At 74.0% G+C, this 56491-nt stretch carries 51 protein-coding genes (1 of these 51 cut by a window edge); 21 read left to right on the top strand and 30 right to left on the bottom strand.

Features of this window, described 5'->3' with window-relative positions; translation table 11 throughout:
• The 8 genes from FHS22_RS31560 to FHS22_RS31525 all read right to left on the bottom strand — a co-directional run.
• Positions 1–600, bottom strand: partial view of an ABC transporter ATP-binding protein gene (locus FHS22_RS31560; protein WP_184947829.1) — the 5' portion only. It extends 528 nt beyond the left edge of the window; the window shows 600 of its 1128 coding nt (coding positions 1–600); its start codon is at positions 598–600; its stop codon lies off the left edge, out of view.
• Entirely contained in the window at positions 593–1684 is a 1092-nt protein-coding gene (locus FHS22_RS31555; protein ID WP_184947828.1) for an ABC transporter ATP-binding protein, read from the bottom strand. Before FHS22_RS31555 ends, FHS22_RS31560 begins: the two co-directional genes overlap by 8 nt.
• Positions 1685–1931: 247 nt before the next feature.
• Complete coding sequence (locus tag FHS22_RS31550) at positions 1932–2756, bottom strand: carbohydrate ABC transporter permease (RefSeq protein WP_338048043.1); 825 nt, start codon at positions 2754–2756, stop codon at positions 1932–1934.
• A 32-nt stretch (positions 2757–2788) separates the two neighbouring features.
• Positions 2789–3754 (bottom strand): carbohydrate ABC transporter permease, encoded by a 966-nt coding sequence (locus FHS22_RS39425; RefSeq protein WP_184947826.1) that lies wholly within the window; start codon positions 3752–3754, stop codon positions 2789–2791.
• Positions 3755–3823: 69 nt separating this feature from the next.
• Complete coding sequence (locus FHS22_RS31540) at positions 3824–5095, bottom strand: extracellular solute-binding protein (RefSeq protein WP_184947825.1); 1272 nt, start codon at positions 5093–5095, stop codon at positions 3824–3826.
• A 105-nt stretch (positions 5096–5200) separates the two neighbouring features.
• Positions 5201–6595, bottom strand: coding sequence for a cellulose binding domain-containing protein (locus tag FHS22_RS31535; RefSeq protein ID WP_184947824.1), 1395 nt, complete (start codon positions 6593–6595; stop codon positions 5201–5203).
• A gap of 224 nt (positions 6596–6819) precedes the next feature.
• A complete protein-coding gene (locus tag FHS22_RS31530; RefSeq protein WP_184947823.1) occupies positions 6820–7680 on the bottom strand; it encodes a sugar isomerase domain-containing protein in 861 nt (286 codons plus the stop codon).
• On the bottom strand, positions 7677–8585 hold the full coding sequence (locus FHS22_RS31525; RefSeq protein ID WP_184947822.1) for a MurR/RpiR family transcriptional regulator: 909 nt from the start codon (positions 8583–8585) through the stop codon (positions 7677–7679). Before FHS22_RS31525 ends, FHS22_RS31530 begins: the two co-directional genes overlap by 4 nt.
• A gap of 40 nt (positions 8586–8625) precedes the next feature.
• Here FHS22_RS31525 and FHS22_RS31520 point away from each other — a divergent pair, with 40 nt between their 5' ends.
• The 11 genes from FHS22_RS31520 (at position 8626) to egtE (ending at position 23530) form a co-directional block, all read left to right on the top strand.
• Entirely contained in the window at positions 8626–9705 is a 1080-nt protein-coding gene (locus FHS22_RS31520) for an N-acetylglucosamine kinase (RefSeq protein ID WP_184947821.1), read from the top strand.
• 218 nt (positions 9706–9923) lie between these two features.
• Positions 9924–11408: an alkaline phosphatase PhoX gene (locus FHS22_RS31515; protein WP_184947819.1), complete on the top strand. Its 1485-nt coding sequence runs from the start codon at positions 9924–9926 to the stop codon at positions 11406–11408.
• 171 nt (positions 11409–11579) lie between these two features.
• Positions 11580–15227, top strand: a complete 3648-nt coding sequence (locus FHS22_RS31510) for a S8 family serine peptidase (protein ID WP_221474361.1) — start codon at positions 11580–11582, stop codon at positions 15225–15227.
• A 25-nt stretch (positions 15228–15252) separates the two neighbouring features.
• Positions 15253–16329 carry a helix-turn-helix domain-containing protein gene (locus tag FHS22_RS31505; protein ID WP_221474360.1) on the top strand — a complete coding sequence of 359 codons (1077 nt, stop codon included), beginning with the start codon at positions 15253–15255 and terminating at the stop codon, positions 16327–16329.
• Positions 16330–16481: 152 nt separating this feature from the next.
• Positions 16482–17132, top strand: coding sequence for an RNA polymerase sigma factor (locus tag FHS22_RS31500; RefSeq protein ID WP_338048042.1), 651 nt, complete (start codon positions 16482–16484; stop codon positions 17130–17132).
• Between the two features lie 64 nt (positions 17133–17196).
• Positions 17197–17412: a zf-HC2 domain-containing protein gene (locus FHS22_RS31495; protein WP_338048041.1), complete on the top strand. Its 216-nt coding sequence runs from the start codon at positions 17197–17199 to the stop codon at positions 17410–17412.
• A gap of 205 nt (positions 17413–17617) precedes the next feature.
• Complete coding sequence (gene egtA / locus FHS22_RS31490) at positions 17618–18886, top strand: ergothioneine biosynthesis glutamate--cysteine ligase EgtA (protein WP_184947817.1); 1269 nt, start codon at positions 17618–17620, stop codon at positions 18884–18886.
• Between the two features lie 79 nt (positions 18887–18965).
• Positions 18966–20381: an ergothioneine biosynthesis protein EgtB gene (gene egtB, locus FHS22_RS31485; RefSeq protein ID WP_184947815.1), complete on the top strand. Its 1416-nt coding sequence runs from the start codon at positions 18966–18968 to the stop codon at positions 20379–20381.
• Positions 20381–21127 (top strand): ergothioneine biosynthesis protein EgtC, encoded by a 747-nt coding sequence (gene egtC, locus FHS22_RS31480; protein WP_184947813.1) that lies wholly within the window; start codon positions 20381–20383, stop codon positions 21125–21127. Before egtB ends, egtC begins: the two co-directional genes overlap by 1 nt.
• Positions 21128–21293: 166 nt before the next feature.
• Positions 21294–22274, top strand: a complete 981-nt coding sequence (gene egtD / locus FHS22_RS31475) for an L-histidine N(alpha)-methyltransferase (RefSeq protein WP_338048040.1) — start codon at positions 21294–21296, stop codon at positions 22272–22274.
• Positions 22271–23530 carry an ergothioneine biosynthesis PLP-dependent enzyme EgtE gene (egtE, locus tag FHS22_RS31470; RefSeq protein WP_184947809.1) on the top strand — a complete coding sequence of 420 codons (1260 nt, stop codon included), beginning with the start codon at positions 22271–22273 and terminating at the stop codon, positions 23528–23530. Before egtD ends, egtE begins: the two co-directional genes overlap by 4 nt.
• Positions 23531–23558: 28 nt before the next feature.
• Here egtE and FHS22_RS31465 read toward each other — a convergent pair whose 3' ends face one another.
• Positions 23559–24380: an acyl-CoA thioesterase gene (locus FHS22_RS31465; protein ID WP_184947807.1), complete on the bottom strand. Its 822-nt coding sequence runs from the start codon at positions 24378–24380 to the stop codon at positions 23559–23561.
• A gap of 91 nt (positions 24381–24471) precedes the next feature.
• Between FHS22_RS31465 and FHS22_RS31460 the strand changes: the two genes are divergently transcribed.
• Positions 24472–25065: a TetR/AcrR family transcriptional regulator gene (locus tag FHS22_RS31460; protein WP_184947806.1), complete on the top strand. Its 594-nt coding sequence runs from the start codon at positions 24472–24474 to the stop codon at positions 25063–25065.
• Between the two features lie 58 nt (positions 25066–25123).
• On the opposite strand, the gene FHS22_RS31455 is transcribed toward FHS22_RS31460, so the two are convergent.
• A complete protein-coding gene (locus FHS22_RS31455; protein WP_184947804.1) occupies positions 25124–25735 on the bottom strand; it encodes a TetR/AcrR family transcriptional regulator in 612 nt (203 codons plus the stop codon).
• Between the two features lie 93 nt (positions 25736–25828).
• Here FHS22_RS31455 and FHS22_RS31450 point away from each other — a divergent pair, with 93 nt between their 5' ends.
• Both FHS22_RS31450 and FHS22_RS31445 read left to right on the top strand, forming a co-directional pair.
• On the top strand, positions 25829–26440 hold the full coding sequence (locus tag FHS22_RS31450; protein ID WP_184947802.1) for a flavodoxin family protein: 612 nt from the start codon (positions 25829–25831) through the stop codon (positions 26438–26440).
• A complete protein-coding gene (locus FHS22_RS31445; RefSeq protein WP_184947800.1) occupies positions 26440–27537 on the top strand; it encodes an NAD(P)H-dependent flavin oxidoreductase in 1098 nt (365 codons plus the stop codon). The genes FHS22_RS31450 and FHS22_RS31445 overlap by 1 nt, the downstream gene beginning before the upstream one ends.
• Before the next feature lie 45 nt (positions 27538–27582).
• Here FHS22_RS31445 and FHS22_RS31440 read toward each other — a convergent pair whose 3' ends face one another.
• Positions 27583–28008: a nucleoside deaminase gene (locus FHS22_RS31440; RefSeq protein WP_184947798.1), complete on the bottom strand. Its 426-nt coding sequence runs from the start codon at positions 28006–28008 to the stop codon at positions 27583–27585.
• A gap of 114 nt (positions 28009–28122) precedes the next feature.
• Between FHS22_RS31440 and FHS22_RS31435 the strand changes: the two genes are divergently transcribed.
• Positions 28123–29031: an extracellular catalytic domain type 1 short-chain-length polyhydroxyalkanoate depolymerase gene (locus FHS22_RS31435; RefSeq protein WP_221474359.1), complete on the top strand. Its 909-nt coding sequence runs from the start codon at positions 28123–28125 to the stop codon at positions 29029–29031.
• Positions 29032–29125: 94 nt separating this feature from the next.
• Here the strand turns inward: FHS22_RS31435 and FHS22_RS31430 are convergent, their stop codons facing one another.
• From FHS22_RS31430 to FHS22_RS31420, 3 genes are all read right to left on the bottom strand, one after another.
• A complete protein-coding gene (locus FHS22_RS31430; RefSeq protein WP_184947796.1) occupies positions 29126–30280 on the bottom strand; it encodes a methyltransferase in 1155 nt (384 codons plus the stop codon).
• Between the two features lie 117 nt (positions 30281–30397).
• Positions 30398–34105, bottom strand: a complete 3708-nt coding sequence (gene metH / locus FHS22_RS31425; protein WP_184947795.1) for a methionine synthase — start codon at positions 34103–34105, stop codon at positions 30398–30400.
• A 163-nt stretch (positions 34106–34268) separates the two neighbouring features.
• Positions 34269–35780 (bottom strand): asparagine synthetase B family protein, encoded by a 1512-nt coding sequence (locus tag FHS22_RS31420; RefSeq protein WP_184947793.1) that lies wholly within the window; start codon positions 35778–35780, stop codon positions 34269–34271.
• Positions 35781–35861: 81 nt separating this feature from the next.
• Between FHS22_RS31420 and FHS22_RS31415 the strand changes: the two genes are divergently transcribed.
• Positions 35862–36275, top strand: a complete 414-nt coding sequence (locus FHS22_RS31415; RefSeq protein WP_184947791.1) for a hypothetical protein — start codon at positions 35862–35864, stop codon at positions 36273–36275.
• On the opposite strand, the gene FHS22_RS31410 is transcribed toward FHS22_RS31415, so the two are convergent.
• The 6 genes from FHS22_RS31410 to FHS22_RS31385 all read right to left on the bottom strand — a co-directional run bounded on the left by FHS22_RS31410 (position 36247) and on the right by FHS22_RS31385 (position 44221).
• Positions 36247–37317, bottom strand: a complete 1071-nt coding sequence (locus FHS22_RS31410) for an amidohydrolase family protein (RefSeq protein WP_184947789.1) — start codon at positions 37315–37317, stop codon at positions 36247–36249. The genes FHS22_RS31415 and FHS22_RS31410 overlap by 29 nt on opposite strands.
• Positions 37299–37871, bottom strand: coding sequence for a LamG-like jellyroll fold domain-containing protein (locus FHS22_RS39420; protein ID WP_184947787.1), 573 nt, complete (start codon positions 37869–37871; stop codon positions 37299–37301). Before FHS22_RS39420 ends, FHS22_RS31410 begins: the two co-directional genes overlap by 19 nt.
• A complete protein-coding gene (locus FHS22_RS31400; protein WP_184947785.1) occupies positions 37868–41413 on the bottom strand; it encodes a hypothetical protein in 3546 nt (1181 codons plus the stop codon). Before FHS22_RS31400 ends, FHS22_RS39420 begins: the two co-directional genes overlap by 4 nt.
• A complete protein-coding gene (locus tag FHS22_RS31395) occupies positions 41410–42636 on the bottom strand; it encodes a carboxylate--amine ligase (protein WP_184947783.1) in 1227 nt (408 codons plus the stop codon). Before FHS22_RS31395 ends, FHS22_RS31400 begins: the two co-directional genes overlap by 4 nt.
• Positions 42623–43690: a glycosyltransferase gene (locus tag FHS22_RS31390; protein WP_184947782.1), complete on the bottom strand. Its 1068-nt coding sequence runs from the start codon at positions 43688–43690 to the stop codon at positions 42623–42625. Before FHS22_RS31390 ends, FHS22_RS31395 begins: the two co-directional genes overlap by 14 nt.
• Before the next feature lie 117 nt (positions 43691–43807).
• Positions 43808–44221 (bottom strand): YchJ family protein, encoded by a 414-nt coding sequence (locus FHS22_RS31385; RefSeq protein ID WP_184947780.1) that lies wholly within the window; start codon positions 44219–44221, stop codon positions 43808–43810.
• 306 nt (positions 44222–44527) lie between these two features.
• Here FHS22_RS31385 and FHS22_RS31380 point away from each other — a divergent pair, with 306 nt between their 5' ends.
• The gene (locus tag FHS22_RS31380) at positions 44528–45178 is read left to right on the top strand and encodes a class I SAM-dependent methyltransferase (RefSeq protein WP_184947778.1); all 651 of its coding nucleotides are present in this window, start codon (positions 44528–44530) and stop codon (positions 45176–45178) included.
• Positions 45179–45189: 11 nt separating this feature from the next.
• Here the strand turns inward: FHS22_RS31380 and FHS22_RS31375 are convergent, their stop codons facing one another.
• Positions 45190–45339, bottom strand: a complete 150-nt coding sequence (locus tag FHS22_RS31375; protein WP_338048039.1) for a sigma factor-like helix-turn-helix DNA-binding protein — start codon at positions 45337–45339, stop codon at positions 45190–45192.
• Positions 45340–45465: 126 nt separating this feature from the next.
• Between FHS22_RS31375 and FHS22_RS31370 the strand changes: the two genes are divergently transcribed.
• Positions 45466–46212: an ankyrin repeat domain-containing protein gene (locus tag FHS22_RS31370; RefSeq protein ID WP_184947776.1), complete on the top strand. Its 747-nt coding sequence runs from the start codon at positions 45466–45468 to the stop codon at positions 46210–46212.
• A 27-nt stretch (positions 46213–46239) separates the two neighbouring features.
• On the opposite strand, the gene FHS22_RS31365 is transcribed toward FHS22_RS31370, so the two are convergent.
• Positions 46240–48048, bottom strand: coding sequence for a RecQ family ATP-dependent DNA helicase (locus FHS22_RS31365; RefSeq protein WP_260408476.1), 1809 nt, complete (start codon positions 48046–48048; stop codon positions 46240–46242).
• Positions 48049–48123: 75 nt separating this feature from the next.
• Between FHS22_RS31365 and FHS22_RS31360 the strand changes: the two genes are divergently transcribed.
• The gene (locus FHS22_RS31360) at positions 48124–48498 is read left to right on the top strand and encodes an anti-sigma factor antagonist (RefSeq protein ID WP_260408480.1); all 375 of its coding nucleotides are present in this window, start codon (positions 48124–48126) and stop codon (positions 48496–48498) included.
• 17 nt (positions 48499–48515) lie between these two features.
• Here FHS22_RS31360 and FHS22_RS31355 read toward each other — a convergent pair whose 3' ends face one another.
• Positions 48516–49052 carry an NUDIX hydrolase family protein gene (locus FHS22_RS31355; RefSeq protein ID WP_221474358.1) on the bottom strand — a complete coding sequence of 179 codons (537 nt, stop codon included), beginning with the start codon at positions 49050–49052 and terminating at the stop codon, positions 48516–48518.
• Positions 49053–49232: 180 nt separating this feature from the next.
• Between FHS22_RS31355 and FHS22_RS31350 the strand changes: the two genes are divergently transcribed.
• Together FHS22_RS31350 and FHS22_RS31345 are read left to right on the top strand one after the other, a co-directional pair.
• Positions 49233–49526: an ArsR/SmtB family transcription factor gene (locus tag FHS22_RS31350; protein WP_184947772.1), complete on the top strand. Its 294-nt coding sequence runs from the start codon at positions 49233–49235 to the stop codon at positions 49524–49526.
• Entirely contained in the window at positions 49523–49909 is a 387-nt protein-coding gene (locus FHS22_RS31345; RefSeq protein ID WP_184947770.1) for a VOC family protein, read from the top strand. Before FHS22_RS31350 ends, FHS22_RS31345 begins: the two co-directional genes overlap by 4 nt.
• 75 nt (positions 49910–49984) lie before the next feature.
• On the opposite strand, the gene FHS22_RS31340 is transcribed toward FHS22_RS31345, so the two are convergent.
• The 7 genes from FHS22_RS31340 to FHS22_RS31310 all read right to left on the bottom strand — a co-directional run.
• Complete coding sequence (locus FHS22_RS31340) at positions 49985–50575, bottom strand: flavin reductase family protein (RefSeq protein WP_184947769.1); 591 nt, start codon at positions 50573–50575, stop codon at positions 49985–49987.
• Positions 50572–51087 carry an NADPH-dependent FMN reductase gene (locus FHS22_RS31335; RefSeq protein WP_184947865.1) on the bottom strand — a complete coding sequence of 172 codons (516 nt, stop codon included), beginning with the start codon at positions 51085–51087 and terminating at the stop codon, positions 50572–50574. The genes FHS22_RS31340 and FHS22_RS31335 overlap by 4 nt, the downstream gene beginning before the upstream one ends.
• Before the next feature lie 74 nt (positions 51088–51161).
• The gene (locus FHS22_RS31330) at positions 51162–52511 is read right to left on the bottom strand and encodes an LLM class flavin-dependent oxidoreductase (RefSeq protein WP_184947767.1); all 1350 of its coding nucleotides are present in this window, start codon (positions 52509–52511) and stop codon (positions 51162–51164) included.
• The gene (locus tag FHS22_RS31325; RefSeq protein ID WP_260408475.1) at positions 52511–53464 is read right to left on the bottom strand and encodes an ABC transporter permease; all 954 of its coding nucleotides are present in this window, start codon (positions 53462–53464) and stop codon (positions 52511–52513) included. The genes FHS22_RS31330 and FHS22_RS31325 overlap by 1 nt, the downstream gene beginning before the upstream one ends.
• Positions 53457–54242 carry an ABC transporter ATP-binding protein gene (locus FHS22_RS31320; protein WP_338048045.1) on the bottom strand — a complete coding sequence of 262 codons (786 nt, stop codon included), beginning with the start codon at positions 54240–54242 and terminating at the stop codon, positions 53457–53459. Before FHS22_RS31320 ends, FHS22_RS31325 begins: the two co-directional genes overlap by 8 nt.
• 110 nt (positions 54243–54352) lie before the next feature.
• Positions 54353–55372 (bottom strand): ABC transporter substrate-binding protein, encoded by a 1020-nt coding sequence (locus FHS22_RS31315; protein ID WP_338048038.1) that lies wholly within the window; start codon positions 55370–55372, stop codon positions 54353–54355.
• Positions 55373–55927: 555 nt separating this feature from the next.
• Positions 55928–56491: substrate-binding domain-containing protein (locus FHS22_RS31310; RefSeq protein WP_184947763.1), on the bottom strand; the 564-nt coding region annotated here is incomplete at its 5' end.

The raw sequence follows: 56491 nt of genomic DNA, 5'->3' as shown, positions 1-56491 counted from the left end.
CGCCTCGGTCTGGTCGTGGGTGACGTAGATGAGCGTGTGGCCGGTGTCGCGGTGGATCTCCTTCAGCTTGCTGCGCAACGTCCACTTCATCGCCGGATCGATGACGGTGAGGGGCTCGTCGAGCAGGACCGCCGCGACCTCGGGGCGGACCAGCCCGCGGCCCAGGCTGACGATCTGCTGCCGTCCCGGGTCCAGCCGCCGCGACCTGCGGCCGAGATGGTCGTCCAGCCCGAGCATCCGGGAGACCTCGCGCACCCGCCGGTCGACCTCCGCCCGGGGGTACCGGCGGTTGCGCAGCGGGAAGGCGAGGTTGTCGTAGACCGACATCTCCTCGTAGAGGACCGGGAACTGGAAGACCTGGGCGATGTTGCGGCCCGCGGTCGGCACCGCGGTGACCTCCCGGTCGTCCAGCCAGATCCGCCCCGTCGTCGGGGAGAGCAGGCCGGAGACGATGTTCAGGAGCGTGGACTTGCCGCACCCGCTCGGCCCGAGCAGCGCATACGCCCTGGCGCTCCGCCAGGTCCAGGTCATCGGCTTGAGCGCCCACGTCCGGCCCCCGTCGTAGCTGTGGGACACCTCCTCCAGGCGGATGTCAGCCATGCGGACCGACCTCCGCCGCCGACGTGGCGAGCAGGTTCCCGCCGGCCTCGTCGAAGACGAAGACGTGCGCGGGGTCCACGTGGGCCACCGCCGGCTCCCCCGGGGTGAACAGCCGGGTCCCGGGCAGCTGGGCGACGAGGTGCCGCCGGTCGGGCAGGAGCAGGTGGAGGAAGGTCGTGCTCCCCGTCACCTCCGCGAGCCGGATCTCCGCGGGGAACTCCAGCCCGCCGGGGCCGGTCCGCTCGATGCTCACCTGGTGGGGGCGGACCCCGAGGACGACGCGGCGGCCGGAGCCCTGCACCCCGGGGGCCGGGAAGGAGACCCCGAGGCATTCGATCCGGCCGTCGCGCACGACGCCCGGCAGGAGGTTCAGCGGCGGATCGCTGAGCGTCGCGGCGACGGCCAGCGTCGGCGGCCGGTCGTACATGTCCGCCGCGTCGCCGGCGTGCCGGACCCGGCCCTCGCCCAGGACCACCGTCGGCGCCGCGAAGGTCAGCGCCTCGGCCGGGTCCGCGGTGGAGTACAGGACCACGCCCGGGGAGCCGGCGAACATGCCCTTCAGATCGGCGCGCAGCTGTTCCCGGAGCTTGTAGTCGAGGTTGGCGAGCGGCTCGTCCAGCAGCAGCACGTCGACGGGACGGGCCAGCGCCCGGGCGATGGCGGTGCGCTGCTGCTGGCCGCCCGACAGCTCGGCGGGCCGGCGCCCGAGCAGGTCCCCGATGCCCATGAGCTCGGCGACCTCGCGCACCCGCCGGTCGACGTCCTCCTTGGGGAAGGAGCGCGCCAGGCGCAGCGGGGAGGCGATGTTCTCGTAGACCGTCAGCGACGGGTAGTTGATGAACTGCTGGTAGACGAAGGCCACCGACCTCTTCCGCACCGAGACCGGGGTGACGTCCTTCCCGTTGACGACGACGCGCCCGGCGGTGGGCGGCAGCAGCCCTGCGGCGACGCGCATCAGCGTCGTCTTCCCCGCCGCCAGCGGGCCGATGAGCGTCGTCATCCCGCTCGGGAATTCGAGGTCGATGCCGTCCAGCCAGGGCTCTCCGCGCTGCCGCACGCGAACGCCGTCGAGAATCAGCGTCACGGTGCCCGGTCCTCTCTGCCGGAGCATGATCGAAACCGTGCGGTCGGTGCAAGCGCTCCGACGTGCGATCGCGACGGTCCCGAGCCGAATGCAATTCCATATAACCTCAGCGTCACGTCCGTGCATAGGGGGCGTCTGCCGTGGCGCGAGACGCACCGCCGCACGGGAACCCCGCGCGTTTCAGTCCTCCGGGGCGCCTCTCCGGCGGGTACGGCCCGCCGGAGAGGCGCGGGCCGTACCCGCCGGGTCAGCCCTTCACCGCCCCCGCGATCATTCCCGCCCCGACCCTGCGCTGCAGGAACAGGAAGACCACCAGCACCGGCAGGGCGAACAGGGTGGCGGCGGCCATGGTGGCGCCCCAGTCGGTGCCGAACACGTCGCGGAAGGACGACAACCACACCGGGAGCGTGCGCTTGCCCTGGTCCTTGATGATCAGCACGTTGACGAACGCGAACTCGTTCCAGGCGGTGATGAACCCGAACAGCGAGGTGGCCATCAGGCCGGGTGCGAGCAGCGGGAAGACCACCCGGCGGAAGGCGGCGAGCCGGGTGCAGCCGTCGACCAGAGCGGCCTCCTCCACCTCTGCGGGGACGGCGGCGAGGAAGCCGCGCAGGGTGACGATCGTGAACGGCAGCGTGATCATGAAGTAGACGCCGGTGAGCATGGCCAGCGAGTCGAGCAGCTCGGTGTCCCTGGCGATGATGAACATCGGCACGAGCAGCGCCTCCCACGGAGCCATCTGCGCGGCGAAGACCATGACGATGAAGGGCCCCCTGCCGCGCCAGCGCATCCGGGCCACGGCGAAGGCCGACAGCAGCGAGACCGCCAGGGCCAGGAGCACGGCGGCGGCGGTGACGGCCAGGCTGTTGCGCCAGAACGTCCAGAACCCGTCGGCGCCCACCGCGGCGGCGAAGTGCTCCAGCGTCGGGTGCGCGGGCCACAGGCTCGGCGTCTCGGACTGGATCTCCGCCGCCGGCTTGAACGCGGTGGCGAACATCCAGTAGACCGGGAAGATCATAACGGCGAGTACGGCCGCCGCGGCGGTGTTGAGGGCGATCCTGCCCGCCCTCACGGCCGGCCTCCTCCCCGGCCGGGTGCGCGTTCTCATGACTCGTTTCCTTCCTGCCTGAGCATCCGGCGCAGGTTGCCGACCAGGGCGACGGCGAGGATCGCCACGGTGAGCATGGCGACGGCCGAGCCGAGGTCGTAGCGGTGCAGCACCCGGGCGACCTTGAAGGCGTAGACCGGCAGCGTGGTCGTCGCGTCGTCGGGACCGCCCTGGCTGAGCACCCAGATCTGCGGGAAGCACTTGAAGACCCAGATCACCTCGAGCGAGGTGACGAGCGCGAACATCGGGCGCAGGATCGGGAAGGTCACCCTGGCGAAGATCTGCCTCCCGGTGCCGCCGTCGATCCTGGCCGACTCGTACAGTTCGGCGGGGATCGTGGTCAGGCCCGCGTACAGGGTGAGCGCGGCGAACGGCACCGACTGCCAGACCACCAGTGTCACCAGCACGCCGAACATCGCCCCGCCGTCGGCGAACCAGGAGTAGCCCTGGAAGGAGCCGAATCCGAGGCGGGTCAGCACCCAGTTGACGACCCCCAGCTCCGACTGGAACAGCCATTGGAAGATCGTGGTGGCCGCGATGACCGGGGTGGCCCAGACGAGGGCGAGCGCGCTCATCAGCGCGACGCGCATGCGCCGGCCGAGCCGGGCCAGCATGAGCGCGACGCCGGTCGAGATCCCCACGATGAGCACCACGTTGACCGCGGTCCAGGCGAAGGTGCGCAGCGTGACCGCCCAGAACTCCTCGGCGGCCAGCAGTTCCCGGTAGTTGTCCAGGCCGACGAGCTCCGCGCCGCCCCGGATGAGCTCGCCCATCCGGAAGTGCTGGAAGGAGATCGTCGCGGCGCGCAGCAGCGGGTAGAGCAGCAGGAAGACGCCGCCGGCCACGGCGGGGGCGATGAGCAGGTAGGGCCACGGGTTCCTGCGCCTGCGGGGTCTTCCTGTCGGGGCCCGCGGCGTCTGCCGCCGTCGCGGCGGGGCCGGGGTCCGGGTGGCGGCGGGCACGCTCGCTCCCTCCGGTTCTGGCGGGCCCCGGCTCCGGCGACGTCCGGGAGCCGGGGGCCCGCGGGGGTCTCAGGATCCGCTGTTGAGGGTGGTGGTGATGGTCTCGGACGCCTTGCGCGCCTCGGCCGCCGGGTCCTTGCCGGTGAGCACGGCGGTCATGTACTGCTTGATCACGGAAGTGGCCTCGACCGCGGCCCAGTTGGGGGTGTTGGGGGTGGCCCTGCCCGCCGCCGCTCCCCTGGCCATGGCGGCGGTGCCCTCGTCGGCGTCGAGCACGTGCGCCAGCGACGCCCTGTTGGGCACGAAGTTCATCGTCTTGGCCAGGTCGGTCTGGAACTTCTCCCCCGCCAGGGCCTTGACCACCTCGTAGGCGGCGTCCTGGTTCTTCGACGCCTCGGGGATGATCAGGTCGGAGCCGCCGGTGAACACCGCGCCGGGCTTGTCGGCCGTCTTGCCGGGGATCGGGAAGAAGCCCATCTTGCCCTTCATCCCCGGTTCGACCTCCAGCACCCGGGCCGCGCCGCCGGGCACGTTGATCATCTGGGCGACCTTGCCCTGGGCGAAGACCTCGTGCTGCGGCGGGTTGGCCTCGTCGGCGTCCTTCGGCCCCTTGCCGAGGGCCTGGAGCCGCTTGTAGAAGTCCATGCCGGCCAGCGCCTGCGGGCTGTCGAGGGCGCCCTTCCACCGGTCGCCGTCCTTGACCGCCAGGTCGCCGCCCTCGTCCCAGATGAACCCGGCCAGCGCGTACCAGGTCTGCCCGGTGAGGTAGATGCCCTGGTTCCCGCCCTCGTTCAGCTTGGCGGTGATCTCCAGCCACTCGTCGCGGGTCCTGGGCGGGGCCTCGATCCCGGCCTCGGCGAACAGCTCCTTGTTGTAGACGACGACGCGGTTGGCGGCGTACCAGGGCACGCCGTACTGCCTGCCGTCGATGTTGCCCGGCTGGGCCAGCCCCGGGATCCAGTCGGAGCCGGCGAGATCGGAGACCTTGTCGGTGAGGTCCTTGACGCCGCCGCTGGCGGCGTACTGGGCGACCTGGGTGTTGCCGACCTCGATCACGTCGGGGGCGTCGGTGCTGGCCAGGGCGGCGGTGACGCGCTCGCCGATGCCGTCCCAGGCCTGGATCTGGATGTCGAGGTCGACGCCCCGGTGGGCGGCCTCGTACTCGGTCTCGAAGCGCTTGGCGAGCTCGTCGGTGACGCTCCCGTCCATGATCCAGACGGTGAGCCTGGCGGGCCCGGTGCTCGCGGGGGCGGCGGACCCGCCGCCGGAGCCGGAACCGCAGGCCGCGGCGGTGGCGGCCAGGGCCAGCGCGGCCGCAGCGGCCAGGAGGCGGTGCTTCATGGTGTCTTCTCTCTCGGGGGGTACGGCCCCCGGACCGGTCCGGGCGGGTGCCGGGGTCCGGTCCGGGGGCCGGTACGGCTCCGCGCGGGAGCCGTACCGGCTCCTTCAGGGGGCGGGGACGGTGTCGGTGAACGTGGTGGAGGCCGCCCGGAAGGCGGCGACCCTGCTCAGCACGTCGGCGGGCGCGACGACCTCGTTCCTGCTGTGGTAGACCCAGTCGACCTGCTGGCGGTAGGTGCGCGGGGCGGAGCCGCCCTGCAGGTCGATGAACCACTGGTTGAACATGATCCACATAGGCGTCTCGGGATAGTAGGCGTCGCCGTGGTCGGCGAACAGGCGCCCGTCGACGTAGTACCTGATCCGGCCGCCGGAGACCTGGATCACCAGGTCGTGCCAGCCGGCGAAGCTCGCCCGCTCCTCGGTGTGGGTGTTGACGGCCTGCCAGGGATCGGCCTGGTAGGTCTCCCAGCTCGTGGCGTAGAGGATGTTGCCGGGCTCTCCCCAGCCGCCGTTGGGCAGGTACTCGAAGTCCAGCTCGCCGTAGTCCGGGTCCATGTTCTGCCGGAGCGGCGTGATGGTGAAGAACGTCTGCACCACGTGCTCGCCGTCGGGGCCGGACAGCGGGGCGTCGCTGAACTTCACCCGGGCGGCGTAGGTGCCCTCGAAGAACTTGCGGGAGGCGGTCGAGAGCTCGGTGTGCACGGTGCCCGCCCCGGTGCCGTCGGTGGAGGAGTCGAGCTGCAGGACCTGGCCGCCCTCCGCCGAGGGGAAGGTGACCGCGCCGGGCGACCAGGTCGCGCCGGGCACGCCCGGACCGCCGGAGGCGGAGCGCACCGTCCAGCCGCGCTGCGCCAGCCGCGGATCGGACGAGCCGGTGTAGGCGAAGTCGTCGAAGAGCGTGCCCTGGCCGCCCGGGTTCCCCGTCGGGGTGACGGTGGGCGTCGGTGTGGGCTCCCCGCTCCCGCCGCCCGCCGGAGTGCCCCAGACGAGCCGCCCGCCGGCGTAGACGGCCACCTTGTCCCAGTCTCCGTAGGAGGTGCGGCCCGCCCCGAAGGAGTGGTCGTCGGACTGGGTGAAGTTCTGCCAGTCGGTGCGGTGGAAGCGCAGCTGCATGTCGCCGGTGTCCGCGCCGGGGGCCAGCGTCCCGGAGGTGAAGCCGACCTCCAGGTACCGGTCGGCGCCCGCGACCGGGCTCGCCAGCGGGACGAAGTGCCCGGTCACGGTGGAGCAGCTCACCACCGCCCATGAGCAGGCGAACCGGTAGGAGGTCTCACCCGTGAAGTAGTAGCGGATCTTCACCTGGCTGAGCGGGACGGGCTCGGTTCCGTCGTTGACGAGCTTGAACCACGGCTCGGCCTGTGCGGTGACGGCTCCGGCGGCGCTGGTCTTGTACTGCAGGCGCAGCGCCTGGGCGGCCGAGGCCGGCGAGGCCAGGGCGACGGCCACCAGGACGAGGGGCAGGGTCAGTGCGAGGATGATCTTCAAGGGGGGTCGGGGCATGGGCGGATCTCCTTCTGAGCGGCCCCCGAGGTGTTCGATGGCACGGCGAGGCGGACCCTCGCGTGGTGTCCGGCGTGCGGGGGGGACCCGTCGCCGGATGCCCGGCGGGACGCAGCGGGCCTTCACCGGTTCCGTGACGGGGTGGGAGGACCCCTTCGCCGGCCGCGTCTTGGCGGCTGCGTCTTCAGCGGATGTGTCCCAGGGAGCGGGCGGGCCCGCGCCGTTCAGCCGCCCCTGCGGATGCGGCCCGCGTACCGGGCCTCCAGGGCGAGGTTGTGCGCGTCCCCCTCGGGGACGTTCGCCGACAGGTACACCGGCGGCGTCCGGCCGGCGGCGAGCATCTCGGCGACGGCACCGGTGACGACGAGCTGGGCGAGCAGGGCCGAGGTGATCGTGGAGACCGCCGCCACGGCGCCGCCGCCCGGGAGCGGGAGCACCGCGTCGCCGTACGGCGCCCGGTTGTCGAGCACCACGTCGGCGAGGTCGCACAGTCTGCGGCCCGAGGGGTGCCGGGCCGGGACGGCGGAGCTGTGCGCGAGAGAGGTGATGGCGATCAGGTCGTGACCGCGCTCCTTCACCTGGGTGGCCAGCTCGACGACGACGCCGTTGACGCCGGAGCTGGAGATGACGACGAACAGGTCGCCGTCCGCGATCGGGGCGGCGTCGAGGATCCGGTGGGCGACCGCGGGGTCGCGTTCGAGGTCGTAGCGTTCGAGTTCGCTCCGGTCGGCCCCGCCGTACAGGACGATGTCCCGCAGCGCGAGCCGGTTGGTCGGCACGAGGCCTCCCGCACGGCCGGCGATCTCCATGGCGACCGCCTCGGAGTGGCCCGAGCCGAACGCCTGGATGACGCCGCCGCCGTCCAGCGCCCCCGCGACCAGCGCGGCGGCGGCCCTGATGGGGTCCGCCTGCTCGACGGGGATGGACCGGACGAGGTCCGCTATGTGCCGGACGTAGGCGTCCGGGTCCGGGAGGTCCGGCCCCGGCGGGCCGGCGGGTCGCCGGGCGTCCGGTGGGTCCGGAGCCCGCGCCCCCGGGTCGGGGCGGGAGGGGTTCCCTCCCGTCACATCGGTTTCCGCGGTCATGTGTCTCCTTCCGGGAGCCGGTGCCCGGTCACCGCACGGACGGTCAGGTCGAACGCCTTCCGGGTGCGCTCGTAGGTGCGCTGCGCGACCGAGACGTAGATCACGTCGAGGACGAGCAGCTGGGAGTGGATCGCGGCGAACCCTTCCGAGCGGAAGGTCGTCTCCCTGCTGGAGGTGGTGACCACCAGCTCGGCCACCTCGGCCAGCGGCGACCTCGGGTGCGAGGTGACCGCCACGGTGATCGCGCCGTGGCTGCCCGCCTCGGCGAGCACCTCGATGGCCTCGCGGGTCCTGCCGCTGTGCGAGATGCCGATCGCCACGTCGCCCTGGCCGAGCAGGGCGGCGTCGGTCAGCGCGCTGTGCGCGTCGGACCGGCTCCAGGTCGGGATGCGGATGCGCTGCAGGCGGTACTCCATCTCGCTGGCCACCGCCGCGCTGCTGGAGACCCCGAACAGCAGCACCCGGCCGGCCTGGGCGATCGCGCCCGCGGCCTTCTCCACGGTGGCCAGGTCGAGCTGGGCGGCGGTCTCCTGGATCAGGCGGATGTCGTTGCCCGAGACCACGCCCAGCACCCGGTCGAGGCCGTCGTCCGGCAGGATCTCCTGCCCGATGTCGGTCTCCCAGCGCTGCCGCGCGGCCCGGCCGGTCTCGGTGGCGAGGGCCACGCGCAGCTCGGCGTAGCCGCCGAACCCGAGCCCGCGGCAGAACCGGGTGATCGTGGCGGTCGAGGTGCCGCTGCGCTCGGCCAGGTCGACGATCGTCGACCGCGCGGCCTCGGCCGGGTCGGTGAGGATCACCTCGGCCACCTTGCGCAGCGCCTCGGGCATCTCGCCCTGCTCGGTCCTGATCCTGCCCAGCAGTCCCACCACCGCTCCCTCCGTCTTGTTGGTGAAAATTATGCTCATAGACTAGTGCCGTCAAGGCTTTCGGGTAATAATTTTTGACATGAGCGTGGTACTCGGCGTGGACGCCGGTGGGACGTCATCTCGCGCGGTGGCCGTCACGACGGCCGGCACCGTACTGGGCCGCGGCAGGGCGGGCGGGGGCAACCCCGTGGCGCTGGGCGCCGGGAAGGCCTTCGCCAACCTCGGCCTGGCCGTGCGAGCCGCCCTGGCGCCGGTGGACCCCGCGCGGGTGAAGGCGGTGACCGTCGGGCTGGCCGGTTCGGGGATGCTGCGGGACCCGGCCGTGCGGGGCGCGCTGGAGGAGGCCCTGCGCGGCTGCGGGCTGGCGGTCGCCCCCCGGGTGGTGGGTGACGTGGTGGCGGCCTTCGCGGCGGGTACGGCCGCGCGGTCGGGAACGGTCCTGATCTCCGGCACCGGGGCCGTAGCGGCGCGGATCGCCGACCACGAGCCGGTGGCGCTGTCCGACGGGTACGGCTGGCTGCTCGGCGACGAGGGGTCGGCGTTCTGGCTCGGCCGGGCCGCGGCCCGTGCCGCCGTCAGGCAAGCGGGTGGTGAACAGGCGGGCGGTGAACAGGCGGGCGGTGGACCGGCGGCACGCGACGCGGGCATGCTGACGCGGCTCGTCGTCCGGCACCTGCTGCCCGCGGCCGTCAAGGATCACGAGGGCGGCGAGGGCGGCGAGGGCGGCGAGGGCGGCGAGATCATCGTGCCGGACGGGGAACTGGCCGACCTGCTCGCCGCGGCCGCGCAGGCCCGCCACCCGCTGGCCCTGGCCGAGCTGGCCCCGCTGGTGAGCCGGGCGGCCGCCGCCGGGGACCCCGCGGCGAAGGCGATCGTGACCGGCGCCGCCGCCCGGCTGGCCCGGACCGTGTCCCGCGTGCACGCCCCCGGCCCGCGCACTCCGGTCGTGCTGGCCGGAAGCGTGCTGACGAGCGAGGGTCCCGTGCGCGGCGCCGTGCAGGACCTCCTCCGGCGGCGCTGGGACGGCGCTCCGGTCACCGTCGCGGGAGACGGCGCCGGAGCCGCCGCGTGGCTCGCGGCCGCGCCGTTCCTCGGCCCCGGAGAGGCGGCCGGCCTCCACCACCGGTTCACCCGCCCGCTCCCCGATCCCCCCGGATGACCGCCCCTCCCGGAGGACGGCCGGTTCCCGGGGGTGACGGCGGGCCCGCCCCGGCGGTACCGGTGCGGCGGCCATGGACACCGCCGCCGTCGGCGGGGATGCTCATGGCAGCTCCTGTGCATCTACTGTTCATCAGACAGACAGACAAAGTGATGTCAGGACATGGATGGGTCGCTTCCGGGCCCGGAGACGACTTCCGGGCCCCGAGAGGAGTCGTCATGGTTTCCATCGACCGAAGGTCCTTCCTGGCCACGACCGGCGGCGTCCTCGCCGGAGGGGTCGCGGTGAACACGCTCGGGGCCCACGCCGCCTGGGCGGAGGCGGGCCGCGCGCCGTCCGATCCCGGCGAGGTCGGCTACGGGGAGCTGCGCCGTACCGCCTCCCGCAACACTGGAGAGGAACTGCTCGCCCTGCCCGCCGGCTTCTCCTACACCGTCCTCGGCAGGACCGGGACCCCGATGGACGACGGCACGCCCACCCCGATCGCCCACGACGGGATGGCCGCCTTCCGCGGCTCCCGGCGGCACACCGTCCGCCTGATCCGCAACCACGAGGTCCGCACCCCGCCGGGGACGCCGGCCGGCCGGGTGCACGTCCCCGGTTCGGCCCGCTACGACGAGCTCGGCGTCGGCGGGACGACCACGCTGGAGGTGGACCTGCGCAGCGGCGAGGTGGTCCGCCACTTCGTCAGCCTCAACGGCACGGTCGTCAACTGCGCCGGCGGCCGGATGCTCGGCGACCGCGGCTGGCTGACCTGCGAGGAGACCACGGCGGGACCGGCGCAGGGCTGGCAGCGCAAGCACGGCTACATCTTCGAGGTCCCGCTGGAGGGACCCGCGCCGGGCAGGCCCGCGGCCTCGATGCCGATCACCGCGATGGGGCGCTTCTCGCACGAGGCCGTCGCGGTCGACCCGCGCACCGGCTACGTGTACGAGACCGAGGACGACTCCGGCAGGCCGAACGGCTTCTACCGCTACCGGCCCCGGGACCCGCGGAACCTGGCCGCCGGCGGCGTGCTCGAGATGCTGAAGGTCAGGGGGCGCGACGGATACGACTGCCGCGAGGGCCAGCGCATGGGCGCGCGCCTGCCGGTGGAGTGGGTGACCGTCGACAGTCCCGACCCCGATCTGGAGGGCGGCGCCCCGACCTGCGCCCAGCAGGGCCTGGCCAAGGGAGCGGCGATGTTCAACCGCCTGGAGGGCTGCTGGTGGGGCGACGGCGGCGTGTTCTTCAACTCCACCAGCGGCGGCGACGCCAAGAACGGCGACGCGCCGGGCGCCGACGGGTTCGCCGAGGGCTACGGGCAGGTCTGGCGGTACGTCCCCGGCCGCCGCGGCGGCGGGACACTGGTGCTGGTGTACGAGTCGCCCGGCCGCCGGGAGCTCGACTCTCCCGACAACCTGACCTTCACCCCGCGCGGCGGCATCGTGCTGTGCGAGGACGACGCCTCCGACGCCGACGCCGACCCGCACCCGCTGGCCCCGGGCCTGGCCAACGTCAACCGGCTGATCGGCCTGGACCCGCGCGGCGGGCAGCCGTTCGAGTTCGCGGTCAACATCGCCGACGACAGCGAGTTCGCCGGGGCGTGCTTCAGCCCCGACGGCGCGGTGCTGTTCGCCAACAACCTCGGCAGCACCACCGCGACCGACCCGCCGGGCCGTACCTATGCGATCCGCGGCCCGTGGAGCCGCGGGCCGCTGTAAGAAGACGGCACCGCAGGAGGACGGCACCGCAAGAGGAGGTCGCCGCGAGAGGACGGCGCCGCCGGGCGTGGCGCGCTTCTGGACGGCCGCGCCTGGCGGGTTTCCGCCAGGACGGGTTTCCGCCACCGAACGGCGTTCCGGGGAGAAGACCGGCTGGGCTAGATCTCTTCCATGCCCCTCATCCCACCCGGCCGCCGGCGGGCGCTGGCGGCCGGAGCGCTCTCCGCCGCGCTCGTCGCAACCGGCCCGCACGCCGCCCACGCCGCCCCCGCCGGGACCGCCGCCCCCACCGCCCCCACCGGACCCGGCGGGTCCACCGCATCCACCCCGCAGGGCGAGGAGTTCACGGTCACCCTCCTCACCGGCGACCGGGTCCGTATCGTCGACGGCCCCGGAGACGCCGACGCCGTCACCGTCGCCAGGCCCGCCGGCGCCGAGGGCGGCGTCCAGGTCCGGCGGGTCTCCGGCGACACGTACGTGCTCCCCGACGAGGCCGTCCCGCTCATCACGGCCGGGAGCCTGGACGAGCGCCTGTTCAATGTCACCACGCTCATCGAGATGGGCTACGACGACGCGCGCAGCGACGGCCTGCCGGTGATCACCACCTACGCGGGCGCGCTGCCGCGCACGGTGGCCGCGCCGCGGGGCGCCGAGGTCGTGCGCCGCCTGCCCAGCATCAGGGGCGCCGCGCTCACGGCCGGCAAGAAGCAGGCCCGTGTGTTCTGGGAGGCGATCGCCTCCGGCGGCGCGCGGCGCCTGGCCGGCGGCGTCGACCGGATCTGGCTGGACGGCAAGGCCCGGGCCGCGCTGAAGGACAGCGTCCCGCGGGTGGGCGCGCCGCAGGCGTGGGCGGCGGGCTTCGACGGCACCGGCGTCAAGGTCGCGGTGCTCGACACCGGAGTCGACGACACCCATCCCGACCTCTCCGGGCGGATCGCGGAGAAGACCAGCTTCGTGCCGGGTGAGGACGCCGGGGACGCGGACGGCCACGGCACGCACGTCGCCTCCACCATCGCGGGCACGGGCGCGGCCTCCTCCGGCGCGAACAAGGGCGTCGCCCCCGGCGCCGACCTGGTGATCGGCAAGGTGCTCGGAAACGACGGCTACGGCCAGGACTCCTGGATCATCGCCGGCATGGAGTGGGCCGCCGCCCAGGGCGCCGCCGTGGTCAACATGAGCCTGGGCAGCAGCGTCCCCGACGAGGGCGACGACCCCATGGCGCTGGCGGTGGACCGGCTGTCCGAGCAGTACGGCACGCTGTTCGTGATCGCCGCGGGCAACAGCTACTCCTCCGGCTCCATCGGCGCGCCGGGCTCGGCCGCCACGGCGCTGACCGTGGGCGCGGTCGACACGTCCGACCGGCGCGCGGAGTTCTCCAGCTGGGGCCCGCTCGTCCGGACCGGCGGCCTCAAGCCGGACCTCTCCGCGCCCGGCGTGGCCATCGAGGCCGCGCGTTCCTCCCTCAGCCCCGGGGAGGGTCCCTACCGGTCGCTCGACGGCACCTCGATGGCCACCCCGCATGTGGCGGGCGCCGCGGCGATCCTCGCCCAGCGCCACCCGGACTGGACCGGGCAGCGGCTCAAGGACGCGCTGATGAGCACGGCCGCGGCGCTGCCGTACGAGCCGTTCCAGCAGGGCACCGGAAGGCTCGACGTCGCCGCAGCGATCACCGCCGCCGTCACCGCGACGGGCTCGGTGCCCGCCGCGTTCTACGACTGGCCGCACGCCGCCGGCGACGAGAAGGCCACCCGGACCATCGCCTACCGCAACCACGGCGACGCCGAGGTCACGCTGGACCTGGCCGTCTCCGGCTCCGGCGCGGCCGCCCTGTCCGCGCCGCGGGTCACCGTACCGGCCGGCGGGCGGGCCGAGGTGACGCTCACCCTCGACCCGGCCGCGCTGGAGCCGGGAACGCAGGTGTCCGGGCTGGTCACGGCCGTCTCCGGCACGACCGTGCTGCGGACCGCGTTCGGCGCGGTCAAGGAGCGGGAGCTGCACGACCTGACGCTGAAGCTGCGCGACCGGGACGGCGAGCCCGCCGACGGCACCGTCGTGCTGGCCGACCTGAACGGCGACGCCACGCCGTACGCGGTGAGCGGCGAGCGCACGCTGCGCCTGCCGCCCGGCACCTACATGGCCTGGTCGGTGCTCGACGTCCGGGGCGAGCGGGCCGACGCGCTGGGCGTGGCGATGCTCGTCGACCCCGAGACCGTGCTGGACCGCCCCTCCGAGATCGTGCTCGACGCGAGCAGGGCCCGCCGGGCGAGCGCCACCACCCCCCGGGCGGCCGAGGACCGGCAGCGGCGGCTGGACTTCCACCGCGCCGTCCCGTCCGGTCCGGGCATCAGGGGCGCCTACCTGCTGCCCGTCCGCTACGACGACGTCTACGTCTCGCCGACCGGGAAGGTCGCCACCGGTTCGTTCGGCTACCTGACCCGCTGGCGCAAGGGCGAGCCGCGGATCTCGCTGGCCGTGCCGGGGCGTCCGGAGATCGCGGCCGTGCCGCAGCCCGGCGGCGCCATCAAGGATGGCAGGGCCGTGCTGCGGACGGTCCGCGCGGGCACCGGCGCAGCCGGGGACTACGCGGGCCTGGACGCCCGGGGCAAGGCCGTCGTCGTACGGCGCAGCGACGAGGTCCCGCCCGCCGAGCGCGCCGCCCAGGCGGTCAAGGCCGGGGCGAGCCTGCTGCTGGTCGTCAACGACCGGCCCGGCGTGCTGAGCGAGTACTACGGCGAGGACCTGCCGATCACGATCGCCGCCCTGTCCAGGGACACCGGCGAGAACCTGGGCAGGACGCTGGTCGTCACCCGCACGGCGTTCCCCTCCTACCTCTACGACCTGGCCGACGTCCACCCCGCGGGCGTGCCCGACAGGGATCTGACCTACCGCGCGGACGAGCGCCGGAACCTGGCCCGCGTCACCAACGTCATGCACGGTGCGCTCACCCCGCAGACCGGCGGCGGCTACCGCTACGACCTGCCGGCCGGCTGGGGCCCGGGAGCCGGCTTCGAGGAGACCGAGGTCTTCCCCGCCACCCGCACCGAGTGGGTCTCCACCGGGCCGGGCGTCACCTGGTACGAGAACCACACCATCGGCGACGGCCTGTGGGAGATGCGGCAGACGCCGCGCGTCTACCGGCCGGGCGAGCGGGCCGCGCAGGAGTGGTTCGGCCCCGTCGTGCGGCCGCGTGTCCGCACCGAGTACTGGGGCCCGTTCCGGCAGGGCAACGACATGCAGTTCAACATCCCGTCACTGGCCGACGGCTCGCCCGCCCACTCCGGATCGGACGCGGCGACCGAGTACGACACCTCCTCCATCGCGCTCTACCAGGGCGACAAGCTGATCAGGAAGCAGCCGGGCCGGGCGCTGGTGGCCTGGGACGGCATCGCCCCCGAGGCGCTGCCGTACCGGCTGGTGCTCGACACGGTCCGGGACCCGCGGATGTGGCGGACCTCGGCCCGCGTGCGCACCGAGTGGGGCTTCACCTCCGCCGCCGACCCGTCCGACCCGTGGAAGCGGGTGGACATCCCGCTCCTGCAGCTCGACTACGGCCTCCGCGTGACGGGCGCCCGGACCGAGATCACCCTGTCGGGCGCCGTGCAGGAGGGCCTGCCGGTCACCGGTGCGGCCACCGAGGCGACGCTGGCCGTCTCCTACGACGACGGCGCGACCTGGCAGCCGGTGCGGCTGCGGGCCGAGGGCGCCGGGCGATGGACGGCGGCCGTGCGCGGCGGCGCGATCTCGCTGAAGGCGACGGCGGCCGACCGGGGTGGCCGGACGGTCAGCCAGGAGATCATCCGGGCGGTCGTCACGAAATAGAAGTCGTCACGAAGTAAAAACCGTGATGTCACAATTCGGGGCCGGAGACGACCGGCTCGCCTCCGGCCCCGCCCTCTCTCCCATACTGGTCGGCATTCCCGCCGACCGGAGGAGGAAGGGCGCGGTGCTGGAGGGGCTGGGGCTCACCGCCGGGGAGGAGGCGGTCTACCGCCACCTGATCACCAGGCCCTCGGCGACCCCCGCCGAGCTGGGCGCGGCCCTGGCCAGACCGCAGGCCGGGGTCGAGGACGATCTCGCGGCGCTGACCGGCCACGGCCTGGTGTCCCGCCTGGCGGGCACGCCGGTCCGCTACGTCGCCGCGCCGCCGACCGTGGCGCTGGGCGCGCTGCTCACCGCGCGCCGGGAGCAGTTGCACAGCGCCGAGCTGGCCCTGGCGACGCTGGCCGAGCAGCACCGCATGGCCTCCACCGGGCGCGCCGCCGGGGACCTGATCGAGGTGGTCACCGGCGTCGAGGCGGTACGGCAGCGCTTCCTGCAGGTCCAGCAGGCCGCCTCCGAACGGGTGCGCTGCTTCTCCACCGCCCCGTTCGTCGCCGTGCCGCCGGGCGAGAATCCCGCCGAGAACCAGAGCCTGGACCGCGGCGTCACCTACCGCGTCGTCCTGGAACGCGAGGTGCTGGCCGCGCCCGGCGCGGTCGCCGAGGCGCTCTCCTCGCTCCGCAGGGGCGTCGAGGTCAGGGTGGCCGAGACACTGCCGATCAAGCTGATGATGGCCGACCGGGAGCTCGCGCTGGTGCCGCTGACCACCGAGCCCGGCGGAGAGCCCGCCGCGGTCCTGCTGCACCGCAGCGGGCTGCTGACCGCGCTGGAGGCGTTGTTCGAGTCGGAGTGGCGGCGCGCCTACCCACTGCGCGTGGACGCCTCCGGCGGGCTCGCGGAGGATCCGGAGCCCGCGATCGGCCCGCTCGACCGGAAGATCCTCACTCTGCTCCTGGCCGGGCTGACCGACGAGGCGGTGGCCGGGCAGCTCGACCTGTCGGTGCGCACGCTCCAGCGGCGGGTGCGCGGGCTGATGGACCTGGCGGGGGCGCGCACCCGTGTCCAGCTCGGCTGGCACGCCGCGCACCGGGGCTGGGCCTGATCCCGGCCCGCCGGGGGAATCGGCTCCGGCGTCTCGACATCGTGCGCGCGGGGTGCTGGGATCGGAAATGTCGTACGCCGGTGCCAGGATCGGCCGGCGGGACGTCGCGATGCCGTGGATGTTCCCGATGTCCCCGACGGAAGGAAACGATCGTGGCTTTCGCGGGTGGCGGGCCGCCCCCGGACGACATCGTCGTCGAGGCCCTGCGCGCCGGTGACGAGGCGATGTTCGCGTCGCTGCTCGACGCCTGGTCGCCGGGGATGCTCCGGCTGGCCCGCGCCTACGTGTCCACCGACGACTCCGCGCAGGAGGTCGTGCAGGACGCCTGGCTGGCGGTGGTCGAGGGGATCGACGGGTTCGAGGGCCGCTCGTCGGTCAAGACCTGGGTCCACCGGATCCTGGTCAACACGGCCAAGAAGCGCGGCGCCCGCGAGCGGCGGGCGATCCCCTGGAGCAGCGCCTTCCGGCCGCCCGTGGGACCGGCCGCCGATTCCGCCCGCTCCCCGGACGGGGACGGCCTGCCGCCCGGCCCGTGGAAGGACTTCTCCGTGCTCTGGCCGACCCCGGAGGACGAGGCGCTCGCCGCCGAGGTCCGCGGCCAGATCGCGGCGGCCCTGGCCGGTCTGCCGGCCAGGCAGCGGACCGTGATCACGCTTCGCGACGTCGAGGGGTGCACATCGGCGGAGGTCTGCGAGATCCTGGACATCTCCGCGGCCAACCAGCGGGTCCTGCTGCACCGCGCCCGGGCGTGGGTGCGGGGGCGGATCGAGGACTACTTCGAGACGGTGGGGCGGCCGGCGTAGTGGAACGGTTCATCTCAACACAGGTAAGGCGGTCGACGCCGTGAAGCGGTTCAGGTGCGCTGATGTGGCGGAACTCGTCACCGCCTACCTCGATGACGCCCTCGACGCGCCGGTGCGGCGGCGCATGGACGAGCACCTGACCTGCTGCGCCGGGTGCGGCCGCCGTCTCGACCAGTTCCGCGCCGTCATCGGCGTCCTCGGCACGCCGCCGGCCGAGGACCTCCGCGGTGACGTGCGCGACCGGCTGATGTCCGCCTTCCGCGACCGCCGCCGCGGCTGAGGGACGCCTCCGCCGGGCCTGAGGCCCCCTCCGCACCGCGTCGGGCACCGCAGGACCGGAGAATTCCGCCGGACCGTAGGACACCGCTGAGCTGGGAGGAGTCCCTCACGGCCGGTCCGCCGTACAACGATCTTCAGCGATCCCCGTAACGTTCGCGCGCCTCGCGGGTCTGTAGATCCATGCGTACCGGGCGGAAGGGGGGACGATGACCGGTCTGGCGGCCGATGAGACGCCGATCCGGGACCGTGCGGAGGTGGAGGGTTTCGCGCGGGACTGCTTCGGCGCCGCCGGGGGCCGGGCGGCGGGCGGCGACCGGGTCGGGGTCGAGCTGGAGTTCCTGGTCTTCGACCGCGCGGACGTCACCCGCCACGTCCCGCGGGCGCGGATCGAGGAGGCCCTCCCCCGGCTGACGGGCGGGAGCCGCGTGACGTTCGAGCCGGGAGGCCAGCTGGAGCTGTCCGGTCCGGCGGGCCCGCTCGCCGAGGCGATCGCCGGGCTGGAGGCCGACGTGACCGCCGTGCGCGAAGCCCTGCGGGAGGCGGGACTGGCCCTGGCCGGGGTGGGACTCGACCCGGTGAGGCCTCCGCGGCGGCAGCTGCGCCAGCCCCGCTACGACGCGATGGCGGAGTTCCTCGGCGCGCCGTACGGGCCGCTGATGATGTGCTCGACGGCGTCGATCCAGGTCAACCTTGACCTGGGCGGGCAGCCCGCCACGCGGTGGGAGCGCGCGCACCTGCTGGGGCCGGTGCTGGGCGCGGCCTTCGCCAACTCGCCGCTGGCCGGCGGCCGGCCCACGGGCTGGATGTCGGGCCGCCAGGCGGTGTGGGAGAACCTGGACCGCACGCGCACCGCCCCGGTCCCCGCGACCGGCGATCCCGCCGCCGACTGGGCGGAGTACCTCCTCGACGCCCGGCTCATGCTGGTGCGCGAGGACGGCGGCGGTTCCGGCGGGGAGGGGCGCGCGCCGCGGTTCCGCCCGGTCCTCGACGGCTCGACCTTCCGCGACTGGCTGGGCGCGTCCGGGCGTCCGCCGACCCTGGCGGATCTGGCCTACCACGCCACGACCCTCTTCCCCCCGGTACGGCCCCGCGGCTGGCTGGAGATCCGCTATCTCGACGCCCAGCACCCGGGGCTCTGGCCGGTGTGCGCGGCCGTGGCCCACGCACTGGTGACGGACGACCGGGCGGCCGGGGCGGCGCTGGCCGCCTGCGAGCCGTACCGGGGCCTGTGGTCCCGGGCGGCGCGGTGCGGGCTGCGGGACCCGCTGATGCGGCGGGCCGCCGAGGCCTGCTTCCGGACCGCGGTCGAGGCGCTGCCCCGCCTGGGGGCGTCCGCGGGCCTGGTCGGCGAGGTGGCCGCCTTCGCCGACCGCTACGTGGCGGCCGGCCGGTCCCCGGCCGACGACCTGGTGGATCTGGCGGGCCTTGCGGGGCGGTCCCTGCCGGACTGGCTGACCGAGGGGGCGCGGACGTGAGCGGGCGGGCCGACGGGCACGGCGCGTTCACGGATGCGGGCCCCGAGACGAGGAAGACCGTACGAACGGAAGGGCGGGCATGAACGGTATCGGGGAGCGGGACTTCGGGGGGCACGGCGTCCGGGAGCACGGCGTCCGGGGGCGGGAGGCCGAGGGGCGGGGCGTCGGCGAGCGGGACGAGGGAGAGCGGGACGTCAAGGAGCGGATCGCCGCCGGGCTGGCCGCCGTGCGGGACCGGTCGCTGGCCTACACCGACGCCGACGACGACCTGCTGGTGCGCCAGCACTCCCCGCTGATGTCCCCGCTGGTGTGGGACCTGGCGCACGTCGGCAACTACGAGGAGCTGTGGGTGCTCCGGGAGACCGGCGGCATCACGCCGCTCCGCCCCGAGATCGACGACCTCTACGACGCCTTCAAGCATCCCCGCAGGGACCGCCCGTCCCTGCCCATCCTGGGGCCGGAGGAGGCCCGCCGCTACATCTCCGGTGTGCGGGGCCGCGTGCTGGACGTGCTGGACGCCGTCGACCTGGACGGCCCCGACCCGCTGCGCCGGGACGGCTTCGTCTTCGGCCTGGTGATCCAGCACGAGCACCAGCACGACGAGACGATGCTCGCCACGCTGCAGTTGTCCGGGCGGCCGGGCCTGGTCGCCGAGGGCGGCCTGCCGCCCGGCCGGGCCGGGGCCCCGACCGGCGCCGAGGAGGTGTTCGTCCCCGGCGGCCCCTTCCTGATGGGCACCGACCTGCTGCCGTGGGCCTACGACAACGAGCGTCCGGCCCACCGGGTCGATCTGCCCGCCTACTGGATCGACAGGTTCCCGGTGAGCAACGGCGCCTACGCCGCCTTCGTCGAGGACGGCGGCTACGGCGACCCGCGCTGGTGGACGGCGGAGGGCCGGCGGTGGCTGCGGAGCAGCGGCGCCTTCGCCCCGCTGTTCTGGACCAGGGACGGCGGCACCTGGTGGCGCACCCGCTTCGGCCGTACGGAACCGGTGCCCATGGACGAGCCGGTCCAGCACGTGTGCTGGTACGAGGCCGACGCCTACGCCCGCTGGGCGGGCAGGAGACTGCCCACCGAGGCCGAGTGGGAGAAGGCCTGCGGCTGGGACCCGGAGGCCGGCCGTGCCCGGAAGTACCCCTGGGGAGACGGCGACCCCGGGCCCGGACGGGCCAACCTCGGCCACCGGGCGGCGCGCCCGGCACCGGTGGGCGCCTACCCGGCGGGGGCGAGCGCCTACGGCGCCGAGCAGATGATCGGGGAGGTGTGGGAGTGGACCTCCTCCCACTTCCTGCCGTATCCCGGCTTCCGCAGCTTCCCCTACCCCGAGTACAGCGAGGTCTTCTTCGGCCGCGACCACCGGGTGCTGCGCGGCGGCTCCTGGGCCGCCGACCCGGCGGCGGTCCGCACGACGTTCCGCAACTGGGACTACCCGGTCCGGCGGCAGATCTTCTCCGGTTTCCGCTGCGCCCGCTCGGCCTCCCGGGAGGAAGCCTGATGTGCCGTCACGCGGCCTGGCTGGGCGCCCCCCGCGCCCTCGCCTCACTGATCCACGAGCCGGAGCACGGCCTGCTCAGGCAGTCCTACGCGCCCCGGCTGCAGCGGTACGGCACGGTCAACGCCGACGGCTACGGCATGGGCTGGTACGACTCCGCCCACCCCGAACCGGTCCGCTACCGCCGTGCGGTCCCCGCCTGGACCGACGCCAACCTGCCCGCCCTGGCACGGGTGGCCCGCTCGCACTGCCTGCTGGCCGCCGTCCGGTCGGCCACGGTCGGCATGCCGGTCGAGGAGACGGCCACCGCGCCCTTCACCGACGGGCGGTGGCTGCTCAGCCACAACGGCCGCGTCTCCCGGGACGCGGTCGGTGACCTCGCCGGCGACCTGCCCGACGGAGCGGAGAGCTCCTGCGACTCCGCCTGGCTGGCCGCCGCGGTGTTCCTGCGGCTGCGCGCCGGGCTCCCGCTCGGCGACGCCCTGGCCGGGGTCGTGGCCCACGCCGGGGCGAAGGACCCCGGCGCCCGGCTGAACCTGCTCGCCTGCGACGGCGCGTCGCTCGCCGCGACCGTCTGGGGCGACACCCTCTTCCTCCGCCACGACGACGGCTCCGGCGCCGGCGGCGGATCCGGTGGCGGCGTGCTCGTGGCGAGCGAGCCGCTGGACGGGCGGCCCGGCTGGCAGGCCGTACCGGAGCGGAGCCTGCTGCTCGTCTCGTCCGGCGGCGTGCACGTCCAGCCGATCTGACCCGCCGCACCCGATCCGACCCGCGCACCCGCCCGGCCCGACCGCCGCACCCGATCCGACCCGCAAGCGACCACCCCGACCCGCCGGCACCCGTTCCGGCCCGCCGGCGCCTGTTCCGCGCGCCGGTGCACCGATGACCGCCGCGACCCGCGACCCTGGAGGCCCCGTGCCCGTCAGCCAGTCAACCGTGCACCTGATCGACCATCTCGACCGCGACTACCTGCGCCAGGCGCTCGAGCGCGACGTCCGCGCCGGCCTGGCGTCGCGGCCCAAGCAGTTGCCGCCGAAGTGGTTCTACGACGCGGCGGGCAGCGAGCTGTTCACCCGGATCACCCGGCTGCCCGAGTACTACCCGACCCGCCGGGAGCTGGCCATCCTGCGCGCCCGGGCCGGTGAGATGGCGGCGGCGTGCGGCGCGGACACGCTGGTCGAGCTAGGCTCGGGGACCAGCGAGAAGACCGTCCTGCTGCTCGACGCCCTCACCGCCGCGGGGACCCTGCGCGCCTACACCCCGGTGGACGTCGACGCGCACACCCTCGCCGAGGCGGCGCGGCGGCTCACCGCCCGCCTGCCCGGGCTCACCGTGCGGGCGGTCTGCGCCGACTTCGAGCACCACCTGGGGCTGCTGCCGCGGACGGGCAGGCGGATGGTCGCCTTCCTCGGCGGCACCATCGGCAACCTCGACCCGGCCACCCGCGAGGTGTTCCTGAAGGAGCTGCGCGCGACCCTGCGCCCCGGCGACACCTTCCTGCTCGGGGCGGACCTGGTCAAGGAGACCGGACGGCTGGTCGCGGCCTACGACGACGCGGCGGGCGTGACGGCCGCCTTCAACCGCAACGTCCTGCACGTGATCAACCGGGAGCTGGACGCCGACTTCGAGCCGGACGCCTTCGAGCACGTCGCGCTCTACGACGAGCGGCACGACTGGATCGAGATGCGGCTGCGCGCGACCCGGGACATGACCGTGCGGATCGGCGCCCTGGACCTGTCGGTGCCGTTCGCCGCGGGAGAGGAGACGCGCACCGAGATCAGCGCCAAGTTCCGTCTGGAGGGGCTCAGGGACGAGCTCGCCGCGGCCGGTTTCACCACCCTGCGCCAGTACACCGACCCCGCCGGCGACTTCAGTCTCACCCTGGCCGGTGTATGACCACCGGGACCCGGCCGGCGCCCGGCCCCCATGACCCGCCGGGCCCGGGCGGCACGGACGGTCCGGACCTCGTGGCCGTGCCGGGCGGGGCGAACGGCCCGCCCGGCGCGACGGCGGTCGCCGACGCCTGGCGGGCGGCGCGGTCCCGGGTGCCGCCCGGCCACCTCGACGCCGCCGGGTGCAACGTCCCCAGCGACCTGGTGCTCGACGCCGTCGTCGCCCACCTGCGGCGGGAGCGCGAGACGGGCGGTTACCGCGCGGCCGCGGACCTGGGCGGGTCCCGGTCCGCGCTGGCCGCCCTGGTCGGCGCGGACGCGCGGGACGTCGCCTTCCTGGAGAGCGGGACGGCGGCGATGGCGGCACTGCTCGGCGGGTGGCGGCTCCCCCCGGGCGGCCGCGTCGGGTTCACCCGCGCCGAGTACGGCAGCACGCTCATGCTCCTGCGCCGCCTGGCCCGGGACCGCGGCTGGCGGCTGGTCGAGGTCCCGGCGGACGGAGACTCCCGCGTCGACCCGGACGGGCTGCGGTCCGTGCTGGCCGGCGGGCTGGATCTGCTGACCGTCCCGCACATCGCCTCGCACCGGGGCGTCGTGCAGCCCGCGCGGGCGATCGGGCGGCTGTGCCGCGAGGCCGGCGTGCCGCTGGTCCTGGACGTGTGCCAGTCCCTCGGGCACGTGGACACCGGCGGCGTCGGCGCCGCCGCCTACGTCGGGACGTCCCGCAAGTGGCTCGCCGGGCCGCGCGGAGTCGGTTTCCTGATCGTCCCCGGGCTCCACCCGGGGATGGACACCGCGGCCCCCGCGCTCGGCGGCCACGTCTGGGTGGACGGGCAGCCCTCTCCCCTGGCGGGCGCGGCCCGCTACGAGACCGCGGAGGGGGCGGTGGCCGCGCGGGCCGGTCTCGGCGTCGCCGTACGGGAACACCACGCGCTCGGCCCCGCCGCGGTCCACGCCCGCCTGGCGGAGCTGGGCGCCACGGCGCGCCGCCTCCTCGACGGGGCCGGCGGCTGGCAGGCGGTCGAACCGCTGGACGAGCCCTCCGCCGTCGTCACGCTCAGGCCTCCGCCGGGTGCGGACCCCGCGGCGGCCGTCGCGGACGCCGCCTCCCTCGCGGCGGAGGCGTCCCTGCTGGTCGGCGCCGTACCGGTCGGCAGGGCACCGCTGGACATGCCGGTGCCCGTGCTCCGCGTCTCCCCGTCTCCGGGAACGCCCGCCGAGACCCTGCACGCCCTGGCGCGCCTCCTCGGCCGCCGCTGACCGCGGGACCGGCGGACGCCGGGCGGGTTCACCCCTTGAAGTAGACCAGCTGGTGGGTGGAGGCCAGCAGGGTGCCGTCGCGGCCCCACATGTGGGCGGTCTGGTCGAAGTAGCCGCGCGAGAAGCGGTGGGTGCGCGCGGTGCCCAGGACGTAGTCCTCGCCCTGGGCCGCGAGCTCCCCGGCGTCGGCGTGGAAGTACACGGTGAGGGAGACGGTGCCGGCCGGCATGTACTGGCCGCGCCGCAGGAACACCCGCGGGTAGAACACGTCGCACAGCGAGGTCAGCGCCGGGAAGTCGAGGGGCCGGGCCGGGTTGTCGCGCACCCACAGGGTCGTGGTCGAGTCCGGGTGTTCGCCGGCGTCCTGGTCCGGCACGGCGCCCCGGACGAAGCGCATCTCGTAGTTGCGGGCCCACGCGACGAAGTCCGGGAAACCCTGTACCGGGACGGCGTCCGGCGGCGGTGCCGACGGCATGGCGATCTCGGTGTCCGCCCACGTGTCGCGGTGGATGCCGAACACCGCGGTGGCGGTGGTCGTCACCGCGCCGTCCTGGGTCAGTTCGAGCGTCCAGTGCTGGTTGGTGCGGTTGCTGCGCACGACCCGCGCGGCGATGTCGAAGTCGCCGTCCGCGACGGGGGCGGCGTAGTTGACGGTGATGGAGAGCGGGTCGCCGAGCCGGTCGGGGTGCTGCTGGACGGCCTGCACGAGGGTGGCCGCGGTGACACCGCCGAAGGGGCCGACCATGTTGGCGTACTCCGGCCGGGTCCGGCTCCTGGTACGGCCGTCGGCCGCAGGGGTGAGCGCGACGGCCGCATCGAACGGGTGCGGCGGGGCGTCGGTCTCGGTCACGCTGTCTCCTCGGGGCAGGGTAGACATTTCTATGTACACCACATCTATGTATGACAACATACATAGAAACGGAGACAGCGGGAGCACGCGGATGACGAGACGGCACGACCCCGCCGGCCCCCGGGCGGCGATGATCCGCAGCACGGTCGAGCTGATGCGCCGGCGCGGTGTCGCCGCGGTCTCGTTCGCGGACGTGCTGGCCGACAGCGGTGCGCCTCGCGGCTCGGTCTACCACCACTTCCCCGGCGGCAGGTCGCAGCTCGTCGAGGAGGCCACGCGCAGCGCCGCCGGGCACCTGAGCGCCGCAGTGGCCCGGATCCTCGACGCGTCGGACACGCCGGGCGCGCTGCACGCGATGGCCGACCTGTGGCGCCGCGGCCTCGAAGCCGGTGACTACGCCGTCGGCTGCCCGATCGTCGCGGCGGCCCTGGGCACCGAACGGGCCGCCCGCGACGTCGCCGGAGAGGTGTTCGGGGCCTGGTGCGACCTGATCTCCGACAGGCTCGTCGCGGACGGAGCCGACCGGCGGCGGGCGCAGTCCCTGGCGGTGCTCGTCGTCGGCGCGCTGGAGGGCGCACTCGTGCTCGCCCAGGCTCAGCGCACCTCGGCGCCGCTCGACGCGGTGGTCGACGAACTGAGCACGCTGTGCCGGTCGGTGATCGGTACCACCCCGCAGGCCCGCTGACCGCCTGACACCCCGCCTGCCCGGTGTCCATGCGGGCGGGGGCGCCGGCGGGTCCCGGCTATGCGATGAGGGCGGGACTGCCGGCCATGCCCAGCAGGAGCCTGGCCTGCTCCCAGAGGTCGTCCAGGATCTCCGGGTCGTTGCCCAGCTTCGCGAACAGGACCATCCCTTCCAGCTGGGCCACCAGCGAGCGGGCCGTACCCTGTCGCGGCGCCGGGATGGCCCCTTCGCGCGCCGCGTCGTCGAGAACGGCCTGGACGAGACCGATCTGCTCGGCGAAGATCTCCTCCAGCCGTTCCTGAACCGGGCCGTCCTGCCGACTGAGCTCGAGCGCCAGGTTGGCCAGCAGGCAGCCGTGCACCGCTCCGCCGTCCAGTTTCGCCCGGCGCTGCCCCTCCGCCTGCTCGCGCAAGAGCCGTTCCAGCCGGTCGAGCGCGGGCGCCGGCGCGTCCAGCACGGCGGTCCAAGCCGTCCGCTGCGCCTGCCAGTGGGCGTCGACGACCGCGACCGTCAGCGCCTGCTTGGATTCGAAGAAGTGGTAGAAACTGCCCTTGCGCACGTCGGCGCGTGCGCAGATCTCCGCCACTCCGATGCTGCCGTAACCCCTGCCGAGCATGAGCTCGCAGGCGGAGTCGAGGAGCCGTTCGCGGGCAGTGCTCGATCGTCCCATGACCGCAGTATACGGTCGGTCAACTACAACTGGACATAGTTGACCGACCGTCTATAAGCTCGGCCAAGCATCTGCGGAAGAGAAAGGGCACCCATGCTCCCACCGATCACCGTCGCCATCGCCTACCACAGCGGCTACGGCCACACCGAGCGCCAGGCCCGGGCCGCCGCCGGCGGCGCGCGCTCCGTCCCCGGCGTGCGGGCCGAGCTGCACGACGTGACCTCCCTGACCGACGAGCTGTGGACGGCACTGGACGGGGCCGAGGCCATCATCTTCGGCTCCCCGACCTACATGGGCAGCCAGTCCGCCGCCTTCCAGGCCTTCGCCGAGGCCAGCGCCAAGGTCTGGGCGGACATGGGCTGGCGCGACAAGCTCGCCGCCGGGTTCACCAACTCCGCCGGGGTGAACGGCGACAAGCTCAACACGCTCACCTCCATGGCGCTCCTCGCCGCCCAGCACGGCATGACCTGGGTGACGCTGGGGCTGCCGCCGGGCTGGCTGTACAGCGCCGACGGAAGCCCCGACGACCTCAACCGGCTCGGCGGCTTCCTCGGCGCGATGGCCCAGTCGCCTTCCGACGCCGGCCCCGACCTCGCCCCCTCCCCCGCCGACCTGCGGACGGCCGAGCACCTGGGCCGCCGGGTCGCCCGGACCGCGCTCCGGCTCGCCTCCGGCCGCCGCGGCCTCGAAGGGGTGGCCTCCTGATGGGCGCGCGCATCCCCTCCTGGTCCGGCGGCAGGCTGGAGCGCCTACTGGGCCTGGAGCACCCGATCGTCCAGGGCCCCTTCGGCGGCGGCCTGTCGTCCGTCGCGCTGACCGCGGCCGTGTCCGAGGCGGGCGGCCTCGGCTCCTACGGCGGGCACATCCTGGCCCCCGGCGAGCTCACCGGCCTGGTCGCCGAGCTCAGGGCGGCGACCGGCCGGCCGTTCGCGGTCAACCTCTGGGTCCCCCAGCCCGGGGAAGCGGAGCTGCGGGCGGCGCCGGCCGACGTGGACCGGATCCGGCCCTACTTCGAGGAGCTCGGCCTCCCGGTCCCCACCCCCGGGCGGCAGGCCGGGCAGGACTTCGACGACCAGGCGGACGCCCTGCTCGCGGCCGGTCCCCCGGTGATCAGCTTCGTCATGGGAGTCCCGCCCGCGCGCGTCCTCGCCGAGGCCCGCCGCCGGGGCGTCCTGACGATCGGCACCGCGACGACCGTGGACGAGGCGGTCGCGCTGGAGGAGGCGGGCCTGGACGCGGTCGTCGCCTCCGGCAGCGACGCGGGCGGGCACCGGGGCGCCTTCCTGCGGCCCGTGCACGAGTCGCTGGTCGGCACGTTCTCCCTCGTCCCGCAGGTCGCCGACGCCGTCTCGGTGCCGGTGATCGCCGCGGGCGGGATCGCCGACGGCCGCGGCGTCGCCGCGGCGCTCACGCTCGGGGCGCACGGCGTGCAGATCGGCACCGGTTTCCTGGCCACCGGGGAGTCGGGGGCGAGCGAGCTGCACAAGGCCGCGCTGCACGCCCCCGATGCCCGGGTCACCGTGCTCACCCGGCTGTTCTCAGGGCGGCTCGCCCGGGCGATCCCCAACCGCTTCGTCCGGGAGATGGCGGCCTTCGAGGAGGAGGTGCCGCCGTACCCGGTGCAGAACGCGCTGATGCTGGGTCTCCGCCGGGAGGCGGGCCGCCGCGGCCTGGCCGGCCTGGTCAACCTGTGGGCCGGCCAGGCCGCGGCGCTGACCGCGCCGGGCGGCGCCCGCGGCTACGTCGAGAGGCTGCTCGCGGAGACGGGGAAGATCATGGGCGGCAGGCCCGCCGGAGGCTGACCCCCCCCCGGCCGCCGGGGCGGGAGGCGTGTCCGCCCCGGCGGGTCAGCGGTAGTAGCCGTCGACCGGGACGCGCGCCTCGTCGAACAGTGCCGGACCCTCGTAGGGCACGTGCGGCCGGCCGCCGCCCGGCTTGAGCTCGCCGAGCTGCTCGTCGGAGAGCGCGAACACGACGCGGCCGAGACCGGAGCGCTCGATGGCGCCCGCGCACATGCCGCAGGGCTGGCAGCTCGTGTACATGGTGGTGGCGGCCGCCGTACCGGGATCGAGCTCTCGGGCCGCCCACCTGGCCAGCTTCAGCTCGGGGTGGGCGGAGATGTCCCGGTCGCCGGCGACCGTGTTGTACCCCTCGGCCAGCACTCTGCCGTCCGGGCCCACCAGAAGCGATCCGAAGGGCGCTTCTCCGGCGGCCCGGGCCCCGGCGGCGAGCTCGATGGCCCTGCGGAGGAAACGTTCGTCGTCAGAGGTCATGATCGGCTCCGTCCGTATGTGATCTGTGCCCAGCATGCACCGGGATCTCATGAATTTGCCAAGAAGATCGGGTTCACTGCCGGCTGTCGTCCATCGAGGGAAGGGAGTTCGGGCATGCGGATGATCCGTGCGGGTGCGGCGGCGGTGTTCGCCGTACTGGCCGTGGTGTGCACCGCGGGAAGCGGCGCCGCGGCGGAGACGGCGACCCGCGCCGCAGGCGAGGGAAGGACCACCGTCCACACGATCACGGTCGACGGGCGGGAGCGCGGCTACCGGCTCTACCGGCCCGCGTCGCTCCCGGCGAAGGCTCCGCTGGTGGTGATGCTGCACGGCGGCTTCGGCTCGGCGCGGCAGGCGGAGCGCTCCTACGGGTGGAACGCCGAGGCCGACCTGCGGGGTTTCGCCGTCGCCTACCCCGACGGGTACGGCAGGGCGTGGAACGCCGGCGGCGGCTGCTGCGGCAGGCCGGGCCGGGAACGGGTGGACGACGTCGCCTTCGTCGGCCGGATGGTCGCGGAGATCGGCCGGAGGCTGGGGACCGACCCCCGGCGGGTGTACGTGACGGGGATCTCCAACGGCGGCATGATGGCCTACCGGCTGGCCTGCGACACCGCGGTCTTCGCGGCGGCCGGTCCGGTGGCCGCGACCCGGATGGGCGCCTGCCGCGCGCCCGCGCCCCTCTCGGTCGTCCACGTCCACGGCCTGGCCGACGAGGCCGTGCGGTTCGACGGCGCCCCCGGCGCCGGGTTCGCCAGGATCGACGGGCCTCCGGTGCGGGAGGTCGTCGCCGGCTGGCGCGCGACCGGCGACTGCGGCCGTCCCTCCGTCTCCCGGTCGGGACCGGTCACCGTCGAACGCGCCAGGTGCCCGCGCGGCCGCGCCGTCGAACTGATCACCGTCGAGGGGGCGGGGCACCAGTGGCCGGGCGGCGAGGTCGTCCGCGAGCGGGCCGATCCCCCGTCGGCGGCCCTCGACGCCACCGCCGTCATCTGGCGGTTCTTCGCCGCCCACCCCAGGTCTTGATCCCGGCGCGGGCCGTACGGCCCCGCCACCGGCCGCGCGGGGAGGGGAGGACGGGCGGAGCACTCGCCGGCCGGCCTCCGGTGCTCCGCGGCCGTCAGTTCTTGACGGCGCGCAGGAGGACGAACTTCGGGTCGCTCGCGACGACCTCGCAGTTGCCGAAGATCCGGCGCAGCTTCACGTGGTAGCCGAGGTGCCGGTTGCCGATGACCCACAGCTCTCCCCCGCGGCGCAGCGCGGCGCGCGACCCGGTGAACATCCGCCAGGCCGTCGCGTCGGTCGTGCCCCGGTGGCTGTGGAACGGCGGGTTGTTGAGCACCAGGTCCACCGTCCCCGCCGGCACGCCCGACAGGCCGTCGCCCACCCGGAACTCGGCCGCCGCGTCCGGGCCGAGGTTCGCCCCGAAGGTGGCCCGCGCCGAGGCCACCGCCTGGTGGGACTCGTCGACGAACAGCACCTCGGCCTCGCCGTTGGCCAGCGCCGCGGCCGTGCCGACGACCCCGTTGCCGCAGCCCAGGTCCACCACCCGCTCGGGGCCGCGGCGGCGGGGCAGGTGGCGCAGGAGGAACCGGGTCCCGACGTCGAGGCGGTCGGCGCAGAAGACCCCCGCGTGGTTGACGACGGTCCGGCCCGAGACCGCCCCGACGCTGGCGGGCAGCTCGTAGCTCCGCGGCCACGGGCTGGGGGTCCTGGGCAGGTCCGGGTCCGGCGCGCAGAAGACGAGCCGCGCCTTCTTCACCGCCAGCGACGTCCTGGTCGGCCCGAGGATCCGCTCGAACAGCCGCAGCGTCGAGGTGTGGATCTCGGTGACCATCCCCGTGCCGGCCACGACGGTGCCCGCGTGCACGGCGGGCGCCAGGCGGTGCAGCTGGTCCTCCAGGAGCGCCAGACTCCTGGGCACGCGGACCAGCAGCACGTCGATCCGGTCCGGCGGCGCGTCCCTGGTCGACAGCAGCCGCACCGCGTCCGGGTCGGTCCCGTTGCGCTTCAGGTTCGCCCGGGTCGCCTCCTGGGTCAGGAACGAGTCGGTGATCTGCACAGGGTGGTGGCCGGCGAGCGCGGCGGCCAGCGCGCCCCACCGGTCGCCCGACACGACCACGGTGCCCGACAGGTCCACCGGCTCCGTGTCGATCCCTGCGAGGTGCCGCAGCAGGTACTCGTCGGCGGCGTCCCAGGCGCGGAACGGGTCGCGGGGGTCGTCGGGGAAACGGGCGAGGTCGAGCTCGCCCCAGGGCGTCGTCAGGCGGTTCATCGGGCCCCAGGTTAGCCGAGCCCGCCGGCCCGGCGGGCGGCCCGGGGCCGGTACGGCGGCCGCCGTGCCGTACCGGTCGCCCTGGTCAGCGGGCACCGCACCGGACGCGGCCGCGGGTCACCGGGGCTCGTAGGCGAGGTTGGGCCGGAGCCAGTGCTCGACCTCGGCGAGGCCGAGACCGCGCCGGAGGGCGTAGTCCTCGACCTGGTCCCTGCCGAGCCGGCCCACCGTGAAGTAGCGCGACGACGGGTGGGCGAAGAGCAGCCCGCTGACGCTGGCGGCGGGCGTCATCGCGAAGGACTCGGTCAGCGCCATGCCGAGCTTGCCGGCGCCGATCAGGTCGAACAGTTCCTGCTTCTGGCTGTGGTCCGGGCAGGCGGGATAGCCGAGCGCGGGGCGGATGCCGCGGAAGCGCTCGGCGTGCAGGTCCTCGATCGCGGGATCGGCGTCCGGCTCGTACCAGTCGCGCCGCGCCTGGAGGTGGATGTGCTCGGCGAACGCCTCGGCGAGCCGGTCGGCCAGGGCCTTCACCATGATCGCGCGGTAGTCGTCGTTCCGGGCCTCGAAGGCGGCGGCGAGGTCCTCGGCCCCGTGGACGGCCACGGCGAACCCGCCGAGGTGGTCCCCGGCCGGAGCCACGTAGTCCGCCAGGCACCGGTTGGCCCGGCCCTCGGGCTTGGCCGTCTGCTGGCGCAGCATCGGCAGCCGGAGCGCCTCCGGAGCGTCCGGCGAGCCGGTGTCGAGGAGGATGTCGTCGCCCTCGGAGCGCGCGGGCCAGAAGCCGTAGGCGCCCTGGGCGTGCAGCGATCCGTCGGCGATGATCTGGTCGAGCAGGGTGTTCGCCTCGTCGTACAGCTCGCGGGCCACCGGCTGGTCGAGGATCGCCGGGTACTTGCCCTTGAGCTGCCAGGCGAGGAAGAGGAACTGCCAGTCGATCATCCCGCGCAGGGTCTCCAGGTCCGGGCGGACGGTGCGGACGCCGGTGAAGGCCGGCACGGGCAGGTCGCCGAAGGGGATCCGCTCGCGGTTGGCGCGGGCTTGTCCGACGGTCAGCAGGGGGCTGCGCTCCCTGGCCGCGTGCTGCTCGCGCAGGCGCGCCTGCTCGGTGCGGTTGCCCGCGTCCAGCGCCTCCGCCCGGTCGGCGTCCATCAGGTCCGCGACGACACCGGCGACGCGGGAGGCGTCGAGCACGTGGATCGTGGAGCCGTCGTAGGCGGGGGCGATACGCACCGCGGTGTGCTGGCGCGAGGTCGTGGCGCCGCCGATCAGCAGCGGCAGCTTCAGCCCCCGGCGCTGCATCTCCGCGGCCACGGCGGCCATCTCGTCCAGCGACGGGGTGATCAGCCCGGAGAGCCCGACGACGTCGGCGCCCTCGGCGACCGCGGTGTCGAGGATCCGCGCCGCGGGGACCATGACGCCGAGGTCGACGACCTCGTAGTTGTTGCAGCCGAGCACGACGCCCACGATGTTCTTGCCGATGTCGTGCACGTCGCCCTTGACGGTGGCGAGCACCACCTTCCCGTTGCCGCGCCCGGTCTCGGCGCGCCCCTCCCTCAGCGCCCGCTCCTTCTCGGCCTCCATGTACGGCTCGAGATAGGCGACCGCCCGCTTCATCACCCGCGCGCTCTTGACCACCTGCGGCAGGAACATCTTCCCCGCGCCGAACAGGTCGCCCACGGTCTTCATGCCGTCCATGAGCGGCCCCTCGATCACGTCGAGGGGCCGCGCCGCCCGCTGCCGGGCCTCCTCGGTGTCGGCCTCGACGAAGTCGACGACGCCGTGCACGAGCGCGTGCGCCAGACGCTCCTCCACCGGCGCCTCGCGCCAGGACAGGTCCACGGTACGGCGGGTGCCGGACCCGCTGACCGTCTCGGCGAACGCGACGAGCCGGTCGGTGGCGTCGGGCCGCCGGTCGAAGATGACGTCCTCGACGAGTTCGAGCAGGTCGGCGGGGATGTCCTGGTAGACCGCGAGCTGGCCGGCGTTGACGATGCCCATGTCCAGCCCGGCGCGTACGGCGTGCAGCAGGAAGGCCGAGTGCATCGCCTCGCGCACGACGTCGTTGCCGCGGAAGGAGAACGACAGGTTGGAGATGCCGCCGCTGGTCCGCGCCCCGGGGCAGCGCTCCTTGATGAGCGGGAGCGCGTCGATGAACGCCTTGGCGTAGCCGTCGTGCTCGGCGATGCCGGTGGCGACGGCGAGCACGTTGGGGTCGAAGATGATGTCCTCGGCGGGGAAGCCCGCCTGCTGGGTGAGCAGGTCGTAGGCGCGGGCGCAGATCTCCACCTTGCGCTCGGCGGTGTCGGCCTGGCCCCGCTCGTCGAAGGCCATGACGACGACGCCGGCTCCGTAGTCGCGGATGCGCCGGGCCTGCTCCAGGAACGGGCCCTCGCCCTCCTTGAGGCTGATGGAGTTGACGACGCCCTTGCCCTGCACGCACTTGAGCCCGGCCTCCAGCACGCTCCACCGCGAGCTGTCGATCATGACTGGGATGCGGGCGACCTCCGGCTCGGTCGCGATCAGGTTGAGGAACGTGGTCATCGCCCGCTCGCTGTCGAGCAGGTCGGCGTCCATGTTGACGTCGAGCAGGTTGGCGCCGCCGCGCACCTGCTCCAGCGCGACGTCGACGGCGCCCTGGTGGTCGTCCGCCTCGATGAGGCGCCGGAACCGCGCCGAGCCGGTGACGTTGGTGCGCTCCCCGATCATGACGAAGCCGGTGTCCGCGCCGATCTCGAAGGGCTCCAGGCCGCTGAAGCGGGTGCGCGCGGGCGGCGCCGGGACCGGGCGCGGGGTCAGGCCGGAGACCGCGGCGGCGATCCGCTCGATGTGCTCGGGCGTCGTTCCGCAGCAGCCTCCGGCGATGTTCACGATCCCGGACTCGGCGAACTCGCCGAGCAGCCGCGCGGTCTCCTCCGGCGTCTGGTCGTAGCCGCCGAACGCGTTGGGCAGCCCGGCGTTGGGGTGGGCGGCCGTGTAGACCCCGGCCACCCGCGACAGCTCGGCGACGTAGGGGCGCATCTCCGCCGCGCCCAGGGAGCAGTTCAGGCCCACCACCAGCGGGTCGGCGTGCTCGACCGCCCGCCAGAACGCCTCGGCGGTCTGACCGGAGAGCGTGCGCCCGCTCAGGTCGACGATCGTCACCGAGATCCACAGCGGCAGGTCCGGGGCGACGTCGCGGGCCGCGGCGATGGCGGCCTTCGCGTTGAGCGTGTCGAAGATCGTCTCGATCAGCAGCAGGTCGACACCGCCCTCGGCCAGCGCCCGGATCTGCTCGGCGTAGGCGGCGTGGACCTCGTCGAACGTGACCGCGCGGAACGCCGGGTCCTCCACCTTCGGCGAGAGGGAGAGCGTGACGTTGAGCGGGCCGACCGAGCCGGCGACGAACCGCCCGCCCGCCTCGTCGGCGGCCTGGCGCGCGAGCTGGGCCCCCCGCAGGTTCATCTCCCGCACCAGCGGCTCCAGCCCGTAGTCCGCCTGGCCGATGCTCGTCGCGGTGAACGTGTTCGTGGTGGTGATGTCCGCGCCGGCCGCGAGGTAGCGCCGGTGGACGTCGAGGACGACGTCCGGGCGGGTCAGGTTCAGCAGGTCCGGGTCACCGGTCACGTCGCGCGGGTGGTCGCCGAAGCGCTCGCCGCGGTAGTCGGCCGGGGTGAGCCCGGCGTTCTGCAGCATCGTGCCCCAGGCCCCGTCGAGCACCGCGATCCGCCGGTCGAGCAGTTCCCGGAGGGCGCGGGCCCTATCACCCGGCGCCGCCTGCCTTGAGCCGGGTGTGTGCCGCAGGCCACCGCACTCATCCGTGTCGCCGCGGTTCAGGGATACGTCCACCGGTCACCTCCGTTGTCGGAGGCGCCCTTCGCGAAAACGGAGCAGACCGAGCGTGGCGGGTGTGAACCCGTTGCAGCGCCTCTCGGCCCGGCGCCAAGAGTACCAAATCCACCACGGCAAGGTAGGGATTCCGAGTCGGAGGCAAAGCGGCCCGCCGGAGGGGTCAGGGCAGGCGTAGCGTCGGGCGGTACAGCTCCAGCCAGGCGGCCAGGTTGAGGATCCACTCCAGGGTGTTGCGGGTCCGGGCCGGCATGGAGCGGGCGTCCCGCCGCCCGACGGCGCCGAGCCAGGACCGGTCCGCGATCGCGAACACGGCGTGACCGGCTTCGGCCGCGAGCTCGGCCGCCTGACGCGCGAGCGCCGCCGAGTACGCGGGATGCCGGATCGACGGGAAGGCGGTCTTCAGGCGGCCCAGGACCGAAGGCGGCAGCAGACCGCGGGCGGCGGCGCGGAGCAGGCTCTTCTCCCGGCCGTCGAAGGTCTTCATCGACCACGGGACGTTGTAGACGTACTCGACCAGCCGGTGGTCGGCGAAGGGCAGCCGGACGTCCAGCCCGGCCGCCCTGCTCAGACGGTCCTTGCGGGTGAGGAGCACCGGCAGCGCCCTGGTCAGGTACAGGTGGGCGACGGTCCGCATCCGCCGCTCGCCCTCGTCCTCGCCGTCGAGGCACTCGACTTCGGAGACGGAACGGGCGTACTCGCCGGCCAGGTGGCCCGGGAGGTCCAGCCGCAGTTCCGGACGCAGGGCCTCGGAGACCGGCCCGTACGTGGTGTAGCCGGTCGCGACCCACGGGAAGGTCCGGGCCCGGTGGATCACGGGATCGAAGAACACGGCGTAGCCGCCGAACAGTTCGTCGGCCGCCTCGCCCGAGAGCGCACCCGGGAAGTCCTCACGGACCGAGCGGTAGAGCAGGTAGGCGGAGCGGTCCCGGTCGCCCCAGCCGGGCGGGATCCCGTAGGCGCGGACCACTGTTCTGCGCAGGTCCGGGTCCGCGAGCGCGGCGGGGGTCAGGCCGACCGTGCGGTGGAGGGTGCCCAGGTGGGCCGCCGCCTCGGCGGCATAGGGGGCGTCGGGGGCCGCGCGCTCGTCATCTGCGGTGAAGTGGTCCTCGTAGCCGGTGAAGTCCACGTCGTAGGTGTGAAGCCGGGTTCCGGCGAGCGCGGTGAGCAGACTGGAGTCGAGGCCGCCGGAGAGCAGCGCGGCGCGGACGGGCCGGCTGCGCACCGCGTCGGTGAGCAGGTCCCGGATGTTCGCCACGGTGGTGGCGAGGTCGTCGGTGTGCTCGCGGGCCGTCAGTCTCCAGTAGGTCTCCGTCCTCACACCGGAGGGGGTGACGGTCGTGGTGGTGCCCGGCGCGACCCCGGAGATCCCGCTCCAGGGAACGCCGGGAACGCTGAGGGTGAAGGCCAGGGCCTTGCGGAGGCCGTCCAGGTCGAGGACCGGGTCGACGTGGGCGAGGATCGCCTCCGGCCGGGACGCGAACAGCACGCCGTCCCCGGTGAGGTGGTAGTACAGCGGGTTCGAGCCCAGGCGGTCGCAGGTCAGGCGCAGGGTCTGACCGCGGGGATCCCAGACGGCGGAGGTGTCGCCGTCGAAGGAGGCGGTGGTGGTGGCGGTGGCGGTGGCGGGGAGGTCCGGGACACCGAACCGGATGTGCCCGAAGATTCCCGCCATCGTCGCCAACTCCTGTCCGGGCGCCGGAGCGCCTGCGTAGACTGGATGGCCGTAGGCCGAATCCATCCGGTGGGGTAGGACATGGACATCGCTGCGCTGGTCTCGTATCTCGCTCCTTTGCTGCCCCAGCTGCTGAACATCGCCGCAGGAACCGGAGACGGCGGCGGGCAGGAAGGACCCGGATTCGGCCAGAGGATCTGGGAAAGGCTGCGCGGCAGGGTCGAGGAGAGGCCCGCGGCGAGCGAGGCCGTCAACGACGTGGCGGAGAACCCCGACGACGAGGAGCTCCGGACCGTCCTGAAGGTCCAGCTGAAGAAGCTGCTCGCGGAGGATCCCGGGCTGGCGGCGGAGATCGGGCGGATCTTCGACGAGGCCAGGTCCGCCGGGGTCGCGGGAACCGTGACGACGGTGACGGCGAGCGGCCAGGGTTCCGTCGCGATCGGGCGGGACGTGTCGGGCAGCAGGATCACGACCACGACGCGCTCCGCGGACTAGCGGGCCCCAGCAGGCGGAGGGCGTTGTCCCGGTAGACCTTCGCCAGGACGTCGTCCGGCAGGTGGAGCCCGGTCAGCCGCCAGCTCTTCCCCGGGCGGTCCCCTCCCGGGCCGGGGAAGTGCTCGTCATCGGTCTCCAGGAACCGGTAGTGGGTACGGTACATCCCCACGTCGGCGGGCCAGTCCGTGCCGAACACCACCCGGTCCTGATGCCGGACGACGAACCGCCTGGCGGTGTACGGCTGCCGCGCCAGCTCGTCTAGGCGTGCCGCCAGGTCCACGTAGAAGTTCGGGCACCGGTCGAGGAGCACGCTCACCCACGCGAGGTTCTCGGCGTAGCAGCCCACGTGGGCCCCGACGAAAACCGTCGAACGGTGCCGGGCGACCAGCGAGGCCAGCTCACCGACCACGGTTTCGAACGGGGGGAACCCCGGCCGGAGCGCGTGCCACTGCGGGTTCTCACGCAGCAGCTCGTAGCGTTCGTTGCGCTCGTCCATGGGGCGGAAGAAGGCGACGGGGTCGGCGACGTGGATGACCACCGGCACGCCGAGCTCGGCCGCGGTCGCCCAGAGGACGTCGAGCCGGTGGTCGTCGACCGCCACCCGGCACCCGCGCTGATCGGCCACGGACAGGCCGAACGGCTTCCAGATCTTGAGTCCCTGGGCGCCCCTGCGGACCTGCGCGGCCAGCCGGTCGGCGGCCCACTCGGGGAACCGGTTGCCCAGTTCCGGCCAGGCCTGCCAGTCGACACCGCCGAAACAGGCGAAACGCTCAGGGGCGGCCTCCTTGAACAGTGCCAGATGCCGGTCGAGCACCTCCTCGTCCCAGCCGCCGTCGAGGTCGACGAGGCGTTCCACACCTGACGCGTCCAGGACGTCCAGCAGTTCGCCGACCGGGCGGCGGTCCCAGCCGCCGCCGAACTCCGTGCCCAGATGGCTGTGGGCGTCGATCACCGGGAAACGCGGACGCGTCACCGATGTCTCGGGGACGACCAGCTCGGACCGCGGCGCGTAGTCCTCCAGTCTCAGCGACTCAGCCGCCACAACCAGACCTCCGCCATACGTCCGCTGAAGACACGGGCGGCCTCGTCCGGCCACGCGCCGATGTTCAGCCCGTAGGGCCACTCGACGCCGCCCATCCTGCCGAAGTCCGCGTGGCGGGAGGCCACCACCCGGCCGTCCAGGGAGAGGGACGCGGAATCCCGTCCGTCGTAGACGAAACCCACGTCGATCCAGCGGTGCCGGGGAACCACCCCCGGGCCTGTCCTGATCAGGTGCCATTCGAGGCCCGTGTAGACGCTTCCGGAGAGCGCTCCGTCGGGTTCGACCGAGAACGAGAACGAGAGGTAGCCCTCCATGATCGTTCGCCGGTCGTCCAGCTCGTCGACCTGCACCCGCGCCCGGGCCCGGATGCCCCCGAGGTCGGTGAGGCTCAGCGCGGGGAACACCACGACGCGGGTGCTCCGGCCGTCGAACGGCATCCCTTCGGCTCCCGCCGTCCCCGCCGTCGCGTGCCCGTCGTTGGCGTACCCGGAGAGGTCGGCGCAGCTCCCCGACCCGTACCGGTGGTGGACGACCAGCTCGAAGCCGGGGGTCACGGCCACCACCGGTGTGCCGAGGTGATCGCCGCGCCCAGATCCGCCAGGCCCTGGAGGCCGGCCGCTTCCACCAGCCCCGGCAGCAGGTCCGGGACCGCCTCGAGAAGCTGCGCCCGGGTTCCCGTGGCGAGCGTGCGCAGTGTTTCACGGAGATGGCCCTGGATGTCCGGCGCTCCCGACGCGACCAGCGGTCCCATCAGTCCCGCGAGCACGCGGGCCCGGCTGACGGGATCGCGCAGCGTCCGCGCGAGCCCCGCGGCCTCGCCCACGGCGTCTCCCGCGTACGGCGCCAGCGGGGCCAGCGCCGCGGCGCGCTTCTCCTCCGGCAGCATCCTGACGACGTCGAGCGCCGCCTCCGGGCGCCCGGACTCGGCCAGGGCGAGGCTGACCGCGTTGGCCAGCGGAGCCAGCAGCACCGGATCGCCGACGTCGGCGAGTGCCGTCCGCGCGTGGGCGATGCCGTCCCGGTCCTGGTCACCCGTCTCCCCGATCCGGAGCAGGACGGCGATCCGCTCGCCCGGGTCCGCCGAGCCGTCGGCCACCGCGAACGCCTCGGCAGGCCGCCCGGCCCGCGCGAGCACCTCGGCCCTGTGCGGCGGCGACGCTATCCGGGCGGCGATCAGCGCCGCCGGGCCGTCCTGTCCGGCCGCTGCGAGCCCGCACCCGGCCCGGTACAGCGCCTCCGTGAGCCAGTGCGCGTCCGAAATCGACGAGACGATCCCGTCCAGGTCGCCGAGCCGGGCGAGACCGCCCATGCGGGCGGCGAGGACGGTCATGCCGTGGTCGCGCTGTTCGGGGTCTTCGAGGGCGCCGACGGCGGCGTGGGCGGTGGCGAGGAGCGGGGAGGGGAGGTGGGGGATCAGTTCGGCGATGACCCTCGCCCGTCCCGGCTCGGTGGCGGCGACGGCGGTGGAGAGCGCCTTGGCCAGCAGGTCCTCGTCGTGGTTCCGCTCTCCCATCGCGGCCCACACCGATGCGCGCCAGTCGGCGCCGAGTGATCCGAGGAGGTCGTCGAGGTCGCCTTCCAGCTGGGCCGCGTGCTGGCGGAGTATCTGCCCGCGGACCGCCGGGTCGGCGATCCTGCCTGCCGTCCCGGCGGCGCGGCGGGTGATCTCCGCGCGCTGCGGGGGCGGAGCCTGGGCGGAGACGGCGAAGAGCGCCCGGGTCAGGCCCTCCGGGTCGCGTATCTCCGAGATGCAGGCGAGTGCGGCCGGGACGTCACCGGCCGCGGCCAGGCGGGCGGCGACCGAGGCGAGAGCGGCGTTCAGGGCGTCCCGGTCACCGGCCATCAGGGAGATGCTCAGCGCCGCCCTGAGGATGTCACCACGGGCGTCGCTGGGCGCGGTGTGCGCCGAGGCCGTCAGGAGTTCGGCGCGCCAGCGGGGGTCCCGGACGAAGCGGCTGGCCGCTACGTGCCGGTGGGCGGAGGTCTCCTCACCGGGGTCCGCGCCTATGCCCTGCAGGAGGGTCGCCACTCCCCTGCGCGTCCGCTGGAGGTACTGGGCGGCGAACACCTGGGGGTCGGCCGGATCGAAGCTGAAAGCCGTGGGAACGGGTTCCGTGGTGCGCCGCTCCGGTTCCGCCGACAGGAAACGCAGCGAGATGGAGCGGTCGTAGTCCCGGCTGAGGCCGGTCGCGATGCGAAGCAGGTCGTCCCGGTGGTCGGGCCCTGCGGCGGGGGCCAGCCGAACCAGCTCGCCCGCGCGCCAGTAGCCGTCCGGGACGAGCTGCACGCTGGCGAGGGCCTCGCGCACCGTTTCGGCACGGGTCTCGCCGGTCAGCACGGGCAGGAGGGCGGTGAGGGCTTCGGCGCGGGCCTGGGGCTCGGTGATCCCCCGTGCCAGTTCCAGGGCCTGCCCCGCCGTGGCGACGCCGTTGTCGACGAGGAGCAGGAGCAACTCGCTCGGAACGTTCCCGGCCATGCTGTTGACCGAGGCGGCGACGAGCGCGTAGCGCAGCTCCAGGGCGAGCGTCCCGCTCCTCTCGGCCCGCGCCCAGGCTCGCCGGACGTCCAGGGCGTACCCGGCGAACGTGCGGCGGGCCCGGTGGACCTCGTACCAGGCGTTGGCCGCGGGAGAGGCGTCCACGGGGTCGACGGCCTCCTCCCTCGGCCATTCCAGCTCCATCAGACGGTGGAGGACGGCGTCCGCCCCGGCGGCCGCGAGGTGGTGGACGACATGCCGCAGGCCGTAGCCGCCGTCCATGTCCGCAACCTCGCCGCGGAGTCCGGGGAGCCCGCCCTCCAGGCCGCCCCAGGCGGTCAGGTAGCGCTCGGCGATGCGATCGTGCGCCTCTCGCTGAGCTGCGGACAACCGCGCGACGAACGGCCGTTCGGCACTGGTGAGGGCGCTGGAGTCGATCTTTCCCGCCACGAACTCGCCCAAGCTGTCGTGGAAGGCCGCGTACCGTTCCTGCGTCCCTTCCTCGACCTGGAGGAAGGGACGCCAGGCGTCGCCGACGAGTCTCGCCGCGCGCTCGGAGTCCGGGAACCCGCTCAACCGGCACAGCGCGTCGAGGGTCAGCGGTTCCTGAACGGCCGTGAGCGTGACGAGCAGCGGCAGGTCCATCTCTGGCCAGGTGTCCTCGTGGGTGCGCTGCCATTCGCTCCAGAAGCGCGCGTAGTAGTGCCAGAGACCGACGGGCAGTGATCCCAGGTCATCCGGCGTCCGCGTTCCGTTGCGCAGTTCCGCGAGCACATAACGCAGCACCAGCCAGACCCCGGCGCTGCGGGTCACCAGCTGCCGGACGAGGTCCTGCGGGGCGACGCCGGCGTCCGCCAGACGCGCGGCCAGGGCGGGTTCCGTGACCGCGGTCTCCAGGTAGGCGCGGAGGTCGGCGAGGTTCTCGGGGCTGCCCGCCCGGATCCTGAGCACCCGGCGCGGGGTCGCCACGGCGAGCGGGATGTGCACCGTGCGCTGCGAGACCACGACGTAGACGCCTTCGGGCAGCTCCACCGGGAGGGCGAGCGGGTTCCGGCCGGGAGGGGCAGCGGTCTCGTTCAGCCCGTCCACGACGATGACGATCGGCTCGCCCGGCCGGATCTCGTCCCGTTTCCCGGCCGCCTCGTAGACGACCTCCTCGAAGAAGTCGGGGCGGGACGCGCTGGCGGGGAGCACCCCGCCGACCGCCATCGGCTGAAGGTCCCAGGCGCGGATCAGCTGTGCCGCCATGTTCCGGAGCGCGACCCCGACGTCGTTGGCGTCGGGCATGAGCCGTACGAAATGGTGCACGTAGCGTCGTTCACGCGCGAGCCAGGCCATGAAGGCGGTCTTGCCCATGCCCGCTTCGGCCTCGATCACGAGATAGCCGCGGTCGTTCGTGGCGAGAAAGTCGTCGATCGCCCGTAGCAGCCAGGCCCGTCCGGTGAACTGGTCGAGCCGCAGTTCGCGGTACAGCGCCCTGGGGTTCAGATAGGCCTCCACCAGCCGCTCATACTGACCGATGAAGAACTGGTTGGCGCCGCCCGTGACGAAGATGCTGTTGATGGCGTCGCCGCCGATCGCGATCGCACCCGCCCCCTCTGCCCGGACGGTGGTGCTCATGCGCGTCCCGGCAGGTAGCGGGGCGGTGCGGAGCCCGCTCTCCTGCGCCGGGGAGCGACTGCGCGCGCGAGGGCCACGAGCGGCGGCACCAGGTCGTCGGGGGCGAACCACGCCGTCTCGTGGATCGCCCGCCACGAGGACCACCATTCATGAGGGGTGAGCCTCCGAGCCCTTAGCAGCGACCATGCTGAGCGCACGTCGTTACTTTCGACCATCACGACCCGGCCGTCAACCGGTTCTCCGGCGACCACCGGTCTCCCGGTCAGATCGAGGTGCAGGGCACGGACCACGTCCAGGCCCGAATCCGTCGCGAAGAGCCGGAAGATCGCTCCGACACGGGGGTTGAGGTCGAGCAGTTTGTACCGGCCGTCTCTCCTGTCGAACCGGTAGTCCATGCTCACCGGGCCGCGGTAGCCGAGCTCGCGCAGCAGCGACCTCGCCTGGTGCTCCAGGGCGGGGTTCCGCTCCGACCGGCCGAGCGCGGTCTCGCCCGCGCCGGGCGGGAACGAACGGAGCTTCCGGCCGGTGAAGGCCACCGGGCACTCCGACCTCGCGTCACAGTACCCGTGGAACAGCCAGTCCTCGCCGTGCTCGGCGGGGATGTGCTCCTGGAGCAGCAGTGCGGACGAGACGTCGAGCCGCAGCAGCTCCCCGAGTCCCCGGACGATCCTGGTGCTGCGCGCACGGCGTCCGTCGGGGAGGAGGAGCGGCACCGCCCGCTTCGCCACCACCGGGAACGCCGCCGTCCTGGCGAACGACGCGAGACCGTCCGCCCCGGTGACCGTGGTGGCCTCGGGGACGGCGAAGCCGAGGGCGCGGCAGCGCGCGTGCAGCTCGGCCTTGTCGATCACCCCTCGGACGAGGGAGGCCGCCTGCGCGGGGATGAGGAACCGGTCCCGCAGGACCTCGGCGTGCTCGGCGGCGAACAGCGCGGCGTGGTCATCGGTCGGGATCAGGACGGCGGGGCGGCCGATCCGCTCGGCCACCATGCCCATGCCGTCCAGCAGCTGGCGCCGGTAGTGACGCTGGTCACCGGTCCGCCACACGAACCGCCCGGTGGCGTAACGCGACAGACCGGCGGGCGAGAACCGGTCCTCGTGGACGCCGTAGACGGGGATGCCCAGGCGGCCGAGCGTGCGGGCGACGGCCAGCCCGCCGTGGTGGAGCGCGTACTCACCGACTTTCAGCACCAGTGCGGGAACCGAGGTGTCAAAGGACTGCAACCGGGACCTCCTCCCCGATCCGGGACAGAACACGGGCCCAGTCGCCGAGAACCCGGCTCCACGCCCAGGTCCGGCCGGTCCAGGCGGCGGCGGCCGCCAGCCGGTCGGTTCCGACGAGGCGGGCGGCCTCGACGGCCCGCGCCAGCGCCTCCGGCCCGTCCGGTTCATAGGTCACCGGCAACCCGGCGTGGAGGAGGTCCCGGGCCAGGGACCCGGGCATCACCGTCGGCACGCCGAGCGCCATCGCCTCCTGGATGGCCCGCGGCACGCCCTCACTGTGCGAGGCCAGCACGGTGACGTCGCTGCCGAGCATCATCGCCCCCGCGTCGTCGCGGTATCCGTGCCAGGTGATCCGCTGGCTGACGCCCAGCCGCTCGGCGTTCCTGCGGAGGCGCCGGAGATAGGCCGAATCGTCGCAGCCTCCGACCATGTGCCAGTGCGTGCCCGGTGACCGCTCCGCCAGGACGGCGCACGCCTCGAGCATGAACCCGTGGTTCTTCACCGGGTGCACCCGCGCGACGCTCAGGCAGGCCGGAGATCCCGGCAGGGGCACCGGGCGGGGGCCGCCCGGCTCCACGGCCTGGGCGCTCACGGTGGTCCTGGCCGGTAAGACCGACAGGGAATCGTGGAGGCCCGCCGCAACGGCCCTGCCCCAGGCGACCCAGTGATCGGTCCGGCGGACGGCCGCCCGCAGATCCGGCAGGGGCAGGTAGCCCAGGCAGGCACCGGGATCGGAGTGGACCGCCGCGACGACCCTGCGGCCCCTCAGCCGGCATGCGGCCGCCAGATCGACGCCCTCGTGACTGACGATGACGTCCCCTGGGCGGGTCCTCACCTCGAGCGCCGCCGCCACCCGGTCCACCGCCTCGACCCGCCGGTAGACGTCCACCGTGCGGTCATCGAACAACGCCTCACCGGCGGGGCCCTCGGGCAGGAGCGCCGGGTCGCGCACCCCGCTGACCAGCAGCCTCACGTTCCACCCCGCCCGGTGCTGGGCCCGGACGAGCGCCAGTGCGCTCAACCCCCGGCCGTGGCCCGCCTTCACTCGGTCCACTACGTGAACGATCGCCATACGCCGTCCAGGGGTGAGGGGCCGCGCGAGGGGCGCGGACCCTCCATTGGATCACAGAATCGGCTTCCGGTCCCGGCACTGGGACGACCGGCGGGCGCGCTACAGCGCTCCCGCGTAGACCCAGGCGCCCTCGTTCCGGACGAAGCGGCTGTTCTCGTCCAGGTGCCCCGCGTTCCCGCGCTCCTCGTAGTGGGCGCGGAACCGGACGGTGCCCTCGGTGTGGAAGGCGCTCCCGCCGGTGGTCTCCAGGATCTCCAGGCGCACCCAGCGCGTCGTCCGGTCGAGATCGACGCGCGGCGGGCGGGTGGCCGGATGCCAGGTCCGCAGGAGGTACTCCTCGTCGCCGACGCTGAAGGCGCTGAACCGGGAGCGCATGAGCAGTTCGGCGGTGGGCGCGGCGGCCTCCCCCCGGTGCAGCCTCCCGCAGCAGTCCCGGTACGGCGCGCCGAGCCCGCACGGGCACGGGGCGTTGGGCGTGGAAGGCGGCCGGGGCCGTGAACTGCGTCGGGGCATGCTCCCCATTCTGCCGCTCGTCGGCGTGCCGGTCGTCCCGGGCCGGTCGCCCCGGGCCGGCGACCGCCGCACCGGTCGCCGCCGGGCCGGGCGCGGGCCGCGACCGGCAAGCGCCTTCGCCGGCCGGTCAGGGGGTCACCGGGGCTGTGCCGCCGGGATGACGCCGTGGACGACCCGGCCGATGCGCCCGGCGGCGGCGCCGGGGCCGGGCCTACCGGCAGAATGGGAAGCATGTCCCGACGCGGTTCACGGTCCCGGCCGCACTGCCGGTCACCTGGTGACCCGCCGACACATGAGGAGGACATCATGGCCACCACGGGTGTGCGTCATCCGGTCTTCGCCCGGCTGTACCCGCGTCTGAGCCGCAACCTCGATCGCAGCGGGATGGCCGAGCACCGCCGGGCGCTGCTGGCGGGACTGTCCGGCCAGGTCATCGAGGTGGGTGCCGGAAACGGGCTGAATTTCGCGCACTATCCGCCCGCCGTCACGCGCGTGCTGGCCGTCGAACCGGAGCCGCGGCTGCGCGGCCTGGCCCGCTCCGCGGCGGCGGCGGCGCCGGTCCCGGTCGAGGTGGGCGACGGCCTGGCCGAGCACCTGCCGGCCGCCGACGCCTCCTTCGACGCCGTCGTGGCGGCGCTGGTGCTGTGCTCGCTGCCCGATGTGCCCGCGGCGCTGGCCGAGATGCGCCGCGTGCTGGTCCCCGGCGGGCAGCTGCGGTTCCTGGAGCACGTGCGCGCCGACTCGGCCGGGCTCGTGCGGGTGCAGCGGCTGCTGGACGCCACCGTCTGGCCGCGCCTGGCCGGTGGCTGCCACACCGGCCGCGACAGCGCCGCGGCCATCGAACGCGCCGGGTTCGCCATCACCGGGCTGGAGCGCTTCCTGCTCCCGGAGATCCGCACGCCGGTGTCGTTCTTCATCCGGGGAACGGCCCGCCCGTCCCCGGTCACCGGCGCGTGACCGCAGGGCGGTCAGGCCCGGGTCAGCCGCCGGGTCACGGTGGTCTCCGGCGCCAGGAACGCCGCGGCGATCCGCGCCGTGCTCAGCCCGCACACCACGCGCAGGGTCAGCGCGATCTGCGCGGCCCGGGACAGCGCGTCGTGCGCCTCCTGCTCACCCACGGCCCGGCCCCCCGCTCACGAGGCCGGCTCGCCCTCCGCGAACGGCCCGTCGGTGACGAGCGGCTCGCGCCGCGCCGAGGCCGCCGCAGTATGGTCGATTCCCGGAGTGTGGAGGAGGGTGCGCCGATGGAGGAGTTCCTGGCCGTACAGGATCCGGTGGCGGTCGCGCTGACGGCGGCGATCAGGTCCGGAGACCTCGAAGGACTGCGGCGGCTGCTCGCCGAGCGGCCCGGGCTGGCCGCGGCGCGGATCGGGGACACGGGCATGTCCCGGACCGCCCTGCACGCGGCCACCGACTGGCCCGGCCACTTCCCGTACGGCCCGCAGGTCGTCGCGGCGCTGATCGCCGCGGGCGCGGACGTGAACGCCCGCTTCGCCGGACCGCACACCGAGACACCCCTGCACTGGGCGGCCAGCAGCGACGACGTCGCGGTGCTGGACGCGCTGCTGGACGCCGGCGCGGACATCGAGGCGCCCGGGTCGGTGGTCGACGGCGGGACCCCGCTGGCGGACGCGGTCGCGTTCGGCCGGTGGAACGCCGCCCGCCGCCTGGTCGAGCGCGGAGCCCGGCAGAACCTGTGGCAGGCGGCCGGCCTGGGCGATCTCGGCCGTGTCCGCGCCCTCCTGGACCCCGGTCCGCCGCCGGACCGGCAGGAGGTCACCGGTGCGTTCTGGTGCGCCTGCCACGGCGGCCGGCGGACGACGGCCGCGTACCTGCTCGAGCGGGGCGCCGAGCTGAACTGGATCGGCTACGACGGCCTCACCCCGCTGCAGGCCGCGCAACGGTCCCGGGCGAGTGACGTGGCCGCCTGGCTGCGCGAGCGCGGCGCCCTCACCGCCGACGAGGTGCGCGGCGCGGAACCGGGCCGCTGAGCCGCGGGGCCCTGCCGGCCCCGCAGCTCAGCCCCGTACCAGCAGGTTGTCCCGCTCGACGGCCTCCAGCAGGAGCGTCTTGTAGCCGACCTCCTCGAACAGCACGGTGACGCGGTCGCTCTCCCGGCTCATCACCATGCCCGGTCCCCATTCGCTGTGCCGTACCCGGGCGTGCATCGCGAAGGGACCGCGGTCGGCTCCGCCCTCCTGCTCCCCGGCCTCACCGGCCCGGCAGGTGTCGCAGTTCCCGCAGAGCCGCTCGTACGGCTCGCCGAAGTACTCCAGCAGGAACCGGCGGCGGCAGCCGGTGGTCTCGGCGTAGCCGCGCATCATCTCGATCCGGGAGGCGTCGACGCACCGGCGGGCCTCCTCCAGTTCCACGGCCCGCGCGACGGCGCGCTCGGGGCCGGGGCCGTCCTCCGCCCAGCGCAGGTGCCCCCGGCCGGTGACCGTCACGGCGGCGGCCCGCTCCAGGAGGTTCACCACCCTCGTCAGCCGGGTGGCGCCCACGTCCAGTGTCCGGCGCAGCTCCCGGGCCGGGACCGTGCCTCCGTACTCGCGCAGCAGGGTCGCGGCCCGCAGCAGGAGCTCCTCGTCGGCCCGTCCTCCGGCGAAGAACCTGCGCAGCCCCAGGTCCTCGGGCCGGTAGAACAGCACCGCGACGGCCGGACCGCCGTCCCGCCCGGCCCGGCCGATCTCCTGGTAGTAGGAGTCCGGCGACTCCGGCGGGGCGGCGTGCAGGACGAACCGCACGTCGGGCTTGTCGATGCCCATGCCGAACGCCGAGGTCGCCACGGCGACGTCCAGCCCGCCGTCGCGGAACGACTCGTGCACGCGATGCCGGTCGGACGCCCTCATCCCCGCGTGGTACGGCTCGGCCCGGCGCCCCTCCGCCCGCAGCGCGGCGGCGTACTCCTCCGTGTCCCGGCGGGTGGCGACGTAGACCAGCCCGAGCCCGGAGCGGGAGGCGGCCTCGGCCACCAGCGCCCGGCGCAGGTCGTCCCCGGTGACGAAGCGCCGTACCCGGAGGTCCAGGTTGGGCCGGTCGAACCCGCGCACCACCTGGCGCACGTCCCGCAGCCCCAGCACGGCCGCGATCTCCTCGCGCACCGCCGGGGTCGCCGTGGCGGTCAGCGCCACCACCGGCGGGTGCCCCAGCCGCTCGATCACCCGGCCGAGCCCCAGGTAGTCGGGGCGGAAGTCGTGGCCCCAGGCGGACACGCAGTGCGCCTCGTCGACGGCGATCAGCGAGGGGCGCGCGGCCCGCAGCCGTTCCACCGTCTCGTGCCTGGACAGTTGCTCGGGGGTCAGGAACACGAACTCGGTACGGCCCGCGCGCACCGCCTCCAGTGACGCCTCGCCGCCGGGCTGGGCGGAGTTGACCGCGACCGCCCCGCCCGCGCCGGCCTCCGTCAGCCCCGCGACCTGGTCCCGCTGCAGGGCGATCAGCGGCGAGACGACCACCGTCGGGCCGTCCAGCAACTGGGCGGGCACCTGGTAGACGGCCGACTTCCCGCCACCGGTCGGCATGACCACGAGCGCGTCCCCGCCGCCCATCAGATGGGTCATGGCCTCCACCTGGCCGGCCCGCAACTCCGGCCAGCCGAACACTTCGCGGGCCACGGCGCGCAACCGCCCCGCCTGCGATCCCGCCGCTTCTCCTGCGCCCATCTCCCCCGCCTTCCGCCGCGCGGACAGGACCGCTACCCGCGCTCCGGCGTCGTAGTCGGCATCCGCCACCGCCCGCCGCGACCGGGCCGACCGGTCGGCGGTGACGCCGGTGAACGGCTGCGGCGGCGTGGAGCACCATCCGCAGGGGGTCAAGTGGAGCACCATCCACAGGGGGTCAAATAGTGGCAATCACTGGTAAAAAAGGTGAATTGCCCTCACCCGCCCCTAGGACGCACCGTGATGCTGTTCGACCCCGCCCGTGGCCCGGCGTTCGCCGTCTCGTGCACCGAGCACGGAGACGCGGTCGTCGTCCATCTCAGCGGCGAGCTGGACCTGCGCTCCACGCCGGTCCTGCGCGACCACCTCCGGCCCCTCTGGGAGCGCCCCGGGACCCGCGCACTGATCATCGACATGAGCGGGCTGGACTTCTGCGACTCGACGGGCCTGGGCGAGCTCCTGTCGACGATGAAGCGCAGCCAGCGGGCCGGGATGCGCTTCATGCTCAGCGAGCTCTCCGATGTGGTGGCCCGGGTGCTGAGCATCACCGGCCTGCGGAACGCGTTCGAGATCCACGCGGGCACCGCCGAGGCGCTGCGCCGGGTCTCCTCACCGTGACGCGACCGCCCGGGAGGTCAAGGAAGGCAGCCGACGTGTGCCAGCGCCTGCTTCAGCAGGACTCCCTGCCCGCCGGTCATCTCCTGCTGCACCAGCGGTGACGCGGCCTCCTGGGGCGTGAACCAGACGAGGTCGAGGGCGTCCTGGCGGGGGCGGCAGTCCCCCGCGACCGGGACGACGTACGCCAGCGAGACCGCGTGCTGCCGGGGGTCGTGGTACGGCGTGACGCCCTGCGTCGGGAAGTACTCGGCGATGGTGAACGGCTGCGGGGAGGCCGGGACCCGGGGCAGCGCCACGGGGCCGAGGTCCTTCTCCAGATGGCGCATGAGCGCGTCGCGGACGCGCTCATGGTGGAGCACGCGCCCGGACACCAGAGCCCGGCTGACCTTCCCGCCCGATCCGATGCGCAGCAGCAGGCCGACGCGCGTGACCACTCCGGCGTCGTCGACCCGCACGGGGACGGCGTCGATGTAGAGGATCGGCATCCGCGCGCGTGCCGCCTCCAGCTCGTCGGGAGCAAGCCAGCCGGGCGAGGTTTCGGTCATTTCGGTCATTGAACGATCGTACTTCGCGGCCCGCCTCCGGGGCACGGCCACTCCCGCGCACGCCGCGCCGGGGCCGGCGCGGGCCCGCATCCCGCCTCCCCGCCGGGCCGCCCGGAGCCCGGCCCCTCGACCGGGCGGCGCGGGAGCGCCGCCTTGATATGCAAGTCGCTACTTGCATATAGTGGAGACGTGGCGGAGGACGTCTTCAAGGCACTGGCCGACCCCACCCGCCGGCGCATCCTCGATGAGCTGGCGGAGCGGAACGGCCAGACCCTGTTCGAGATCTGCACGCGGCTGGCCGTCAGGCACGGCCTGGGGCTGTCCCGCCAGGCGATCAGCCAGCACCTGGCCGTGCTGGAATCGGCGGATCTGGTCCGTTCGCGGCGCCAGGGCCGCTACAAGTTCCACGACCTGAACACCGGGCCCCTGGAGCACATCGTGACCCGGTGGCTCAGGCCCGACACACCGGAGGGAACCCCATGAGGATCCACCTGTCCAGCGTCTTCGTCGACGACCAGGACAAGGCCCTGCGCTTCTATACCGACGTGCTGGGCTTCGTGAAGAAGACCGAGGTTCCGGTGGGCGAGGACCGGTGGCTGACCGTCGTCTCACCGGACGACCCCGACGGCACCGAACTGCTGCTGGAGCCCGACGGCCACCCCGCCGTCAAGCCGTACAAGGCCGCGCTGGCCGACGACGGCATCCCGGCCACCGCCTTCGCCGTGGACGACGTGCACGCCGAGTTCGACCGGCTGCGCGGGCTCGGGGTGCGCTTCACCCAGGAGCCGCTGGAGATGGGCCCGGTCACCACCGCGGTCCTGGACGACACCTGCGGCAACCTGATCCAGATCGTGCACCACAAGTAGTCCCCTGCGGCCCGGCGGAGGCCGGGCCGCAGGGGCCGGTTCCGCGCCCGCCGGCCGCCCGGCGGGCGCGGCCGGTCAGGGGTGGGGGATGAAACGGCCGAACCGGCCCTGGTGATACAGGAGGGGGCGGCCCGGGCCGTGCACGACCGCCTCCGCGACCAGGCCCACGACCAGGATGTGGTCGCCCACGGCGGTCGTCTCGTACGGCAGGCAGACCAGGTGCGCGGAGACGTCCCGCAGCAGCGGCGCCCCGAGCGGCCCGGGGCTCCAGCGGGTGGGGGCGGCGAAGCGGTCGACGCCCCTGCCTGCGAAGCGCGCCGCCAGCTCGGCCTGGTCACTGCCCAGGATGTTGACCGCGAAGTGGTCGGCCGCCCGCAGCCGGGGCCAGGTGGTGGAGTCCTGGTCGACATAGAAGGCGACCAGGGGCGGGTCGAGGCTGACCGAGGAGAACGAGGTCGCGGTCATCCCCGCGGGCACGCCCCCGCTCTGCGCGGTGATCACGACGACGCCCGCGGCGTGGACGGCGAGAGCCCGCCGGAAGGCGCCGCCGTCCACGGACCGGCCCGGCCCGTGGTCGCCGGACCGGCGGGCGGCGCGGCCTTCCCGCAGGTCGGCGCCGTGATCCGCGGGCCGCCCCCGGAGGAGCCCCGGAACGGTCTCCGTCATGCCCTCGATCCTTCCCTGTCCGCCGCGGCCACCTGGGGAGCGACCCGGTCGGCCCATCGTGCGAGGACCGGGCCGAGATCCGGGATCTCGGCCTCCAGCAGCGCCAGGCCGGGTGTGGGCACGTGGGCGCCGAGCTCGACCAGGACGGGCCGCAGGTGCAGCTCCACGGCCAGGGCGTGCCGGGCATCGCCCATGACCAGCAGCGGCAGCGCCGTGGTCCCGGCCAGCGCCCCGCCGGGCAACCGGTCCAGGAACGCCTTGAGCAGGCCGGTGTAGCTGGCCTTGTAGGTGGGACTGGCCACCACGAGCACGTCCGCCTCCGCGACCAGCTCCAGCGCCACCTCCACACCCGCGGACGGACCGGGCGCCAGCAGGTGCGGCCCGAGCGCCGACAGGTCCACGACCTCGCCGGGCGCGTCGTACCCGGTCCGCCGCCCGACCGCCGCGGCCGCGGCCTCGGCCACGGCCCGTGTCCGGGAGCCTCCGCGGGGGTTGCCGACCAGCGTCACCAGGGAGCCGCCCGCCGGTGCGCCGCTCCCGCCCCGTGCCGTCGCCGTCGCCGTCGCCGTCGCCGTCGCCGAGACGCTCACGAGGCCACCGCCGTCTCCAGCCGCCCGGCCGCCGCCGGACGCGCGTGGCGGGAGGCGGGCCGGGCCAGGCCGTAGTGCTCGCGCAGCGTGCGGCCCTCGTACTCGGTCCGGAACAGGCCTCTGATCTGCAGTTCCGGCACGACGTGGTCGACGAAGTCCTCCAATCCGCCGGGCAGGACGGGCGGCATGATGTTGAAGCCGTCGGCCGCGCCACCGGTGAACCAGGCCTGGATCTCGTCGGCGATCTGCTCGGGGGTGCCGGCCACGACCCGGTGCCCCCGTCCGCCCGCCAGCCGGGACAGCAGTTGCCTGACGGTCAGGTTCTCCCGCCGGGCGAGGTCGATGACCAGCTTGCGGCGGCTCTGCGCCCCTTCCGTCTCGACCGGGACGTCCGGCAGCGGCCGGTCCAGATCGTCGTGCGACAGTTCGATGCCGGTCATGTTCGAGAGCTGGGCCAGGCCGTACGCGGGGATGACGAGGTCCTCCAGCTCCTTCTCCAGCCGGAGTGCCTCCCGCTCGGTGGAGCCGATGATCGGGGAGATGCCGGGCAGGACCAGCAGCTCGTCCCCGTGCCTGCCGTACCGGGCCAGGCGGCCCTTGAGGTCGGCGTAGAACTCCCGGGCCCCGGCCAGGGTCTGCTGGGCGGTGAAGACCGCCTCGGCGTGGCGGGCGGCGAACTCCTTGCCGTCCTCCGAGGAGCCGGCCTGGACCAGGAGCGGGTGGCCCTGCGGCGGACGCGAGGTGGTGAGCGGCCCTCGGACCCGGAAGTGGGCGCCGTCGTGGTCGAGCGCGTGGATCCTCCCCGTGTCGGCGTAGACGCCCGCGCGGCGGTCTCCCACCACGGCGCCGTCCTCCCAGCCGTCCCAGAGCCCGGTGACCACCTCCAGGAACTCGGTCGCCCTGGCGTAGCGGTCGGCGTGCGCGGGACGCTCGGTGCCGAAGTTGTGCGCCTCGGCCTCACCGGCCGAGGTGACGATGTTCCAGCCGGCCCGGCCTCCGCTGATGTGGTCCAGCGAGGCGAACTTGCGGGCCACGTGGAACGGCTCGTTGTAGGTGGTGGAGACGGTCGCGATCAGGCCGATGCGGTCGGTGACCGCGGCCAGCGCCGACAGCAGCGTGAGGGGTTCGAGGCCGCCGATCGCGTTGTGCCGTACGTCGCCCTGCAGGGCGAGGCCGTCGGCGAGGAAGAGCGAGTCGAGCCTGCCCCGCTCGGCGATCCGGGCCAGTTGCTGGTAGTGGCGGACGTCGTTGAGGCGGGCGGGCTCGGTGCGCGGGTGGCGCCAGGCCGCCTCGTGGTGGCCGACGCCCATGAGGAAGGCGTTCAGGTGCAGCGTGCGGGTGGGCATCAGGTGGTCCTCCACGTCGAGAAACGGCGCTCCACGCCGAGCAGGAGCAGGTTGAACAGCAGGCCGAGCGCGGAGATCGTGATGATCCCGGCGTACATGTCGGGGATGCGGAAGCTGAACTGGGAGTCCTGGATGAGGTAGCCGAGCCCGGCCTTGGCCCCGACCATCTCGGCGAAGATCAGCACGAGGATGGAGTAGGCGCCGGCCAGCCGGATGCCGGTGAAGACGGTCGGTACGGCCGCCGGAAGGATCACCTTCTGGAACAGCCTGACCGGGCCGAGTCCCATGGACCGGGCCGACTTGACCAGCAGCGGTTCCACGGTCCTGACGCCGCTGACGGTGTTCAGCAGGATCGGCCAGGCGCAGGCGTAGAACACGAAGACGATCTTCGAGGTCTCCCCCAGGCCGAAGATCAGGATGAAGACCGGCAGCAGGGCCACGGCCGAGGTGTTGCGGAACAGCTCCAGCACCGGGCTGAGGAAGTCGGCGACCGGCCGGTACCAGCCGATGGCCAGCCCGAGCGGGATGGCCAGCACGATCGCCAGGCCGAACCCGCTGAAGGAGCGGGTCAGCGAGGCCTGGAAGTGCTCGGCCAGCCGGCCGTCGAGCAGCAGGTCGTACCAGGCGAGCAGGACCTCCGACAGGGGCGGCACGAACACCGGGTCGACCGCTCCCGTCCGGGGCAGCACCTCCCAGACCCCGGCCAGCAGCACGAGCGCCAGCGACCGGTTGACCCCCGTGACCAGCCGGGACGCCACCGAGGTCCGCGTCCCCGCGACGGTCCTGAAGAAGTTGGTGGCCCTGTCGTCGGCGGTGGGGGCGTCGCCCCGCGCGGATCCGGTCCCCGGGACCGCGCGGCCGGCGGGCCGTGTCCCGTCCGCGTTCTCCCCGCCGTCTCCGGCCGTGCCACCGGAGGGCCCCGCGCCGCGGGCCGGGGTGAGCGTGTCAGCCAATGGTCCGCTCCTGTTCCTGGGCCACGGCGACCTCGTCGCGCAGCAGGGTCCAGATGTGGTGGCGGTACTCGCCGAAGCGCGGGTCCGCGCGCAGGTCGCCCTCGCGCGAGTCGAACGCCACGTCGATCACCCGCTTGATCCGGCCGGGTCTGGAGGTCATCACCGCGACCCGCTGCCCCAGGTAGATGGCCTCGTCGATGCCGTGGGTGATGAACACCACCGTCTTGCCCGTCTTCTCCCAGATGCGCAGCAGCTCCTCCTGAAGCGATTCACGGGTCTGGGCGTCGAGCGCGGCGAACGGCTCGTCCATCAGCAGCACGTCCGGGTCGAAGGCCAGGCTGCGGGCGATGGCCACGCGCTGGCGCATGCCGCCCGACAGCTCGTGCGGGTAGCGCTGCCCGAAGCCGTCCAGCCCGACCAGGTCCAGGTAGTGCCGGGCCCGCTCACGCCGCTCCTTCCTCGGTACGGCCTTCGCCTCCAGCCCGAACTCGATGTTGGCCAGGGCCGTGCGCCAGGGGAACAGGGCGTACTGCTGGAAGACGATCCCCCGGTCCAGGCCGGGGCCGTCGACGGCGCGGCCGTCGATGAGGATCTCGCCGCGGGTCGGCGCGGTGAGGCCGGCGACCAGGTCGAGCAGTGTGGACTTGCCGCACCCGCTCGGGCCGACGAGGGTCAGGAACTCCCCCTCGCGGACGTCCAGGTCGATGCCGTCGACCGCGGTGAACGGCCGGTCGGATCCCCTGACCCGGAAGGTCTTGCCGACGTCCCGGATGCCGATCTTCGCCGGCCGCGCGGCGGGGGCGCCGTGCCCGGGGACGGCTGACGCGCCCTGCTCCACGGCGCCCCGTCCGGCGCCCGTCCCGCGACGGCCTGCCCGGCCGTGCGCGCTCACGAGGCGCTCCCGTTCCCGAAGGGGTTGAACTCGTTGGTGTACAGGTCGGATGCCTTGACCTGGCCAGGCCTGATCTCTCCCTCGCGTTCCAGCCACTCGATCCAGGTCTGGAACTCCCCGGCGTCGATCACGCCGCCTCTGCCGCGCACGCCGCTGCTCTTCCAGAAGCCGACGGTCGTTGCGTCCTCGTTGCGCCCGCGCTTGGCGATGATCTCCCTGTACTTGGCGATCACCTCGTCGCGGGAGTGCGTCTGGGTCCACTCGACGGCCTTGGCGAAGCCCTCCACGAACGTCCTCGTGGTGTTCGGGTTGTCCTCGATGAAGTCCTCGCGGAGCACGACGCTGCCGGCGGTGAAGGAGCCGAACAGGTCGATGTCCTTGAGCAGGGGGTGGATGCCTCCGCGCTCCAGGGCCTTGTCCCGCAGGACGCCCGAGAGCGCGGCCACGTCGATCCGCCCCTGCCGCAGCGCCTGCTCGGTGTTGGCCGGCGGCACGACGACCAGCTCGACCCTGCCGATCTCGTCCGGGGTCAGGCCGCCGCGCTTGAGGTACTCCTTGAGCACGGCCTCCAGGTGGGCGCCGAGGGTGTTGACCCCGATCTTCTTGCCGATCAGGTCGCGGGGTCCCTTGATCGGCGACCCGTCCGCGACGTAGTAGCCGATGTAGCTGTCCTCGTCGCTGCCGTAGTAGCCGACCACGGCCTTGATCGGGGCCTTGGCGGCGACGAGCTTGATGACGGCGCCGTTGAAGGCCCCGCCGAAGTCGGTCTGGCCGGTGGCCGCCGACTGGATGTCCTGCGGGCCGGAGACGGTGTTGCCGACCCATGTGAGCCTGAGGTCTCCGAGGTAGCCGAGCTCCTGGGCCAGCTCAGGGAAGGTGACGGCGCCGGCGCTGCCCTGGTAGCGCAGCTCGGTCACCTCCTGTCCCCCGGGCCTGGCGGCTCCGGAGGCCGATCCGCAGGCGGCGAGGGAGGCGGCCAGCAGGACGGAGACGAGGGCGTGTCTGGTTCTGATCACGGAAGTGGTCCTCATGGAGGAAGGGCATGCTCGCGCGGCGCCCTGCCGCGGGCGAGGCATGCCGGGGGAACTGTTGCGCGAAGGGGCGTGGACGTCGTCGGCCACGCGAGGAGGACGAGGGTGCCGGTGCGGCCTGTGGCCGTACGCCCTCGGCGGATGCGGTGGACGCTGGAGATCCGCGGTCAGCGACACTGCGCGCTGGCGACGTGGCCGAAGTCCACGTGCGGGCGGCGCGTGAGGTAGGTCCCCTGGCTCATGCCTCGAACCTAGGGCCTCCCGGGGGACTAAGTCAATCTTTCCTACTGGTTTTACATGAAATAGGTCCGGAACCGTCCCGGTCCCGGCCGAGGGCCCGGTGTCACGGGTTGGGCGGGCGCGGACCACCGGAGTCTCGTGCCGCTCGACGAGAGGACGGCGGCGTGGGACGACGCGGCCACCTGCCGGAGTCCCGGCGCGAAGCCCGGTTCCCGGGCGGAGGCGGGCGGCGCCGCCCGGAGCGCCGCGTACGGGCCCGTCCGCACGCCGGGAACGGCGTCCGGACCGGGCCGGCCCCCGCTACCGGGGCAGGCTCGGCTGGGGCTCGGCGGTGACGCGGGCGGCGGCGCCGGTGGACTCGCGCACGACCAGGTGGGTCTCCAGCCGGGCCAGCGTGGGCGTGCCGGAGTCTCCGGCGCTGACGGCGGCCAGCAGCAGGTCGACCGCCATCCGCCCGGCCGCCGCGGTCGGCATCGTGATCGTCGTCAGCTTCGGCCGGTTCAGCCGGCCGGGCAGACTGTCGTCCACACCGATCACGCTCACGTCACCGGGCACGTCCAGACCCCGCTCGCGCAGACCCTCGATCAGGCCCAGCGCGACCAGGTCGTTGTAGCACAACACCCCCGACGCCCCCGACGCCGCCACCGCGCCCGCCACCGCCAGCCCGCCCTGCTCGGTCGGCGCGTTCGGCCGGAGCACGGTCAGCTCCACTCCGTACTCGGCGGCGGCGGCGGTGGCGGCGGCGTGCATCTCCTCGCTGGTCCAGGAACCCTCCGGCCCCGACAACAACACCACCCGCCCATGACCCAACCCCGCCAGATGCCCCACCGCGGCCCGCACCCCCTGACCCACATCCATCAACAC

Source organism: Thiemannella venezuelensis, assembly GCF_014203605.1.
Lineage (GTDB): Bacteria > Actinomycetota > Actinomycetes > Streptosporangiales > Streptosporangiaceae > Planomonospora_A > Planomonospora_A venezuelensis.
The sequence above is the reverse complement of the archived record's forward strand: the minus strand, read 5'-3'. Positions and strand labels throughout refer to the sequence as shown.

Bases quoted from the DNA above. Each gene is read 5' to 3' on its own strand.
- FHS22_RS31540 (WP_184947825.1), bottom strand. From the start codon at position 5,095: ATGAAGCACCGCCTCCTGGCCGCTGCGGCCGCGCTGGCCCTGGCCGCC.
- FHS22_RS31535 (WP_184947824.1), bottom strand. From the start codon at position 6,595: ATGCCCCGACCCCCCTTGAAGATCATCCTCGCACTGACCCTGCCCCTC.
- FHS22_RS31530 (WP_184947823.1), bottom strand. From the start codon at position 7,680: ATGACCGCGGAAACCGATGTGACGGGAGGGAACCCCTCCCGCCCCGAC.
- FHS22_RS31525 (WP_184947822.1), bottom strand. From the start codon at position 8,585: ATGAGCATAATTTTCACCAACAAGACGGAGGGAGCGGTGGTGGGACTG.
- FHS22_RS31520 (WP_184947821.1), top strand. From the start codon at position 8,626: ATGAGCGTGGTACTCGGCGTGGACGCCGGTGGGACGTCATCTCGCGCG.
- FHS22_RS31515 (WP_184947819.1), top strand. From the start codon at position 9,924: ATGGTTTCCATCGACCGAAGGTCCTTCCTGGCCACGACCGGCGGCGTC.
- FHS22_RS31510 (WP_221474361.1), top strand. From the start codon at position 11,580: ATGCCCCTCATCCCACCCGGCCGCCGGCGGGCGCTGGCGGCCGGAGCG.
- FHS22_RS31505 (WP_221474360.1), top strand. From the start codon at position 15,253: ATGTCACAATTCGGGGCCGGAGACGACCGGCTCGCCTCCGGCCCCGCC.
- egtA (WP_184947817.1), top strand. From the start codon at position 17,618: ATGACCGGTCTGGCGGCCGATGAGACGCCGATCCGGGACCGTGCGGAG.
- egtB (WP_184947815.1), top strand. From the start codon at position 18,966: ATGAACGGTATCGGGGAGCGGGACTTCGGGGGGCACGGCGTCCGGGAG.
- egtC (WP_184947813.1), top strand. From the start codon at position 20,381: ATGTGCCGTCACGCGGCCTGGCTGGGCGCCCCCCGCGCCCTCGCCTCA.
- egtE (WP_184947809.1), top strand. From the start codon at position 22,271: ATGACCACCGGGACCCGGCCGGCGCCCGGCCCCCATGACCCGCCGGGC.
- FHS22_RS31460 (WP_184947806.1), top strand. From the start codon at position 24,472: ATGACGAGACGGCACGACCCCGCCGGCCCCCGGGCGGCGATGATCCGC.
- FHS22_RS31455 (WP_184947804.1), bottom strand. From the start codon at position 25,735: ATGGGACGATCGAGCACTGCCCGCGAACGGCTCCTCGACTCCGCCTGC.
- FHS22_RS31450 (WP_184947802.1), top strand. From the start codon at position 25,829: ATGCTCCCACCGATCACCGTCGCCATCGCCTACCACAGCGGCTACGGC.
- FHS22_RS31445 (WP_184947800.1), top strand. From the start codon at position 26,440: ATGGGCGCGCGCATCCCCTCCTGGTCCGGCGGCAGGCTGGAGCGCCTA.
- FHS22_RS31440 (WP_184947798.1), bottom strand. From the start codon at position 28,008: ATGACCTCTGACGACGAACGTTTCCTCCGCAGGGCCATCGAGCTCGCC.
- FHS22_RS31435 (WP_221474359.1), top strand. From the start codon at position 28,123: ATGCGGATGATCCGTGCGGGTGCGGCGGCGGTGTTCGCCGTACTGGCC.
- FHS22_RS31430 (WP_184947796.1), bottom strand. From the start codon at position 30,280: ATGAACCGCCTGACGACGCCCTGGGGCGAGCTCGACCTCGCCCGTTTC.
- FHS22_RS31420 (WP_184947793.1), bottom strand. From the start codon at position 35,780: ATGGCGGGAATCTTCGGGCACATCCGGTTCGGTGTCCCGGACCTCCCC.
- FHS22_RS31415 (WP_184947791.1), top strand. From the start codon at position 35,862: ATGGACATCGCTGCGCTGGTCTCGTATCTCGCTCCTTTGCTGCCCCAG.
- FHS22_RS31400 (WP_184947785.1), bottom strand. From the start codon at position 41,413: ATGAGCACCACCGTCCGGGCAGAGGGGGCGGGTGCGATCGCGATCGGC.
- FHS22_RS31385 (WP_184947780.1), bottom strand. From the start codon at position 44,221: ATGCCCCGACGCAGTTCACGGCCCCGGCCGCCTTCCACGCCCAACGCC.
- FHS22_RS31380 (WP_184947778.1), top strand. From the start codon at position 44,528: ATGGCCACCACGGGTGTGCGTCATCCGGTCTTCGCCCGGCTGTACCCG.
- FHS22_RS31370 (WP_184947776.1), top strand. From the start codon at position 45,466: ATGGAGGAGTTCCTGGCCGTACAGGATCCGGTGGCGGTCGCGCTGACG.
- FHS22_RS31365 (WP_260408476.1), bottom strand. From the start codon at position 48,048: ATGGTGCTCCACTTGACCCCCTGCGGATGGTGCTCCACGCCGCCGCAG.
- FHS22_RS31360 (WP_260408480.1), top strand. From the start codon at position 48,124: ATGCTGTTCGACCCCGCCCGTGGCCCGGCGTTCGCCGTCTCGTGCACC.
- FHS22_RS31355 (WP_221474358.1), bottom strand. From the start codon at position 49,052: ATGACCGAAATGACCGAAACCTCGCCCGGCTGGCTTGCTCCCGACGAG.
- FHS22_RS31345 (WP_184947770.1), top strand. From the start codon at position 49,523: ATGAGGATCCACCTGTCCAGCGTCTTCGTCGACGACCAGGACAAGGCC.
- FHS22_RS31340 (WP_184947769.1), bottom strand. From the start codon at position 50,575: ATGACGGAGACCGTTCCGGGGCTCCTCCGGGGGCGGCCCGCGGATCAC.
- FHS22_RS31330 (WP_184947767.1), bottom strand. From the start codon at position 52,511: ATGCCCACCCGCACGCTGCACCTGAACGCCTTCCTCATGGGCGTCGGC.